The organism is Pseudomonas fluvialis, assembly GCF_002835605.1.
In the GTDB taxonomy this organism is placed as follows: Bacteria; Pseudomonadota; Gammaproteobacteria; order Pseudomonadales; family Pseudomonadaceae; genus Aquipseudomonas; species Aquipseudomonas fluvialis.
The window spans coordinates 146,201-201,725 of record NZ_PIYS01000005.1 but is presented as its reverse complement, the minus strand read 5'-3'; the positions used below and the strand labels follow the sequence as shown (position 1 = coordinate 201,725).

Annotated in this window: 52 protein-coding genes and 2 pseudogenes (2 of these 54 cut by a window edge); 35 read left to right on the top strand and 19 right to left on the bottom strand. The window is 64.0% G+C overall.

Annotation, left to right across the window (positions count from 1 at the left end):
- Window positions 1-581, bottom strand: the 5' portion of a protein-coding gene (locus CW360_RS04860) for a LysE/ArgO family amino acid transporter (RefSeq protein ID WP_093985078.1). 16 nt of this gene lie to the left of the window's left edge; only the first 581 of its 597 coding nucleotides appear in the window; it begins with the start codon at window positions 579-581; the stop codon falls past the left edge of the window.
- Between the two features lie 100 nt (window positions 582-681).
- Here CW360_RS04860 and CW360_RS04855 point away from each other — a divergent pair, with 100 nt between their 5' ends.
- On the top strand, window positions 682-1,572 hold the full coding sequence (locus CW360_RS04855) for a LysR family transcriptional regulator ArgP (protein ID WP_101192924.1): 891 nt from the start codon (window positions 682-684) through the stop codon (window positions 1,570-1,572).
- A gap of 12 nt (window positions 1,573-1,584) precedes the next feature.
- Here the strand turns inward: CW360_RS04855 and CW360_RS04850 are convergent, their stop codons facing one another.
- From CW360_RS04850 to CW360_RS04830, 5 genes are all read right to left on the bottom strand, one after another.
- Complete coding sequence (locus CW360_RS04850; RefSeq protein ID WP_093985076.1) at window positions 1,585-1,929, bottom strand: HopJ type III effector protein; 345 nt, start codon at window positions 1,927-1,929, stop codon at window positions 1,585-1,587.
- A 99-nt stretch (window positions 1,930-2,028) separates the two neighbouring features.
- Window positions 2,029-2,403, bottom strand: coding sequence for a dihydroneopterin triphosphate 2'-epimerase (gene folX / locus CW360_RS04845; protein ID WP_101192923.1), 375 nt, complete (start codon window positions 2,401-2,403; stop codon window positions 2,029-2,031).
- Window positions 2,404-2,964 (bottom strand): GTP cyclohydrolase I FolE, encoded by a 561-nt coding sequence (gene folE, locus CW360_RS04840; protein ID WP_093985074.1) that lies wholly within the window; start codon window positions 2,962-2,964, stop codon window positions 2,404-2,406.
- A 22-nt stretch (window positions 2,965-2,986) separates the two neighbouring features.
- Window positions 2,987-3,697 (bottom strand): dihydromonapterin reductase, encoded by a 711-nt coding sequence (gene folM / locus CW360_RS04835; RefSeq protein WP_101192922.1) that lies wholly within the window; start codon window positions 3,695-3,697, stop codon window positions 2,987-2,989.
- 215 nt (window positions 3,698-3,912) lie between these two features.
- On the bottom strand, window positions 3,913-4,374 hold the full coding sequence (locus CW360_RS04830) for a thiol-disulfide oxidoreductase DCC family protein (protein WP_101192921.1): 462 nt from the start codon (window positions 4,372-4,374) through the stop codon (window positions 3,913-3,915).
- Between the two features lie 125 nt (window positions 4,375-4,499).
- On the opposite strand from CW360_RS04830, the gene CW360_RS04825 reads away from it, so the two are divergent.
- Together CW360_RS04825 and CW360_RS04820 are read left to right on the top strand one after the other, a co-directional pair.
- Window positions 4,500-5,450, top strand: coding sequence for a MerR family transcriptional regulator (locus CW360_RS04825; protein WP_093985071.1), 951 nt, complete (start codon window positions 4,500-4,502; stop codon window positions 5,448-5,450).
- A gap of 197 nt (window positions 5,451-5,647) precedes the next feature.
- The gene (locus tag CW360_RS04820) at window positions 5,648-7,426 is read left to right on the top strand and encodes an acyl-CoA dehydrogenase C-terminal domain-containing protein (RefSeq protein ID WP_101192920.1); all 1,779 of its coding nucleotides are present in this window, start codon (window positions 5,648-5,650) and stop codon (window positions 7,424-7,426) included.
- Between the two features lie 128 nt (window positions 7,427-7,554).
- Here CW360_RS04820 and CW360_RS04815 read toward each other — a convergent pair whose 3' ends face one another.
- Entirely contained in the window at window positions 7,555-8,001 is a 447-nt protein-coding gene (locus CW360_RS04815; protein WP_093985069.1) for a PAS domain-containing protein, read from the bottom strand.
- A gap of 94 nt (window positions 8,002-8,095) precedes the next feature.
- Between CW360_RS04815 and CW360_RS04810 the strand changes: the two genes are divergently transcribed.
- From CW360_RS04810 to CW360_RS04790, 5 genes are all read left to right on the top strand, one after another.
- Window positions 8,096-8,548: a flavodoxin gene (locus CW360_RS04810; RefSeq protein ID WP_093985068.1), complete on the top strand. Its 453-nt coding sequence runs from the start codon at window positions 8,096-8,098 to the stop codon at window positions 8,546-8,548.
- Window positions 8,549-8,597: 49 nt separating this feature from the next.
- Window positions 8,598-9,374, top strand: coding sequence for a class II aldolase/adducin family protein (locus CW360_RS04805; RefSeq protein ID WP_101192919.1), 777 nt, complete (start codon window positions 8,598-8,600; stop codon window positions 9,372-9,374).
- Window positions 9,371-10,312 (top strand): alpha/beta fold hydrolase, encoded by a 942-nt coding sequence (locus CW360_RS04800; protein WP_101192918.1) that lies wholly within the window; start codon window positions 9,371-9,373, stop codon window positions 10,310-10,312. The genes CW360_RS04805 and CW360_RS04800 overlap by 4 nt, the downstream gene beginning before the upstream one ends.
- Before the next feature lie 112 nt (window positions 10,313-10,424).
- Window positions 10,425-10,970, top strand: coding sequence for a DUF1569 domain-containing protein (locus CW360_RS04795; RefSeq protein WP_101192917.1), 546 nt, complete (start codon window positions 10,425-10,427; stop codon window positions 10,968-10,970).
- A gap of 100 nt (window positions 10,971-11,070) precedes the next feature.
- On the top strand, window positions 11,071-11,982 hold the full coding sequence (locus CW360_RS04790) for an SDR family oxidoreductase (RefSeq protein ID WP_093985064.1): 912 nt from the start codon (window positions 11,071-11,073) through the stop codon (window positions 11,980-11,982).
- A 65-nt stretch (window positions 11,983-12,047) separates the two neighbouring features.
- Here the strand turns inward: CW360_RS04790 and CW360_RS04785 are convergent, their stop codons facing one another.
- Window positions 12,048-13,121 carry an alpha/beta hydrolase family protein gene (locus CW360_RS04785; protein WP_101192916.1) on the bottom strand — a complete coding sequence of 358 codons (1,074 nt, stop codon included), beginning with the start codon at window positions 13,119-13,121 and terminating at the stop codon, window positions 12,048-12,050.
- 146 nt (window positions 13,122-13,267) lie between these two features.
- Here CW360_RS04785 and CW360_RS04780 point away from each other — a divergent pair.
- The 7 genes and pseudogenes from CW360_RS04780 to CW360_RS04750 all read left to right on the top strand — a co-directional run bounded on the left by CW360_RS04780 (window position 13,268) and on the right by CW360_RS04750 (window position 20,872).
- Window positions 13,268-14,299: pseudogene (locus tag CW360_RS04780) on the top strand (Glu/Leu/Phe/Val dehydrogenase dimerization domain-containing protein).
- A gap of 130 nt (window positions 14,300-14,429) precedes the next feature.
- A complete protein-coding gene (gene pdhA, locus CW360_RS04775; RefSeq protein ID WP_101192915.1) occupies window positions 14,430-15,530 on the top strand; it encodes a pyruvate dehydrogenase (acetyl-transferring) E1 component subunit alpha in 1,101 nt (366 codons plus the stop codon).
- Window positions 15,523-16,512 (top strand): alpha-ketoacid dehydrogenase subunit beta, encoded by a 990-nt coding sequence (locus CW360_RS04770; protein ID WP_101192914.1) that lies wholly within the window; start codon window positions 15,523-15,525, stop codon window positions 16,510-16,512. The genes pdhA and CW360_RS04770 overlap by 8 nt, the downstream gene beginning before the upstream one ends.
- A 22-nt stretch (window positions 16,513-16,534) precedes the next feature.
- Complete coding sequence (locus CW360_RS04765) at window positions 16,535-17,659, top strand: dihydrolipoamide acetyltransferase family protein (RefSeq protein WP_101192913.1); 1,125 nt, start codon at window positions 16,535-16,537, stop codon at window positions 17,657-17,659.
- Between the two features lie 149 nt (window positions 17,660-17,808).
- Window positions 17,809-18,999, top strand: a complete 1,191-nt coding sequence (locus CW360_RS04760) for an NnrS family protein (RefSeq protein ID WP_101192912.1) — start codon at window positions 17,809-17,811, stop codon at window positions 18,997-18,999.
- 21 nt (window positions 19,000-19,020) lie between these two features.
- Window positions 19,021-19,458 (top strand): hypothetical protein, encoded by a 438-nt coding sequence (locus tag CW360_RS04755; RefSeq protein ID WP_101192911.1) that lies wholly within the window; start codon window positions 19,021-19,023, stop codon window positions 19,456-19,458.
- Between the two features lie 166 nt (window positions 19,459-19,624).
- Entirely contained in the window at window positions 19,625-20,872 is a 1,248-nt protein-coding gene (locus tag CW360_RS04750) for an acyl-CoA dehydrogenase family protein (protein WP_101192910.1), read from the top strand.
- A 63-nt stretch (window positions 20,873-20,935) separates the two neighbouring features.
- Here CW360_RS04750 and ytfE read toward each other — a convergent pair whose 3' ends face one another.
- Complete coding sequence (ytfE, locus tag CW360_RS04745; RefSeq protein WP_101192909.1) at window positions 20,936-21,595, bottom strand: iron-sulfur cluster repair protein YtfE; 660 nt, start codon at window positions 21,593-21,595, stop codon at window positions 20,936-20,938.
- Between the two features lie 190 nt (window positions 21,596-21,785).
- Here ytfE and norR point away from each other — a divergent pair, with 190 nt between their 5' ends.
- The 8 genes and pseudogenes from norR (at window position 21,786) to CW360_RS17245 (ending at window position 29,443) form a co-directional block, all read left to right on the top strand.
- On the top strand, window positions 21,786-23,321 hold the full coding sequence (gene norR / locus CW360_RS04740; RefSeq protein ID WP_101192999.1) for a nitric oxide reductase transcriptional regulator NorR: 1,536 nt from the start codon (window positions 21,786-21,788) through the stop codon (window positions 23,319-23,321).
- Between the two features lie 108 nt (window positions 23,322-23,429).
- Window positions 23,430-23,984, top strand: a complete 555-nt coding sequence (gene moaB / locus CW360_RS04735) for a molybdenum cofactor biosynthesis protein B (protein ID WP_101192908.1) — start codon at window positions 23,430-23,432, stop codon at window positions 23,982-23,984.
- Window positions 23,981-25,216, top strand: a complete 1,236-nt coding sequence (locus CW360_RS04730) for a molybdopterin molybdotransferase MoeA (RefSeq protein WP_101192998.1) — start codon at window positions 23,981-23,983, stop codon at window positions 25,214-25,216. The genes moaB and CW360_RS04730 overlap by 4 nt, the downstream gene beginning before the upstream one ends.
- Before the next feature lie 101 nt (window positions 25,217-25,317).
- Window positions 25,318-26,313, top strand: coding sequence for a ubiquinone anaerobic biosynthesis protein UbiU (gene ubiU / locus CW360_RS04725; RefSeq protein WP_093985053.1), 996 nt, complete (start codon window positions 25,318-25,320; stop codon window positions 26,311-26,313).
- A gap of 10 nt (window positions 26,314-26,323) precedes the next feature.
- Window positions 26,324-27,214: a U32 family peptidase gene (locus CW360_RS04720; protein ID WP_101192907.1), complete on the top strand. Its 891-nt coding sequence runs from the start codon at window positions 26,324-26,326 to the stop codon at window positions 27,212-27,214.
- The gene (ubiT, locus tag CW360_RS04715; protein WP_101192906.1) at window positions 27,208-27,711 is read left to right on the top strand and encodes a ubiquinone anaerobic biosynthesis accessory factor UbiT; all 504 of its coding nucleotides are present in this window, start codon (window positions 27,208-27,210) and stop codon (window positions 27,709-27,711) included. Before CW360_RS04720 ends, ubiT begins: the two co-directional genes overlap by 7 nt.
- A 142-nt stretch (window positions 27,712-27,853) precedes the next feature.
- Window positions 27,854-28,582: pseudogene (locus CW360_RS17250) on the top strand (type IV pili methyl-accepting chemotaxis transducer N-terminal domain-containing protein); the annotation flags it as partial.
- Window positions 28,583-28,600: 18 nt separating this feature from the next.
- Entirely contained in the window at window positions 28,601-29,443 is an 843-nt protein-coding gene (locus CW360_RS17245) for a methyl-accepting chemotaxis protein (protein WP_374289051.1), read from the top strand.
- Between the two features lie 28 nt (window positions 29,444-29,471).
- Here CW360_RS17245 and CW360_RS04705 read toward each other — a convergent pair whose 3' ends face one another.
- The 6 genes from CW360_RS04705 to CW360_RS04680 form a co-directional block, all read right to left on the bottom strand.
- Window positions 29,472-29,900, bottom strand: coding sequence for a putative zinc-binding protein (locus CW360_RS04705; RefSeq protein ID WP_093985049.1), 429 nt, complete (start codon window positions 29,898-29,900; stop codon window positions 29,472-29,474).
- A 37-nt stretch (window positions 29,901-29,937) separates the two neighbouring features.
- On the bottom strand, window positions 29,938-30,612 hold the full coding sequence (locus CW360_RS04700) for a Crp/Fnr family transcriptional regulator (RefSeq protein ID WP_101192904.1): 675 nt from the start codon (window positions 30,610-30,612) through the stop codon (window positions 29,938-29,940).
- A gap of 156 nt (window positions 30,613-30,768) precedes the next feature.
- Window positions 30,769-31,554 carry a type IV pili methyl-accepting chemotaxis transducer N-terminal domain-containing protein gene (locus CW360_RS04695; protein WP_101192903.1) on the bottom strand — a complete coding sequence of 262 codons (786 nt, stop codon included), beginning with the start codon at window positions 31,552-31,554 and terminating at the stop codon, window positions 30,769-30,771.
- Between the two features lie 99 nt (window positions 31,555-31,653).
- Window positions 31,654-32,910, bottom strand: coding sequence for an alginate export family protein (locus CW360_RS04690; RefSeq protein ID WP_101192902.1), 1,257 nt, complete (start codon window positions 32,908-32,910; stop codon window positions 31,654-31,656).
- 259 nt (window positions 32,911-33,169) lie between these two features.
- Window positions 33,170-33,820 carry a two-component system response regulator NarL gene (gene narL / locus CW360_RS04685; protein WP_093985045.1) on the bottom strand — a complete coding sequence of 217 codons (651 nt, stop codon included), beginning with the start codon at window positions 33,818-33,820 and terminating at the stop codon, window positions 33,170-33,172.
- Window positions 33,817-35,661, bottom strand: a complete 1,845-nt coding sequence (locus CW360_RS04680; RefSeq protein ID WP_245874667.1) for a type IV pili methyl-accepting chemotaxis transducer N-terminal domain-containing protein — start codon at window positions 35,659-35,661, stop codon at window positions 33,817-33,819. Before CW360_RS04680 ends, narL begins: the two co-directional genes overlap by 4 nt.
- 377 nt (window positions 35,662-36,038) lie before the next feature.
- On the opposite strand from CW360_RS04680, the gene CW360_RS04675 reads away from it, so the two are divergent.
- From CW360_RS04675 to CW360_RS04620, 12 genes are all read left to right on the top strand, one after another.
- Window positions 36,039-37,640: an MFS transporter gene (locus tag CW360_RS04675; RefSeq protein WP_101192901.1), complete on the top strand. Its 1,602-nt coding sequence runs from the start codon at window positions 36,039-36,041 to the stop codon at window positions 37,638-37,640.
- Window positions 37,641-37,658: 18 nt separating this feature from the next.
- Window positions 37,659-38,117: a universal stress protein gene (locus CW360_RS04670; RefSeq protein ID WP_101192900.1), complete on the top strand. Its 459-nt coding sequence runs from the start codon at window positions 37,659-37,661 to the stop codon at window positions 38,115-38,117.
- A 19-nt stretch (window positions 38,118-38,136) separates the two neighbouring features.
- Window positions 38,137-39,618 carry an MFS transporter gene (locus CW360_RS04665; protein WP_101192899.1) on the top strand — a complete coding sequence of 494 codons (1,482 nt, stop codon included), beginning with the start codon at window positions 38,137-38,139 and terminating at the stop codon, window positions 39,616-39,618.
- Window positions 39,619-39,717: 99 nt separating this feature from the next.
- Window positions 39,718-43,476 (top strand): nitrate reductase subunit alpha, encoded by a 3,759-nt coding sequence (locus CW360_RS04660; protein ID WP_101192898.1) that lies wholly within the window; start codon window positions 39,718-39,720, stop codon window positions 43,474-43,476.
- An 11-nt stretch (window positions 43,477-43,487) separates the two neighbouring features.
- Window positions 43,488-45,026 (top strand): nitrate reductase subunit beta, encoded by a 1,539-nt coding sequence (gene narH, locus CW360_RS04655; protein ID WP_093985040.1) that lies wholly within the window; start codon window positions 43,488-43,490, stop codon window positions 45,024-45,026.
- A gap of 2 nt (window positions 45,027-45,028) precedes the next feature.
- On the top strand, window positions 45,029-45,784 hold the full coding sequence (gene narJ, locus CW360_RS04650; RefSeq protein ID WP_101192897.1) for a nitrate reductase molybdenum cofactor assembly chaperone: 756 nt from the start codon (window positions 45,029-45,031) through the stop codon (window positions 45,782-45,784).
- Window positions 45,777-46,472: a respiratory nitrate reductase subunit gamma gene (gene narI, locus CW360_RS04645; protein ID WP_093985038.1), complete on the top strand. Its 696-nt coding sequence runs from the start codon at window positions 45,777-45,779 to the stop codon at window positions 46,470-46,472. Before narJ ends, narI begins: the two co-directional genes overlap by 8 nt.
- A 96-nt stretch (window positions 46,473-46,568) precedes the next feature.
- On the top strand, window positions 46,569-47,501 hold the full coding sequence (locus CW360_RS04640; RefSeq protein WP_101192896.1) for a peptidylprolyl isomerase: 933 nt from the start codon (window positions 46,569-46,571) through the stop codon (window positions 47,499-47,501).
- A 55-nt stretch (window positions 47,502-47,556) separates the two neighbouring features.
- Window positions 47,557-48,549 (top strand): GTP 3',8-cyclase MoaA, encoded by a 993-nt coding sequence (gene moaA / locus CW360_RS04635; protein WP_093985036.1) that lies wholly within the window; start codon window positions 47,557-47,559, stop codon window positions 48,547-48,549.
- Between the two features lie 323 nt (window positions 48,550-48,872).
- Window positions 48,873-50,888, top strand: a complete 2,016-nt coding sequence (locus CW360_RS04630) for a ribonucleoside triphosphate reductase (protein WP_101192895.1) — start codon at window positions 48,873-48,875, stop codon at window positions 50,886-50,888.
- A 34-nt stretch (window positions 50,889-50,922) separates the two neighbouring features.
- Window positions 50,923-51,072: an anaerobic ribonucleoside-triphosphate reductase gene (gene nrdD, locus CW360_RS17185; RefSeq protein ID WP_093985034.1), complete on the top strand. Its 150-nt coding sequence runs from the start codon at window positions 50,923-50,925 to the stop codon at window positions 51,070-51,072.
- Window positions 51,073-51,143: 71 nt separating this feature from the next.
- Window positions 51,144-51,878, top strand: a complete 735-nt coding sequence (locus tag CW360_RS04620) for an anaerobic ribonucleoside-triphosphate reductase activating protein (RefSeq protein ID WP_229727174.1) — start codon at window positions 51,144-51,146, stop codon at window positions 51,876-51,878.
- 7 nt (window positions 51,879-51,885) lie between these two features.
- Here CW360_RS04620 and lnt read toward each other — a convergent pair whose 3' ends face one another.
- The 4 genes in view from lnt to CW360_RS04600 are tightly spaced (at most 37 nt apart) and all read right to left on the bottom strand, a layout consistent with a single transcriptional unit that may run on beyond the window.
- Window positions 51,886-53,406: an apolipoprotein N-acyltransferase gene (gene lnt, locus CW360_RS04615; RefSeq protein WP_101192894.1), complete on the bottom strand. Its 1,521-nt coding sequence runs from the start codon at window positions 53,404-53,406 to the stop codon at window positions 51,886-51,888.
- A gap of 37 nt (window positions 53,407-53,443) precedes the next feature.
- Window positions 53,444-54,283: a CorC family transporter gene (locus CW360_RS04610; protein WP_101192893.1), complete on the bottom strand. Its 840-nt coding sequence runs from the start codon at window positions 54,281-54,283 to the stop codon at window positions 53,444-53,446.
- Window positions 54,280-54,759 carry an rRNA maturation RNase YbeY gene (ybeY, locus tag CW360_RS04605; RefSeq protein ID WP_093985030.1) on the bottom strand — a complete coding sequence of 160 codons (480 nt, stop codon included), beginning with the start codon at window positions 54,757-54,759 and terminating at the stop codon, window positions 54,280-54,282. The genes CW360_RS04610 and ybeY overlap by 4 nt, the downstream gene beginning before the upstream one ends.
- A protein-coding gene (locus CW360_RS04600) for a PhoH family protein (protein WP_093985222.1) crosses the window boundary here: on the bottom strand, window positions 54,756-55,525 show its 3' portion. Its footprint extends 223 nt past the window's final position; only the last 770 of its 993 coding nucleotides appear in the window; its start codon lies off the right edge, out of view — the gene reads right to left on this strand; it ends in the stop codon at window positions 54,756-54,758. The genes ybeY and CW360_RS04600 overlap by 4 nt, the downstream gene beginning before the upstream one ends.

Genomic DNA, 55,525 nt, shown 5'->3' with positions numbered 1-55,525 from the left:
TGCCAGGCCACGCTGAACATCATGCCGGCTACCAGTATCTCGAGAATACGCCAGGTGGCGGGGCGTGCCAGCCAGGGAGCCAGCCAGGCGGCGCCCAGCGCGATACCGAAGAACCACAAGGCCGAAGCACTGGCCGCGCCGGCGGCGTATGCGCCGGGAACGGCTTGCTGCGCGCCCAGGCTGCCGATCAGCAACACGGTATCCAGGTAGACGTGTGGGTTGAGCAGCGTCACGGCGAGGGCGGCGAGCAGCACTGCGCGGCGCGAACGGGGGGCGGCGCTGGAAGGGTCCAGGCCTTGCGGGCGTAGCGCGCGTTGCAGGGCCAGGATGCCGTAGACCAGCAGGAACAGCACACCCCCCCAGCGAGTGATCGAGAGCAGCCAGGGACTTTGGCTGATCAGGCTGGCCAGGCCGAACACGCCGGCAGACATCAGCAGGGCATCGAACAGTACGCACAGTGCGGCCACCGGCAGGTGGTGCTCGCGACGCAGGCTCTGGGCGAGTACGAAGGCGTTTTGTGCGCCGATCGCCATGATCAGGCCGAAGGCCACCAGCAGGCCGTTGCTATAGCTTTGCCACATGTCTTGAAAGTTCCAGGGGGCGAGAAGGTGCTGGTCAGTCTGGGGGTGCTGCTTGTATAAGGAAAACAAATCATGCTGATGATTCATTAGGAAAAATGATGTGTTTGACTACAAGTTGCTGCTAGCCCTGGCTGCAGTGGTGGAGCAGGGCGGGTTCGAACGAGCCGCTCAGGTCCTGGGGTTGTCGCAGTCGGCGGTATCGCAGCGCATCAAGCTGCTGGAGGCGCGGGTTGGCCAGCCGGTGTTGCAACGCAGTACGCCGCCGCAGGCTACCCCGTTGGGCAGGCGTCTGCTTAACCATGTCCAGCAGGTGCGCTGGCTGGAGCGCGACCTGCGTCGGGTGGTGCCGGCGCTGGCAGACAGTCAGCAGCCCGAGCGTTTGCGCATCGCCTTGAATGCCGACAGCCTGGCCACCTGGTGGGCGCCGGCGGTGGCCGACTTCTGTGCGCAGCAACAGGTACTGTTGGAGTTGGTGGTCGAAGACCAGCAGGTAGGACTCAAGCGTATGCGCGCCGGCGAGGTGGCGGCCTGCCTGTGCGCAGCAGAGCGTCCCGTGGCGGGCGCGCGCAGCCTGGCCTTGGGAAGCATGCGTTACCTGGCTCTGGCCAGTCCGGCGTTCATGGCCCGGTATTTTGCCGATGGTGTGCAGCGCACCCGGCTGGCGCAGGTGCCGGCCATTGTATTCGGCCCGGATGACCAGCTACAGCACCGCTATCTGGCCGCGCTCGGTGTGCATGGGCATTTCAACCACCACCTGTGTCCCTCTTCGGAGGGTTTTGTGCAGCTGGCCCTGGCCGGGCTGGGTTGGGGGCTGGTGCCTGAGCTACAGGTGCGTGAGTTGCTGGCAGGTGGCGAACTGGTCGAGTTGCTGCCCGGGCAGTTCATTGATGTGCCGCTGTACTGGCATTACTGGCGGCAGGGCGGCGCTTTGCTGGATGGCTTGACGGCTGCCCTGCGCGACTATGGCCAGACACACCTGCATGCCTGGTAAATGGGCTGTGGCTCAGGGGGTCTTGCGCTGCAGCGGCAGGCTGCTGAAGCTGACGCCGGCCAGGCCGGTATCCATCAGGGCGCGGATATTGCCGTGATCCTTGCCCTCCGGGTGACCCAGCACCTGGCGGTAATGCTCACCAAAGGCCTGCAGGGTTTCTTCCAGGCTCAACCCTTCGAGCAGGGCCAGGCCGAGCAACTTGCAGGAGCCTTCATTCTGCCCGGCTGGATTGTCCAGTGTGCCGTTGCGGAAGGCGGCAGGCTGGTAGTCATAGTGTTCGGCAATGAACGCCAGGGTTTGGCTGAACAGATGCTGGCCACTGTGTAATTGGGCACGAAAGTGCTCGAGTGCGGTCATGCGCAGGGCTCCCGGAAAAGGCGACAGGGTAGGCGCGATAGTATAGGTCGCGCCGGCCGGCGAGCATGCCAGCCGGCCGGCGCGGGAGCAAATGGACGGTCAGTCGCGATGTGCGGCGAGGGTGATGGATACCGATTCGGCAAAGCGCAGGGCATGCGGCTTGTCGACTTCCACTTCGGCATAGCGCACCGCCGGATGAGTCATGACCAGGTCGAGGATTTCCTGGGTCAGGCGCTCCAGCAGGGCAAAGCGATGGCCTTCCACGTGGGCGATCACCGCCTTGGTGATCGTGCGGTAGTTGAGTGCCTGCTCGATCACGTTATCCGCTACCGCCTGTTGCGCGGGGTAGAGGATGGTCAGGTTGATCAGCACATCCTGGCGGTTGAGGATTTCCTCTTCCTTGATGCCTATATAGGTGCGCAAGCGCAGATCCTTGACGCGGATGCGCGCCATGCCCGGTTCCAGTCTCGGCATTTACTTGCTCCGTCCGATCAGCGTGAGGAATTCGTGGCGGGTATTGCACGACTCGCGGAAGGCACCGAGCATCACCGAGGACGTCATTACCGAATTCTGCTTTTCCACACCGCGCATCATCATGCACATGTGCTGGGCCTCGACGACCACGGCGACGCCGGCGGCCTGGGTGACCTGCTGGATGGCGTCGGCGATCTGCTTGGTGAGGTTTTCCTGGATCTGCAGGCGGCGGGCGAACATATCGACGATGCGTGCCACCTTGGACAGTCCCAGCACCTTGCCGGTGGGGATATAGGCAACGTGTGCCTTGCCGATGAACGGCAGCAGGTGGTGCTCGCACAGTGAGTACAGCTCGATATCGCGAACAATCACCATCTCATCGTTGTCCGACTCGAACAGTGCGCCGTTGACCACCTCGTCGAGACTCTTGTGATAGCCGTTGCACAGGTACTGCATGGCCTTGGCGGCACGCTTGGGGGTATCCAGCAGGCCTTCGCGCTGCGGGTTCTCGCCCAGGCCGACGAGGATGTGCTGGTAATGGGTGGACAGTTCTTGGCTCATGGAAAAATCCTCGCAGGCCGCCTCACTTGAGGTGGCGGCCGCCGTTGACGGTGAGTGTGGTGCCGGTGAGGTACGGGTTGTCCAGCAGGTAACGCAGGCTTTGGTAGATCACCTCGGCACCCGGTTCGATGCCCAGGGCCGACTTGGCCAGGGTGCGGGCGCGATAGTCGGGATCATCGCCCTCGTTGAACTGAATCAGCGCCGGGGCAATGCCATTGACCTTGACCTGCGGCGCCAAGCGCGCGGCAAACGACAGGGTCAGGCTGTCCAGCCCGGCTTTGCTGGCGCAGTAGGCAATGCGCTGGGCACTGCCCTTGCGTGCTACGTCGTCGCTGATGTGCACGATGTCGGCGGGGCCGCCGTGCTGCAGCAGGTCGGTGCAGTGCAGGTTGATCAGGTAGGGCGCCAGCATGTGTACGTTGAACAGCCGGGTGAAGGCGGCGGCTTGCTCGCTGGACGGATCGGCCTGCCAGGTCGAGGCATTGTGCACGATGGCGCGCAATCCCTGGCAGGCCTGGCGCAGGCGGGCAATGAAATCGACTATGCCGGTGCTGTCGCTGAAGTCGGCCTGCAATACGCAGGCGCCGCGCTCGGCCAGTTCATTGACTGCCGGGCGCAGGGTGCGATAGCTGATGATCAGCGGATGGCCTTCATCGAGCAGGCGGCGTGCGCAATGCAGGCCGATGCGCTGGCTGGCGCCGGTGATCAGGATGGGGAGCTGCGCTGGGCTCATGGGGGCCTCGACAAGAAAGTGGGCGTTCAGCGACCGCGCGCATAACCTGACCTGAGCTGCGTTTGGCCGTCTGAACGTACTAAGAAACTTATACCACTGCTCTTGTTTGTACAACCATGAGTATTGTGTGGGGATGGCTTGCTGCTAGTTTTTAGTGCTATGCAGTTGATTAAAAACAATTTTTACTGGTTGGTAATATGCGTCACGTAGGTTTTTTATTGTACGAAATGGTCTTTATGTACAGCTCTTGTCGGTGTTTTTGCGTGGTCGCTGCTCTGCGTTGTGCAGGTTTCCTCCGTGCAGCGACTGGCGCCTTGCGGGTGGGGCAGGCGGCCGAGATGTGGGCGAAGTCGGCAGAACGCGACATACAGTGGTTGTAATACGGGTTGCAGCCAGCGGCGCTGCAACAGCCAGGCGCTCCGTCGCAGTCCGGCGGCCTGCCAGCTGGCGGCGGTGGCCTGCAGGCCGATATACCAGTGGCCGGCGGCATCCCGGGCATGCAGGCGCGCCTGCAACACGGCGAGTGGTGGTGTGGCGGCCTGCTGCGGGTCGAAGTCTGCCAGGCTGATATCGACCAGCACGAGGCGCTCGACACTACAGCGTCGGCGCAGTACGGCGATTTCCCGGGCGCAGAGGGGGCAGGCGCCATCGTAATAAAGGGTCAGGGGCCAGTGCATGAGTGCTCCAGGGTGATGTGAGGCGGCTTATGCTGAATCTGCGAGTTGTATAACCTAGGTACAATGTATGCCGGCTTGCCCCTGGGGTACAATGCCGGCCTTTCTCTGACCTGCCTGGCCACGCTATGAACGACATCGCCGGTACTCCCACGCTTGCCGCTGCCTTCAAGCAGGAAGAGTTGTTTCCGATTCGTGAAGTGTCGCGCCTGACCGGCGTCAATCCGGTGACCCTGCGGGCCTGGGAGCGTCGTTATGGGCTGATTCAGCCGACCCGCACCGACAGCGGTCATCGTCTTTACTCGCAGGCGGATATCGAGGCGGTACGCAGCATCCTCGCGTGGATCGAGCGGGGCGTGGCGGTCAGCAAGGTGGGCAAGATTCTCGCCAAGAACGAGGCAGCCAAGGCGCCAGTCGTCGAGCCTTATCAGGCCTTGGCCGAGGGCGAGTGGGGCGAGTGGCAGACACAGATCCGCCTGGCCTTGTCGCGTTTTGATGAGTTGCAGCTGGAACGCCTGTACGGCCAGGTGTTCGCCACCTATCCGTTGGCCGTGGTGTTTGCCGATATCTTCCTGCCGATCTGGCAGGACCTGTTGCTGCGCCGCGAGCAGTTCGGCCAGACCAGCGAGTGGCTGTTCCTCGACAGTTTTCTGCGCGCGCGGGTACTGCAGCGCCTGCAACTGGCGCGTAATCCGGCACAGGAGCGGGTATTGCTGGTGGCGATTCCCGGGCATTGCCATGAGCTGGAGTTGTGGGTGGCCGGGCTCCTGCTGGGCAGCAATGAATGGGCGGTGAGTGTGCTGGCGCTGGGGCAGCCACTGGATGAGCTGGCGCTGGTCTGCGAGAAATTGCAGCCGCAGGCGTTGGTGCTGTTTTCCAACCATGCGCCGAGTGCCGAACTGCCCCGCCAGTTGCAGCGTCTGGCGCTGGGCCTGGGTTGTCCGCTGGCGCTGGCCGGCGAGGCCGCCGAGCTGGGTGGCGAAGCGCTCAGCGGTACGCCAGTGGCCTGTCTGGGCAATGCTCCGGGACTAATGTCGCGCCGCTTGCAGCGTTTCCTGGCGGGTCAGCTGGACACCTGACACACCCTGCGTTTTCCCTGATCTGCTGAGATGTGCCGGGCTGCTGTCAGCCAGCTCTGGCGGATTGCGGCTGTGCGGAGTCATGCCGCGTACGGCATAACCTGTACGGCCTGTACAAAAAATTCTTGCCTAAAGCTGCAAATGGCTATACAAAAGCTGTACAGATATTTTTCCTGTACAGCTTTGAGGAATGCCGCATGCCCGCTTATCGCGCCCCGCTTCGTGATATGCAGTTTGTCTTCGACGAACTGCTCGACGCCTATGCCACCCTGCAGTCGCTGCCCACGCAGCGCGAGTTCGGAAACGATCTCGGTGGCGCCATTCTGGAAGAAGCCGCCAAGCTGGCGGAAAACGTCCTGGCGCCGGTCAACGGTTCCGGTGACAAGCAGGGTTGTCACTATGACCCGGTGAGCAAGACCGTGAAGACCCCGGACGGTTTCAAGGCCGCCTACAAGCAATTCGCCGAAGGTGGCTGGACCGCGCTGGCCTGTGCCCCGGAGTTCGGCGGCCAGGGCTTGCCGCATGTGCTGAACATGATGGTCGAGGAGATGGTCTGCTCCTCGAACCTGTCGCTGGGCATGTACCCGGGTCTGACCCATGGTGCGATCAATGCGCTGACCCAGCACGGCACCCGCGAGCAGCAGGAGCAGTACCTGCCCAAGCTGATCAGCGGTGAGTGGACCGGCACCATGTGCCTGACCGAGCCGCAGTGCGGTACTGACCTGGGGCTGATCCGCACCCGCGCCACGCCGCAGGCGGACGGCAGCTATGCGATCAGCGGCACCAAGATCTGGATCACCGGCGGCGAGCAGGATCTGGTCGACAACATCATCCACCTGGTACTGGCCAAGCTGCCCGATGCGCCGGACAGCGTTAAAGGCATCTCACTGTTCCTGGTGCCCAAGTTCCTCGAGGACGGCTCACGCAACCCGGCTTTCTGCGGCGGCCTGGAGCACAAGATGGGTATCAAGGGTTCGGCCACCTGCGTGATGAACTTTGAAGGCGCCAAGGGCTGGCTGATCGGCGAGCCGAACAAGGGCCTCAAGTGCATGTTCACCATGATGAACTCGGCGCGCCTGATGGTCGGCATGCAGGGGCTGGGTATTGCCGAGAGCGCTTACCAGATCAGCCTCGGCTTCGCCAAGGAACGCCTGCAGAGCCGCTCGCTATCCGGCCCGAAGGCCGCCGACAAGCCGGCCGACCCGATTCTGGTGCACCCTGACGTGCGGCGCATGTTGCTGCGCCAGAAAGTGCTGATCGAGGGCTGCCGTGCGCTGGCCTACTTCACCGGCCTGCACCTGGATGTCGCCCACGATCACGAGGACGCCGACGTACGCCAGCAGGCCGATGATCTGGTGCAGTTGCTCACCCCGGTGGTCAAGGCTTTCCTCACCGACGAGGGCTTCGCCTGCGCCAACGAGGGCCTGCAGGTGCTCGGCGGCTCCGGCTTCACCGAGGACTGGGGCATCGAGCAGTTGGTGCGTGACTGCCGCATCACCCGCATCTACGAAGGCACCAACGGCATCCAGGCGCTGGACCTGGTCGGTCGCAAGCTGGGCCTGGGCGGTGGGCGTGCCGTACGCGGCTTCTTCGCCCTGGTCGAAGGCTGGCTGAAAGCCAATCCCGCAGCGCCGCACGCTGCCGCGGTGGGCAAGGCGCTCAAGCAGCTGCAGCAGGCCACCTTGTGGATTGCCAGCGAAGGCATGAAGGACCCCGAGCAGGCCGGTGCTGCGTCGGTGCCGTACCTGCGCCTGTTTGCCCTGACTACCCTGGCCTGGCTGTGGTCGCGTATGGCGCTGGTGGCCCAGCAGAAGCTGGCCGCCGGTAGCAGCGAGACGGCGTTCTACGGTGCCAAGCTCAAGTCGGCGGACTTCTACATGGCGCGCGTGCTGACCGAAACCGACAGCCTGCTGGCCGAAGTTCTGGCGGGCAAGGCCACGCTGATGGCCTTCAGTGAGGAAGAGTTCGCCGTGTAACGACTGCGCAATCCGGCAGCTACCACATCCCCTTTTGGCTGTCGGATCTTTTTATGCCAGTGGGAAGGGGTTGATCCCCCTTCATCTTTCACCCGCTGCGTTGCCCGACGCAGCGGGTGTTTTTTTGCTCAGCCCTTGCAACGGGCCAGCTCCGCCTGCAGTTCGGCCACCTGGGCTTCCAGTTGGCGCACGCGCTCCAGCGCCTCGACTTCGTCGGTGACGTCTTTCTGGATGCCGATGTAGTAGGTCAGCTGGTCGGCTTCGTTGACCACCGGGGTGATCGACAATTCATTCCAGAACGGTGTGCCGTCCTTGCGGTAGTTGCGGATGATCTGCCGGCACGGGCGATGTTCACGAACCGCTTCGCGAATGGCTTGCAGGGCAGGTTGCTGGCGGTCGCCAGCCTGCAGGAAACGGCAATCCTGGTAGAGGATGTCGTCGACGCTGTAGCCGGTCAGGCGCTCGAACGCTGGGTTGGCGTAGATCAGGATGTTGTCTTCGCCCTCTTGCTCGGCGACCACGATGCCATCGTTGGAGGCGTTGATTACCAGTTGCAGCAGCTTGGCGTTGATCATCGAAGGGACTTCCCGGTTCAGGTTGGCGGCATTCTAAGATAACGCCGCACTTTGCGGCATAATCCTGCGCATTTCCAAGTATGACGGAGTCTTCATGAAAGTAGCGATTGTCTCGGGAACGGTCTACGGCACGGCCGAGGAAGTGGCTCGCCACGCACAGGCGCGCCTGCAGGCGGCAGGCTTCGAGGCCTGGCACCAGCCGCGTGTGCAGCGCGCCGAGCTGGAGGCCTTTGCCCCGCAGGCCTTGCTGGTGGTGACCGCTACCACGGGCATGGGCGAGCTGCCGGACAATCTGCAGGCGCTGTATGCCAGCCTGCGCGATCAGCCACCGGCCTGGTACGGCCTGCCGGCGGCGGTACTAGCGCTGGGGGATTCCAGTTATGGCGACAGCTTCTGTGCCGCCGGCGAGCAGGTGCGTGAGTTGTATGCCGACATTGGCCTGCGCGAGGTATTGCCGATGCTGCGTCTGGATGCCAGCGAAACGGTGACCCCGGAGCTGGACGCCGAGCCCTGGCTGGATCAGCTGGCGGGTGCCTTGCGCGGCTGAGGCACGGGCTGTCATCCTCGCCGAAAACAACAACAAGAGGCGGCGCATTATGTCTGCATCCCTGCAGTTTCCCAGCTTGAAGAATCAGGTCAGCCGCGAGGAGTGGCAGGCGCGTATCGACCTGGCGGCCTGTTACCGGCTGATTGCCCTGTACGGCTGGGACGACCTGATCTTCACCCACATCTCGGCCAAGGTGCCTGGTACCGAGGACTTCCTGATCAACCCCTACGGGCTGATGTTCCACGAAATCACTGCCTCCAGCCTGGTCAAGGTCGACCTGGCCGGCAACAAGCTGATGGACAGCCCGTTCGACATCAATCCGGCCGGCTACACCATCCACAGCGCGGTGCATGAAGCGCGTAGCGACGTCGGTTGCGTGCTGCACATCCACACGCCGGCCGGTATCGCCGTGTCGGTGCAGAAGCAGGGCTTGCTGCCGCTGTCGCAGCAGTCACTGTTCGTGCTGGCCAGCCTGGCCTACCACGGTTATGAAGGCGTGGCGCTGCACCACGAGGAGAAGGCCCGCCTGCAGGCTGACCTGGGCGACAAGCATTTCATGATCCTGCCCAACCACGGTCTGCTCACCGCCTTCGCCAGCATCGCCGATGCCTTCCTCGGCATGTTTACCCTGCAGCGCGCCTGTGAGATCCAGGTAATGGCGCAAAGTGGTGGTGGCGAGCTGATCCACATCCCGCAGGCGATTCTCGACGGTGCCGCGGGGATGATCGCCGGGGTGATGAAAAGCCCGCAGGGCATGGGCGGTGCGCTGCCCTGGCCGGCGCTGTTGCGCAAGCTCGACGCACAGATGCCGGGCTACGACCAGTGAGCGGCCTGCCGGGCATCGCCCTGGCCGACTGGCAGGCGCAGGGGCACGATTTTCTCTGGCACGGCCAGCGCATCCGCTACTGGACGGCGGGCGAGGGCGAGCCGCTGTTGCTGATCCATGGCTTTCCCACGGCCAGCTGGGACTGGCACCGGCTGTGGCAGCCGCTGGCGCAGCGTTACCGGGTGATTGCCTGCGACATGCTCGGCTTCGGCTACTCGGCCAAGCCGCGTGGCCATGCCTACAGCCTGCTGGAGCAGGCCGATGTACAGCAGGCGTTGCTGGCGCAGCTGGCGGTCGATCAGCCCGTGCATGTGCTGGCCCACGACTACGGTGACAGCGTGGCCCAGGAGTTGCTGGCGCGGCATCAGCAAGGAACGGCCCGCCTGGCCAGCTGCGTGTTCCTCAATGGCGGCCTGTTTCCGGAAACCCATCGCCCGCTGCTTATGCAGAAGCTCTTGCTCGGTCCGCTGGGGCCGCTGCTCGGCCGGCTGTTTTCGCCTGCCGCGCTGGCGCAGAACCTCACCCGCATATTCGGGCCGCACACGCCGCCCAGTCCAGCCGAGCTGGAGGCGTTCTGGACGCTGATCGCGCATAACGACGGCACTCGGGTGATGCACCGGCTGATGGGCTACATGCCCGAGCGACGGCTGCACCGCCAGCGCTGGGTGACGGCCATGCAGCAGGCCGGTGTGCCGCTGCGGGTCATCGATGGTGCGGCCGATCCGATCTCCGGGGCGCACATGGTGCGGCGTTACCGCGAACTGCTGGCCGAGCCCGACTGCGTGCTGCTGGACGGGATCGGCCATTACCCGCAGCTCGAGGCTGCGCCGCGGGTGCTGGAACATTACCTGGCATTTCGTCAGGCACTGGCCGGGGCGGGCCAGGCCACCACTAACAGGCCGTTGAAAAAACTACCTGCGTTGGCAATACAGCGTTGAAAACAGCCTCAAATGCTCATTTACAACACGTAAACTGCGCTTTTCGGCCGTTTTCGCCTTGTCTTGCCTGCCTCGCCTACGTTTTTCAACGACCTGTTAAAGAGGACTGATCATGCAACGTCGACACCTGCTTGGCCTGCTCGGCGTGGCCGGCCTCGGCGCCGTCGCTACCAGTTACTGGCGCCTGCCCCTGGCGGCGGCGCCGGCCGCCCTGACCCTACCGGCAGCCATGCAACTGCTCGAGCGTCTGGCGCAGGCCAGTCTGCACAGCGTGGCGGGTTGGCCGCCGGCCATGGTGTTCAACCATTGCGCACAGAGCGTGGACTATTCGATCGATGGTTATCCCCAGCTCAAGCCCGCCTGGTTCCGCCACACGGCTGGGCCGCTGGCCTTCAGTGTGTTTGCCGCGCGTGGTGCGATGCGCCATCCACTTGACGAGGCGATTCCCGGTGCGCCGGAGCTGAACGAGCCTGGCGAAGTGCGTGTGGCGCTGGCGCGCCTGCAACTGGCCTTTGCGCGTTTTGCCGCGCATCGTGGCCGCCTGGCGGCGCACTTTGCCTATGGCGAGCTGAGTCATGACGAGTATGCCCTGGCCCACGTGCTGCACCTGTACAACCATCTGGCGCTGCTGCGCGCCAATGGGCAGCCCATAGCCTGACCTTATCGCCGTGCATTCAGCGCCGAGCGCCTTGCTTGCCGGAGCGTTGCGCGCTGCGCACACTGGCCGTCCATAGCTAAGCCGAACGGGAGGGTCTGTGATGAGTGATACCGTGCGTTTTGACGACAAAGTGGTAATTGTCACCGGTGCCGGCGGCGGCCTGGGGCGCGCCCATGCCCTGCTGTTTGCCCAGCTGGGCGCCAAGGTAGTGGTCAACGACCTGGGTGGCAGTACTCATGGCGAGGGCGCCAATGCCTCGGCGGCCGACCGCGTGGTGGCGGAGATCCGCGAGGCCGGCGGCAGCGCAGTGGCCAACCATGACTCGGTGACCGATGGCGAGAAAATCGTCCAGCAGGCCATGGACAGCTTCGGGCGCATCGACGTGGTGGTGAACAACGCCGGCATCCTGCGTGACAAGTCCTTCCACAAGATGGAAGACACCGACTGGGAGCTGGTCTACAAGGTCCACGTCGAAGGCGCCTACAAGGTCACCCGCGCGGCCTGGGAACACCTGCGCGAGCAGCAGTATGGCCGGGTGATCTTCACCTCCTCGACCTCCGGCATCTACGGCAACTTCGGTCAGAGCAACTACGGCATGGCCAAGCTGGGCCTGTATGGCCTGACCCGCACCCTGGCCATCGAGGGCCGCAAGAGCAATATCCTGGTCAACGCCATCGCGCCTACCGGCGGCACGCGCATGACCGAGGGGCTGATTCCGCCGCAGGTGTTCGAGCAGCTCAAGCCCGAACTTGTCAGTCCGCTGGTGGTGTTCCTGGCCAGTCAGGCGTGCCAGGAAACCGGCAGCCTGTTTGAAGTCGGCGGTGGCTGGATGGGCAAGGTGCGCTGGGAACGCAGCCTGGGCGTGGGTTTCGATCCGCGCGCCGGCTTCAGTCCGCAAGACGTGGCGGACAACTTCGCGCAGATCTGTGACTTCGCGGGGGCGGCCCATCCGAAGGACAACATCGAGGCCATGAAGGAAATGCTTGCCAACCTGCAGCGCTTTGCCGGCTGATCCGGCTTTTCCCGCAGACACGACAAGGCCGGCTTTCGCCGGCCTTGTCGTGTGCGCCCCAGGCTTCAGCGTGCCTGCAGCTTGAAATTGTCGTCCGAGGGTTCCTTGGTATAGGCGCCCTGGTCCTGTACCAGCTTCTGGGTGCCGTTCATCAGGGTGCCGATGCGGCTATCGCTGGTCCTGGCCGAGGCGGCCTGGTTACTGGTGCCGCTGATCAGCGGCGGGTTGAAGCTGAACGACCACAGGTAGTGCCAGACCGCCGCGTTGTGCTTCTCGGTCAGCTGGGTGGAAGCGAAGTACCAGGGCTTGAGCTCGCTGAAGGCGGTCATGTTCATCAGCCCGCTGTTGCTGTCGCCGATGAAGCCGGTGCTGCTGGCCCCGGAGGAGCGGTAGGCTTCGAAGATCACACCCTTGCTCTTGAGTTCACTGACGTAGCTGCGGCAGACCTCGCCGACCCACTTATTACCCAGGTAACTCTTGGCCTGGTTGGAGTAGAAAGGGTCGAGCAGGGCTACCCGTTTGGGCAGCAATTTGCTGTTCATGCTGCCGGCGCTGACCGCATCGCTGATCTTCTTGGTGATCACGATGGCCAGCTGATTGCCCAGCGAATGACCGACCAGGCGGATATTGCTGCCGCTGTAGCCAGCCAGGTTGTCGCGATAGCTGCGAAACAGCAGTTCACCCGCCGAGATATTCGGGCCGGCACTGTACACGCCGCTGCTGTTGCGCCAGCGCATGGCGCGTGGGCTGCTGGCGGTCCAGATCTTCGCCTCGGCGTCCTTCACCTCGCCTTCGTCGGCGAACTGGTTCCAGTAGAGGATGCCGACGTTGTAGCCGGCTGCCAGCCAGGCATAGGCCAGGTCGAGATCCGGGCCGCCGGCGTCCTTGCGGTTGAAGGTCTCGCGGTTCTTCTTCTGCGTCGAACCGTTCTGCCAGCCATGCACATAGATCAGCGTGGGCTTGCTGGCGTTGTAGTAGGCATTGCTCTGGCCGGGCACGGCCTTTTGCCAGGTGTCGCCATAGCCGAACCAGTACAGCCCATGATCGAGGTTGTTGAAGGTCGAGTCGGGAAACACGCCGGTGGCGGCCTGGGCCAGACCGCACAGGCAGAGCAGGCAGGAAAGCAGCAGTTGCCGCATGGTGAACCCTCTTTTGTTGTTGTTTGGGGTGGGCACAGCCTACGTCGGCCTGGAACAGCGACCATCGCCCAGATGGGGGGAAGGATGACTGGCTGCCGGTGAGCTGCCACCTATACTCAGCGCATGAAGCCCCGGAGAGCGTGAAGATGTTCAGGCAGATGCAGTCGAGCGGCGCGCAGGCGCTACATCTGGTGCAGGATCCGCGCAGCGGCCTGCAGGCGATCATCGCTGTGCAGCCGGGGCAGCGGGGGCCGGCGCTGGCGGGTTGCAGCTACCTGCCCTGGGAGGATGAATACCAGGCGTTGCAGCGCACGCTGCAACGTGCACGCAGCATGAGCTACCGTACCGCCCTGGCTGGCCTGCCGTTTTCCGGCGGGCATGCCTGGTTGCGCCGGCCCGCGCATGTGCGTAGCCGCGCCGAGCTCTTCGAAGCCTTTGGCCGTGTACTGGATGAACTATCCGGGCGGGTGGTAGGCATCGCCGATGAAGGCAGTTCATGCGCCGACATGGATTGCCTGGCGCAATACACGCGTTATGTCGGCGGCACCTCGACGCAGGGTGAGCCGGCCCTGCACGGTGCGCTGGGTGTGTTCGCCGCTATTCGTGCCACGGCCATGGCACGCCTGGGCAGTGACGACCTGAGTGGCTTGCGCGTAGCCGTGCATGGCCTCGACGACCTCGGCTAGGCGTTGGCCGCACAGCTGGCAGCCGCTGGCGTGGAACTGCTGGTCAGCGATGCGGATGCGGGGCGCCTGGAACTGGCGCAAGACGAGCTGGGTGCGCGGGTGCTGGAGAGCGAGGTGTTGCTGGCCAGCCCCTGTGACCTGCTGGTGCCTTGCAGCGGGCAGGGCCTGCTGGACAGTCGGCGCGTCGCTGGCCTGCGCTGCGCGGCAGTGGCTGGTGCGGTCGATGGCTTGCTGGCCGCTCCCGAGCTGGCCGAGGACCTGGAAGCGCGTGGCATTCTGCTGGCCCCGGATTTCGTCATCAACATCGGTGCGCTCCTGCATGCCGCCCTGCATTACCTGGGGGAGCCGGCCAGCCGACTGACCGCCGAGCTGGCGCAGATCGGTCTACGCTTGACTGACATCTACGCCCAGGCACAGGCACACAACTGCTCGCCAACGCGCATTGCCGTGGCGCGTGCCGAGGCGCTGCTGCACGGCGCGGCGCAGCAATAGGCCGTTAAACAACGTCGCGCGTTGTGCAACGCCCTATTAAGCGTCGAGCCATACCCGGCCCGCCTTACCCAGGTGGGTAATCGGCTCAGCGCCTACCCGGCGCTTGGCCCTTGCCGTGGGAGGTGTCGTTATGCCCTTCGTGCAACCGCAGGTCCCTCTGACCCGCTATCTGCAAGCCGATGGCCAGCCGCTGGGCGAGCTGCCGGCCTGCGCCGAGAATACCGAGCAACTGCGCGTGCTGTACCGGCAGATGTTGCTGACCCGTCTGTTCGACCAGAAAGCCGTGGCGCTGCAGCGCACCGGGCGTATCGGCACCTATGCGCCAACCCTCGGCCAGGAGGCGATTGGCGTGGTACTGGGCAGCCTGATGCACGCCGAGGATGTGCTGGTGCCCTATTACCGGGATACCGCCGTGCAATTGTTACGCGGGGTACGCATGGAGGAAATCCTCCTCTACTGGGGCGGTGATGAACGTGGCAGTGCCTATGCCGACCCAGCGGTGGCCGAGGATTTTCCGCCCTGCGTGCCGATTGCCACCCAGGCCCTGCATGCCTGTGGCGTGGCCTCGGCATTTCGTATCCGCGGCCAGGCACGGGTGGCGGTGACTACCTGCGGCGACGGGGCGACCAGCAAGGGCGATTTTCTCGAAGCACTCAACGTGGCCGGTGCCTGGCAGTTGCCGGTGGTATTCGTGGTCAACAACAACCAGTGGGCCATTTCGGTGCCGCGCCATTTGCAGTGCGCGGCTGCCACGCTGGCGCAAAAGGCCCTGGGCGCGGGGATTCCCGGTGAGCAGGTGGATGGCAACGATGTGCTGGCCCTCCACGAGTGCCTGGGCCGTGCCCTGCAGCGTGCCCGCCAGGGCAAGGGGCCGAGCCTGGTGGAGTGCCTCAGTTACCGGCTTGGCGATCACACCACTGCCGACGATGCCAGCCGTTACCGCGACAGTGCGCAGGTGCGCAAGGCCTGGGAGGCCGAGCCGCTGCGCCGCCTGCAGCGTTTTCTGGCCGCGCGGGGGGCCTGGGACGAGGCGCACGAACAGGCCTGCGTGGCCGACTGCCAGGCGCGTATCGAAGCGGCGGTGGCATGTTTCGAAGCCATCACCGCGCCCAGCCCGGAAAGTCTCTTCGAACACGTCTATGCACGCTGGCCGGCGGCTCTCGCCGAGCAGCGCGATGCCTGGCGCGAGCGCATGGCGCAGCGTCCCGCCGGAGGGCCTGTCGATGAATGACACGACGCGTTACAGCCTGCTGGAAGCGGTCAACCTGGCGCTGCACCGCGCCATGCGTGACGACCCTGACGTGCTGGTGCTGGGCGAGGATGTTGGCGTCAATGGCGGGGTGTTCCGCGCCACCGCCGGTCTGCGCGAGGCCTTTGGTGCGCGGCGGGTGATCGACAGCCCGCTGGCCGAGACCATGCTCGCCGGGGTTGCCGTGGGCATGGCGGCGCAGGGCCTGCGGCCGGTGCTGGAAATCCAGTTCCTCGGTTTCATCTATGCGGCCATGGAGCACCTGATTTCGCATGCCAGTCGCCTGCGCAATCGCACCCGCGGGCGCTTGAGTTGCCCGCTGGTAGTACGCAGCCCGATGGGCGCGGGGATTCGTGCGCCGGAACATCACAGTGAAGCGGTGGAGGCGCTGTTTGCGCATATTCCCGGGCTGCGCGTGGTGGTGCCGTCCTCGCCGGCGCGCGCCTATGGGCTGCTGCTGGCGGCCATCGATGACCCGGACCCGGTGCTGTTCCTCGAACCCACCCGGCTGTACCGGATGAACCCGCAGCCGTTGTCTGACGATGGCCGGCGTCTGCCGCTGGACAGTTGCTTCACCCTGCGCGAGGGCAGCGACCTGACCCTGCTCAGCTGGGGCGCGAGCATCCACGAATGCCTGCAGGCCAGCCGGCAGCTGGCCGAGCAGGGGGTATCCGTGGAGTTGCTCGATGTGGCCTGCCTCAAGCCGCTGGATATGGCCAGCCTGGAAGCCTCGGTACGCAAGACCGGGCGTTGCCTGATCGTCCAGGAAGCGCCGCAGAGCGCCGGCCTGGGCGCGGAAATCGCCGCCAGCCTGTATGAGCGTTGTTTCCTCGACCTGCAGGCACCGATCCAGCGCCTGGCCGCGGCGGATATCCCACCGCCGCTGTATCGCCTCGAGCCGCTGTACATGCACAGCGTGGCGGATATCGTCACGGCCTGTCGCCAGCTCCTCGACCAGCCGTGAACGACGTACCGGGAGGCTTCCGATGAAATATTTCAAACTGCCCGACCTGGGCGAAGGCCTGCAGGAAGCGGAGATCGTCGCCTGGCATGTACAGGCGGGCGATCAGGTACAGGCCGATCAGTTGCTGGTGTCAGTGGAGACCGCCAAGGCGATTGTCGATATTCCCGCGCCCTATGCCGGCGAAGTGCTGCAGACCTTTGGTGCGCCCGGCGACATCCTGCATGTCGGCGAGCCGCTGCTGGCCTACCAGGGCGAAGGCGAGGCGGCCACCGTGGTTGGCAACCTGCAGGGCGGCGACAGCCAGCAGAGCGATGACTTCTGTATTGGTGCTGTCGCGAGCAGCCGCGCCTTTGCCGCGCCACGCGCCACGCCGGCAGTACGCCAGCTGGCGCGGCAGCTCGGCGTGGCCCTGGAGGGGCTGACCGGCAGCGGTACGGATGGGCTGATCAGTCGTGCCGATGTCGAAGCGGCGGCGGCGCAACAGCAGGCGGCGTTTGCCGGTGAGCGGCTACGCGGAGTACGGCGCAGCATGGCGCTGAACATGGCGCGTTCGCATGCCGAAGTGGTGCCGGTCACCCTGTTTGGCGATGCCGACCTGCAGCAGTGGGGGCAGGCACGTGATCCGCTGGTGCGTCTGGCCCAGGCGATCGCCCACGCCTGCCAGGTCGAGCCGCTGCTCAACAGCTGGTTCGACGGGCGCACGCTGAGCCTGCGCCAGCATGCCCAGCTTGATCTGGGGATCGCCGTGGATACCCCGGACGGGCTGTTCGTGCCGGTGTTGCGCGATGTCGGCCGACGCAGCGCCGCCGACCTGCGCGAGGGGATCGCACGCCTGCGGGCCGATGTGCAGGCCCGCAGCATTCCGCCGCAGGAAATGCAGGGTGCCACGCTGACCCTGTCCAATTTCGGCACGCTGTTCGGTCGCTACGCCAATCCGGTGGTGCTGCCGCCGCAGGTGGCGATCGTCGGCGCCGGGGGTATCCGTGATGAAGTGGTGGCCTGCGCCGGGCGTGCCGAGGTGCATGCCGTGTTGCCGCTATCGTTGACCTTTGATCACCGGGTGGCTACCGGCGGCGAGGCGGCACGCTTTCTGCGTGCACTGGTCGAGCATTTGCAGCAGGCGCAGGCTGATCGAGGTGATAACTGAGTGCATTAGTCGGATAAACTGTCCGCGCTGAGGAAGTTTCTTGACCTCACGCATGGCCGGCGACCTGGCCAGGGGTGATCCTAACCCTGCGACAGCCTGTCGCTGGCCGGCCGCTCGCGCCGCCTCATTCGTACCTGGTTGGAATTGCGATGCAGATTATCGATAAACGCAAAGCCCTGATGATCCCGCCCTTGCTGCGCCTGGGTTTCCGTCCTTTTTTCCTGCTCGGCAGCGGGCTGGCGCTGCTCGCCATACCGTTGTGGATACTTGGCCTGTTCGGCCACCTGGGTAGCCTGCAGCCGAGTGGCGGCTGGCTGGCCTGGCACCGCCACGAACTGGTGTTCGGTTTTGCCGGTGCGATCATTGCCGGTTTCCTGCTTACCGCCGGGCAAACCTGGACCGGCCAGGCCGCGCCCAGTGGTCGTCCGCTGCTGGTGCTGGTGCTGGTTTGGCTGGCGGCACGCCTGGCTTGGTTGCCGCTGGTGCCCGGCGCGCTGCTGGTACTGCTGAATGTCGGCTTCTTCGTGCTGGTCGCGCTGACCCTGGGGCGCATGCTCTGGGCGGTGCGCCAGACACGCAATTACCCCATCGTGGTGGTGTTGTTGCTGCTGGCCTTGGCCGATGCGGTCAATCTGCTGGGTGTCTGGCAGGCCAATGATGCCTGGCAGCGCCAGGGGGCGCTCGGCGCGGTGTGGCTGGTGGCGGCGCTGATGGGGCTGATCGGTGGCCGGGTGATTCCCTTCTTTACCCAGCGTGGCCTGGGCCGTGTGCAGCAGGTAGCGGCCTGGCCGAAACTGGACTGGGCGCTGTTGCTGGGCAGCCTGCTGGTGGCCGTACTGCATGTCAGTGGTGTGGCTTTGCAGGCCAGTTGGCTGGTGGCGGTAGTGTTCCTGGCGCTCGGCGCAGGGCATGCCATTCGCCTGGTGCGTTGGTTCGACCCAGGCCTGCTTCGCGTGCCGCTGTTGTGGTCGCTGCACCTGGCCTATGCCTGGCTGGTGCTGGCCTGCCTGGGCATGGCGCTGTGGCATGCCGGGCTGCTCGGCAATGCCAGCCCGCCCCTGCACGCGCTGACCGTGGGTAGCATGGCCGGGCTGATTCTGGCCATGCTGGCGCGGGTCAGCCTGGGCCATACCGGGCGGCCACTGGTACTGCCACGCGGCATGGCGGCGGGGTTCATCCTGCTCAACGTGGCGGCGCTGGTGCGCGTGTTGCTGGTCGAGGTATGGCCAGCGCTCAGCCTGTGGCTGGCCATGCTCTGCTGGGCCGCGGCGCTGCTGATCTATCTGGGCCTGTATGCGCCGATGTTGTGTCGGCCACGGGTGGACGGCCATCCAGGCTGACGGCGAACGGGGAGGGCGGGCATGTTGTTCTGGTTGATCAAGAGCGTTCACCTGCTGGCCGCCATCGCCTTCTTCGGCACGCTGTTCTATCAGCTGCTGATCATGCCGGCGGCCTTGCGGGGGCTGTCCGATACGCAGCGCCAGGCCGCGGAGCTGGCCCTGGCGGCACGCACCCGGCAGTTGCTGCATTGGGTGGTCGGCCTGCTGTATGGCGCCGGCTTCTACCTGGCCTGGCACTACCGCAGCCTGCTGGGAGCAGCCCCCGAGGTGCTGGCGGGGTTGCTGCTGTGGCTGAAGATTGGCCTGGCGCTGAGCATCGTCGTTCACTATGGCGCGCTGGCCTGGCTGCGCCGCAGCGGGCAGATGACTGCGCGCCGCGAGGCACGGCTGCTGTATGCCGTGCTGGCGCAGATGGTGCTGATTGTCTTGCTGGCCAAGGGATTGTTCGTGTTTGCCTGAGCGGCCCTGCCGACAATGACCCAGATCAAGGTGGCGTGTAGTTGCAGGCTTGCTTATGACGGGCGATTCAGCGACGGCAACTAGCTGTTGTAGGGCGCGGTCAGCGCCTAGGCTGTAGTCCATGAGGGCTGTTCGCCCATCCTTTCGCCAGTCAGGGGTCTGTCTCATGGAATTTGCCTACAGCAGCAAAGTGGAAGCCTTGCGTCGCCAGCTGCGCGACTTCATGGATGCACACATCGTGCCGCGCATCGGCCAGTGGCATCAGGAGGTGCAGGCCGGGCAGTACCCGGTGTCGTTCATGGACGACCTCAAGGCGCTGGCGCGTGCCGAGGGACTGTGGAATTTGTTCCTGCCGTCACTGCATGACGATGAGCCGGGCACTCGCCTGAGCAACCTGGAATACGCGCCGCTGGCGGAAATCATGGGACGTGTCAGCTGGGCCTCGGAAGTCTTCAACTGCAATGCCCCGGACACCGGCAACATGGAGCTGCTGCACATGTTTGCCAGCCCCGAGCAGCGCGAGCGCTGGCTGGTGCCGCTGCTCAATGGCGAGATCCGCTCGGCCTTTGCCATGACCGAGCCGGACGTGCCCTCATCGGATGCCGCGAACATCCAGACGCTGATCCGCCGCGACGGTGACGATTACGTCATCAACGGCCGCAAGTGGTTCATCACCAATGCCTCGCACCCCAACTGCAAGGTGCTGATCGTGATGGGCAAGACCGACCCGGACGGCGAGGCACACCGTCAGCAGAGCATGATCCTGGTGCCGTTCGATACGCCGGGGGTGCAACTGCTGCGTAATATCCCGGTACTCAACCACCTGTCGCCGGAAGGCCACAGCGAGTTGTTGCTCAAGGACGTGCGCGTGCCGGCCAGCTATTTGCTGGGCCGCGAAGGCGATGGTTTCATGATGGCCCAGGCGCGCCTGGGGCCGGGACGCATCCACCACTGCATGCGTTCGATCGGCATGGCCGAGCTGGCCCTGGAGCTGATGCTCGAACGTTGCCAGGAACGCAAGACTTTCGGCCGTTACCTCAGCCAGTACAGCAATATCAGCGACTGGATCGCCGAGTCGCGCATCGAGATCGAGCAGGCCCGCCTGCTGGTGCTCAAGGCCGCCTGGATGATCGATGCGGTGGGGGCCAAGGCGGCGCGCAAGGAAATCGCCATGATCAAGGCCATCGTGCCGCGCATGCATGCGCGGGTGGTTGACCGGGCCATGCAGGTATTTGGTGCCATGGGTCTGACGCCGGATACCCCGCTGGCTGATCTGTATGTGTTCGGCCGCTCGTTGCGCTTTGCCGACGGCCCGGACGAAGTGCACCTGCGCAGCATTGCGCGCATGGAACTCAAGGACAGTGCCGAGCGACTGGGCAGTGCGGCTGCCTACCTGACGCCGCCGCACTATTGAGAGCAGTATGACCCGCGGCTCGCAGGGGCGGGCCGCGGGTCATGTGCGTGCGGGCTGTGCTGATCAGCTGCGCAGGAAGAGGATGTCGTTCTCCAGGTGGATGTGCTGCAGCAGATCGTTGCGCAGTTCATCCAGCCCGCGGTACAGCGCCCGCCAGGTATTGCAGGCACCCGCGGGTGGTTGCATGTCGTTGGTCAGCGCGCTCAGTTCGGCCAGCGCGTCGCCGTGCTGGTCATGCTCGAAGCGCATCACCGAGATCGGCCCGCCGGCCATCCTGCCCGCACCCTGCAGCAGCATGGGGAAGAGAATCTGCTCTTCCTTCATCATGTGGCTCTCCAGTGCTTCGCGCATTTCATGCAGAAAATCGGTCAGGCCATGTGGGCAGTCGCCGCTGGCCGCGTGTACCTGCTCGACACGGCTGGCCAGGCGGATCAGTTCCTCGAACTGCTGGCGATGGCGGGCGTGGTAGCGGGTCAGCAGGTGGTCGATCAGCGCCGGCGTGGCGGTGGCCTGCCAGTCCTGGTCGCTACCCGGCTGCTGGCTGAGGGCCTGCAGCGCCTCAAGCAGCTGTTCGCGGTTCAGGCCGGGCTGCTGGCAGGCCTGCTCCAGGGTGTGCTGGCCGCCACAGCAGAAATCCAGCTGATGTTCACGGAACAGGCGCGTCGCGCCGGGGATCTGGCTGGCCAACTGGCCCAGGGTTTGTTGCAGCAACTGTTCGCGCATCGCGCAGCCCTCGTAGGTGACGGACAAGAGCGTTGTCCATCGCAAGGACTGTGCCGTGTAAGGCCTGGCCCAGAGCGGCTGCGCCTTGCCGGGAAGCGGCTTGATGGCGATCAAGGTGGTGTCGCGCGGAGCAGGTCTAATCTACCCGGCATTGATCGGGTGATGGATACCTGTCGCAGTGGAATTGACCTTGTTGCAAAGTGCCTTGCTGGCCGACCTGACGGGTGAACTGAACATGCCGGTGCGCCTGCAGCGTCTGCTGGTCAGCCTGCAGGTGGCCTATGCCTGTGATGCGCTGGCGCTGTTGCGCCTGGATGGCGACTGTCTGTGCCCGCAGGCGCTGCTGGGCCTGCCCCACGAGGTGCATGGCCGGCGGCTGCGCCTGGATGAGCAGCCCCGCCTGGCCGCGCTGCTGGCACAGCGTGAGGCGCTGCTGTTCGCGGCGGATTGCCCCTGGCCGGACCCCTTCGATGGCCTGCTGCATGCGGATGCCGCCGGTTTGCCTCCGGCCGTGCATGACTGCCTGGGCATCAGCCTGTACCTGGATGGGCGCCTGTGGGGCGTGCTGACCCTGGATAGCCGGCGCGCCGGCACGTTCGACGAGCGCGCCCGCCAGCGCCTGCAGCGGGATGCCCTGCTGGTCGAGGTGGCCCTGCGCGTGTCACGCCTGGAGCGTGAGGCGCGTAGCCTGCGCCAGGCCCGTAGCCTGCCGGCGTTACGCGAGCCGCACGGCGAGGATGGCGTCATCCTGGGCCAGCATCCGCCGCTGCTGGCCTTGCTCGATGAGCTGGCGGTGGTGGCGGCTGCCGATCTGCCGGTGTTGCTGCAGGGCGAAACCGGGGTCGGCAAGGAACTGTTTGCGCGTTGGCTGCATGCCCACTCGCCGCGGGCCGGACAACCGCTGATCCATGTCAATTGCGCCGCCTTGCCGGAAAGCCTGGTGGAAAGCGAGCTGTTCGGACATAGCCGTGGCGCCTTTTCCGGTGCTGGGCAGGAGCGCGCCGGGCGCTTCGAAGCGGCGCACGGCGGCACCCTGCTGCTCGACGAGGTGGGTGAACTACCGCTGAACGTGCAGGCCAAGCTGCTGCGTGCCCTGCAGAATGGCGAAATCCAGCGGCTGGGCGAGGATCGGCCACGTCATGTGGATGTGCGGGTGATTGCCGCCAGCAACCGCCAGCTGCATGACGAGGTGCGCGAGCAGCGCTTTCGCGCTGACCTCTACCATCGTCTCTCGGCCTACCCGGTGCACATTCCGCCGCTGCGCGAGCGTGGCCAGGACATTCTGCTGCTGGCTGGGCATTTTCTCGAACTCAACCGGGCGCGCCTGGGTCTGCGTGGCCTGAGCCTGTCGACGGCGGCCGAGCAGGCGCTGCTGGCCTACGCCTGGCCAGGCAATGTCCGCGAGCTGGAGCATGTGATCAGTCGGGCGGCGCTCAAGGCGCTCAGTCAGGCCGCATCGCGCAGTGCCTTGCTGTGTATCGAGGCGCCCTGGCTGGGCCTGGATGGCGGCCAGTCGCGCCTGCCAGCCGCTGCGCCGGCGCTGCCCGAGGCCCGTGCGCTGCCATTGGCTGCGCTGCGTGAGCAGGTTGATGAGTGCCAGCGCCAGGCCATTCGTGCTGCCCTGCAGGCACATCCTGGCAACTGGGCGGCGGCCGCGCGCCTGTTGCAACTGGACCCGAGCAATTTGCGCAAACTGGCGCGGCGCCTCGGGGTGCAGGCGGTGTAGGCTTGACCTCGATCAATCGTTGCCGCCGTTTACCTCCGAGGGGGTATGGGCGTGCTCCGGCCAGCCGGGCAGGCTGCCGCCATCTTGAGACATGAGGAGAGTTGTTCCATGGCCCATTCGTCCAGCAGCGTCTTCCAGGCGCTGCGTATCGCCGTGCTGACGGTCAGTGACAGTCGTACCCTGGAGACCGACAGCTCGGGACAAACCCTGATCGATGCCCTGCAGCAGGCCGGCCACCAGTTGGCTGAGCGTGCGCTGGTCAGCGACGATATCTGGCAGATCCGCGCACGCCTGTGCAGCTGGATTGCCGATCCACAGGTGCAGGTAGTCCTGGTCACCGGCGGCACCGGCTTCACCGCGCGTGACAACACCCCGCAGGCGGTGTCGCCGCTGTTGGAAAAAAGCGTGGATGGCTTTGGTGAGTTGTTCCGCCAGCTCTCGCTGCAGGAAATCGGCACTTCCACGGTGCAGTCGCGAGCCCTGGCCGGGCTCAGCAACGGCACCCTGGTGTGCTGCCTGCCCGGCTCGCCGGGCGCCTGCCGTACTGGCTGGCAGGGCATCCTGCAGGCGCAGCTGGATAGCCGCACGCGGCCCTGCAACTTCGTTGCGCACCTCAAGCGCCTGCCCGGTCAGGACGCCCAGTCATGCGGGCCGCGCTCATGAGCGGCTGTGGCTGCTCAAGCAGCATGCTGCGCCCGGTGGACGAGGCCATCGCGGCGCTGCTGGAACGTGTCCCCGGCGTACCGGAGATTGAAACAGTCAGTCTGCAGGACGCGTTGGGGCGTACCCTGGCGGAAACCTTGCAGGCGCCCTTTGCCGTACCGGCCTGGGACAACAGTGCGATGGATGGCTATGCGCTGCGCGCTGCCGATCTGCCGGCCGAGGGTGGCTGCCTGCCACTGGCCGGGCGGATTGCCGCCGGCGATGCGGCCGATACCTGCCTGCCGGCGGGCTGCGCCGTACGCATCTTTACCGGCGCGCCGCTGCCGCCCGGTGCGGACAGCGTGGTGGCGCAGGAAGACTGCCAGCTGCAGGGTGAACAGGTCTGCTTGCCGCCGGTGCAGGCTGGCCAGCATGTGCGCCGTCGCGCCGAGGAAGTGGATGCCGGTGCGGCGCTATTGGCTCCCGGGCAGCGTCTGCGCGCCCAGGAAATCGGCCTGCTGGCCAGCTTCGGCATTGCCCGTGTGCAGGTTTATCGGCGTCTGCGGGTTGCCGTCCTGAGTAGCGGCAACGAATTGCGCGAACCGGGTGAAAGCCTGGCGCCGGGACAGATCTACAACACCAACCGCATTACCTTGGCGTCGGTGCTACGTGGCTGGGGGTTGCAGGTGCTGGAGTATCCGAACATCCCTGACGACCCCGCGCAGACCCGCGCAGCGCTGAGTCGCGCGGCCAGCGAGGCCGACGTGCTGCTCAGTTCCGGCGGGGTGTCGGTGGGCGAGGAGGATCATCTCAAGCAGGCCATCGAGGCGCTTGGCCAGTTGCACCTGTGGCGTCTGGCCATCCAGCCGGGCAAGCCGCTGGCCTTTGGCGAAGTGGCCGGCAAGCCCTGGCTGGGGTTGCCGGGGAATCCGGCGGCGGCACTGATTACCGCGCTGGTAGTAGGCAGGCCGTTCCTGTTGCGCTGCCAGGGTGTCGAGCGGGTCCTGCCGACGCCATTACGTCTGCCGGCCGGCTTTGCCTGGAGCAAGGCCAATGTGCGGCGTCAGTACCTGCGTGCGCGCTTTGTTGTGGCCGAAGAGGGGCAGGCCAGCGTACAGCTGCACCCGCGGCAGGGCTCGGCGATGCTCAGTTCGGCCTGCTGGGCCGATGGCCTGGCTGTGCTGGAGTGCCAGCGCACCTTGCAGCCGGGCGACTGGGTGGACTACCTGCCGTTCAGCGAGCTGCTTGGCTGAAATTGATAGCCTGCTAAGGGGTCGCCGTTGATTACCGTCAAGGTTAGGCCCCGGGGCAGCTCCTATAGTGCCCGACTGTGTTTCGTCCCGGAGGGGAACCCATGCAACTGGTTTGTCCAGCAGGCAGCCTGCCTGCGCTCAAGGCAGCCGTCCGCCAGGGCGCCGATGCCATCTATGTTGGTTTCCGCGATGACACCAACGCTCGCCACTTCGCTGGCCTCAACCTGGACGAGAAGCAGCTGCAAACCGGCCTTGAGCTGATCCGCAAGGAAGGTCGCAAACTCTATGTGGCGGTCAATACCTATGCCCAACCAGGCGGCTGGCAGCGCTGGCAGCGCGCAGTGGATCACGCCGCCGAGCTGGGCGTGAATGCCCTGATCGCCGCCGATCCCGGTGTGTTGGCCTATGCCTGCAAACATCACCCGGACCTCAACCTGCACCTGTCGGTGCAAGGCTCGGCGACCAATGCCGCGGCCCTCAGTCTTTACCAGCAGCGCTACAACATCCGCCGCGCGGTACTGCCGCGGGTACTGTCGCTGGCTCAGGTGCGCCAGGTGGCGGAGAAGAGCACGGTGCCGCTGGAGGTATTTGCCTTTGGCAGCCTGTGCATCATGGCCGAAGGGCGCTGCCACCTGTCGTCCTACCTCACCGGCGAGTCGCCCAACCTGTGCGGCGTTTGCTCGCCGGCCAAGGCCGTACGCTGGCAGGAGGATGCCGACGGGCTCAGCTCACGGCTCAATGGCGTGCTCATCGATCGTTATGCCAAGGACGAGCCGGCCGGTTATCCGACCCTGTGCAAGGGCCGCTTCATGGTCAATGGCCAGCGCTTCCACGCCCTGGAAGAGCCGACCAGCCTGAACACCCTGGACCTGATCCCGCAGCTTGCGGCCATCGGCATCAAGGCGGTGAAGATCGAAGGTCGCCAGCGCAGCCCGGCCTACGTCGAGCAGGTCACCCGGGTCTGGCGTGCCGCGCTGGATGCCTATGCGCGTGCCCCGCAGAGCTTCAGTGTGCAGCCGCAGTGGCGCAGTGCCCTGGCGACGCTCTCCGAGGGCAGCCAGACCACCCTGGGCGCCTACCACCGTTCCTGGCAGTGAGGAGCCAATGATGAAACTCAGTCTAGGTCCGGTACTGTTCTACTGGACGCGGGAAAAACTGCTGAACTTCTACGCCGAGATGCTCGAGCAACCGCTGGATGTCATCTACCTGGGCGAAACCGTATGCTCCAAGCGCCGTGCCTTCGGCCTGGACGAATGGCTGGGGCTGGCTCGCGACTTGCGCGGCAGCACCACTGCCGAGCTGGTGATCTCCGGACTGGCGCTGGTCGAGGCAGCTTCCGAACTGTCCAGCCTGCGTCGTCTGTGCGACAACGGCGAGTTGCTGGTCGAGGCCAACGACATGGGCGCGGTGCAGTTCCTCAGCGAGCGCAAGCTGCCCTTCGTCGCGGGGCCGGCGCTCAATGTCTATAACGGCCATGCCCTGGCCGAACTGATCGATTGCGGCATGCAGCGCTGGGTGCCGCCGGTGGAGTGTTCCGGGGCGCTGATCCAGGACAGCCTGGAGCAGCTCGACAGCCTGGGCGTGGCGCGTCCTGAACTGGAACTGTTCGCCTACGGTCACCTGCCGCTGGCCTACTCGGCGCGTTGCTTTACCGCCCGTGCGGAGAACCGTCCCAAGGACGATTGCCAGTTCTGCTGCCAGAACTACCCCGAGGGGATTCCGCTGCTCAGTCAGGAGGGCGAGGCCTTGTTCACCATCAATGGCATCCAGACCATGTCGGCCAAGGTCAACAACCTGCTGGCCGACTATCCGCAGCTGCAACAGGTCGGCGCCGATCTGCTGCGTCTCAGTCCGCGTGCCGAAGGCATGGCTGAAGTTGTCCAGGCCTATCACGCGGTACGCCAGGGCAGCTTGCCGCCGCTGGCCGTGGAAGGCTGCAATGGTTACTGGCATGGTCGTCCCGGCATGCTGGGTGCCGAGGAGGCTGGCTTATGCTGAAGCTGACCCGCATGGCCCTGCGCGTGGGCGAACCGCTGCTGCCGCTGGGCCGGCATGTGCCGTTTCTGCTACAGCGTCTGGTGCTTGAGAAGGCCGTGGCGCGTTTGTTTGCCGAGCCGCTGGCCGATGGCGACTTCGACCTGTTGCAGGGGCGCTGGATGCGCCTGGAAGTCAGTGATCTCGGCCTGGCCTGGTGTATCACCCGTGATCGCAGTGGCTTGCGCATTGCCCAGGAAGCGCCGGTGGACGTGACCATCCGTGGCAACTGGCGGGAGTTCCTGCTCCTGGCCAGTCGGCAGGAAGACCCGGATACCCTGTTTTTCCGTCGTCGCCTGGTGATCGAAGGCGATACCGACCTGGGGCTGGGGATCAAGAACCTGCTCGACAGTCTCGATCCGGATAACCTGCCGCCGCGCCTCTGGCAACTGATCTGCCACCTGGCCATGGCGGCGCGCCCGGACGATCCGGCCGAGCCGGCGTTTCCCGGGTCCCGGTGAGTAGCGACCGTTGGGCACCTGGTGGCTTTGAGCGTGGTGCATTGTCGCAGGGATCGGCTACGCTGCTTTCTGTCCGTTCGGACAGGGCGCTGGTGCGTGCGCTGCCTGCCAGCCAATACAGCGAGAAGCAGAGGACACCCTTATGTCTGAGACCCTGACCCGTGGCGTGCAGGGGGTGCTTCGCGGCCTTGGCCTGCGCTCGATCAATGCCCAGTTTTTTTTCTCCTACAGCCTGATCTTCATTTGCGCTGCACTGACTGCGCTGGCCCTGTTCCTCTCCGATCGTGATGCCACGCAGATCGACCGCGCTGGCGCGCAGCGCATGCTCAGCCAGAAAATGGCCAAGGAAAGCATCCTGGTGGCGCAGGGGGCCATCCCGCTGGAAGCCCTGCAGAGCACTATCCAGCGCTTCGAGCAGTCACATCGCCTGCTCCTGCAAGGTGACCCCAGCCAGGGCGTGGCACCGCTGCAACAGCCCGAAGTACAGCAGCGCATGCGCCAGGTCGATCAGCGCTGGCAGCAGTACCGTACCGTGGTGCTGGCGGTGGCGCAGGGCGATAAGCAGGCGCTGAGCTTGCTGGCGGGCGACTCCGACGCCTTGCTGGGGCAGGTCAACGAAGTGACTGCCCTGGTATCGGCCGATGCCAACCGTGCAGCCAGCCAGCAGCGCTGGATTGCCCTGGCCTCGACCCTGGCCATTCTGGTGCTGGTGGTGCTGGGCCGGGTGACGGGGATGAGCTGGCTGATGCGCCAGATCGACGAGCTGCGTGGTCGCCTGGAAAAGGTCAGCCAGGGCGATTTCTCCGCGCCGTTGAATGCCCGCTATGCCGACAACGAACTGGGTGAAATCACCGAGTCGTACAACCGCCTGCTGCAACAGGTCGGCGAAATGATCGAGGCGGTACGGCGTTCGGCCGAGCAGGCCGCCGAACACTGCAACCATATGGCACGGATGGCGGCAGCCAGTGCGCAGAATGTGCAGGGGCAACAGGCCGAGATCGAACAGGTGGCGACAGCCATGCAGGAGATGCTCGCTACCTCGCAGGAGGTGGCGCGCAGCACGGTGGAGGCTGCACAGGCCGCCGATCTGGCCGAGAGCGAGACCAGCAAGGGGCATGCGGTGATGAATGTCTCGGTCGAGGCCATTCGTGGCTTGTCCGGGCACGTCGACGGCCTGGCCGAAGTCATGCAGCAGCTGCTGGCCGACAGCGCGGAGATTGGTCGCGTGCTGGAGGTGATCAGCAGCATTGCCGGGCAGACCAACCTGTTGGCACTCAACGCAGCCATCGAAGCGGCGCGCGCCGGCGAGCAGGGGCGTGGGTTTGCCGTGGTCGCCGATGAAGTGCGCAGCCTGGCGGCGCGCACACAGACCTCAGCCGGTGAGATCAGTGGTTTGATCGAGCGCCTGCAGCAACAGGCCGGGCGGGCCAGTGAAGCGATGGGCGAGTCGCGTCAGGGCAGCGAGCTGACTCTGCAGCAAATCGAATCAGCCCAGCTGGCCTTCGAGCACATTGTCGAGGCCGTGCAGACCATACGCGGCATGGCCACGCAGATTGCTACCGCCGCCGAGGAGCAGTCGCAGGTGGCGGATGATATGAATCGCTCGTTGCTGAGCATTGCCTCGGCGGCCGAACGTGCGGCGCAGAGCACCGGGGAGACCGAGCAGATCAGCCAGGCGGCGCGTCAGGATATGCTTGAACTACAGGGGCTGACCGGCCGCTTCCGCCTGTAAACGGAGCGGCTCGCGCTACGGGCCCTGGCTACTTGACCGAGCGCAGCCGGCGCTTGCCGCTGGAGGGGGCCTCAGGCGCAGGCTGAACCTGCATGCGGTCGCTGGCAATCAACTGGCACACTTCCTGGTACAGCTCTTCGGCGTCTTCCGCACTGCAGTCCTCGCCGTAGCGTTTTTTCAGACCGTACTGGCTGAGCACCAGATGCACATTGGCGGTGACGCCATGCTGGTCCAGGCAGCCACGCACGCACTGTAGCTGGCAGCCATCAATGGCCAGGATCGGCCGGCCTGAGTTGGCTTTCTTGACCAGCGAGGAAACCCGCCCGCCGACGCCGGCAATGCAGGACATCTCGGCCAGCCCGGCGCGGTCCAGGCGTACCGCCAGGGTATTGGCCAGTTGCGCAACATTCGAACAGCCCGAGCAGGAATAAACCAGTGGGCGCTGGGGGTCTGGCATGGCGTCTCTCCTCTGGCAGGGCTGCCCAGTGGGCGGCTCACTCGCAGTAATTGACCAGGCTGGTGGTATCCAGCACGCGGATGTTGCGCCGCTCCATGGCAATCAGCCCGGCATCGATCAGGCGATGCAGGATGCGCGAGAAGGTTTCCGGCTGGATGCCCAGCTGTGAAGCGATCAGGCGCTTGGGCACGCTGAGGTTGATCTGCCCGTCGCTGTTCTGCGCATTACAGAGATAACGCACAACACGACGGCTGGCATTGGCCAGGGTCAAGGTATCGATCTCGTGCAGGCGCTGGTGCAGACGAATACTGAAGCTGGCCAGCAGGTCCAGGCAGATCCTCGGCTGTTCTTCCAGCAGGCGCCGGTAGTGGTTGGCGTCGATGCTGACCAGTGTGCAGGCCTTGAGTGCAGTGGCAGTCACCGGGTAGTGGCGCGCACCGTTGAACATCAGTGCTTCGGCAAAGCTTTGCCCAGGGTGGATGACTTCGACGAGCTTTTCCTGGCCTTCCTGCAATACACGGGTCAGCTTGATCTGGCCGTTCTGCAGGACATAGAAACGATCCGCCGTATTGCCCTGGTGAAACACGCTGTCTCCGGTTTCCAGGCGACGCAGGTTGGCCAGGCCACAGACTTCCTGGAATGTGCCCTCGGGCAATTTGTCGAACAGGTGATGGCGGCGCAGCAGTGTCAGGGTTGTCGAGTCGGATAGCATTGTCCACCTCCGTGGGAACGATGGTACTGGCGTGAGGTGGCAGGCAACAGTCCTCCAAATGCCGGTTTGTACTGCCTCCTGCTGCCTATCTCCTTGGAGGTAGCGAGGCCTCCGGTCGCCGCCCTGGCGCCTTGTGCCGGGCGGCGTTGCACGGAGTCAGCGAGGTTTGCCGAGCACTTCGGTGTAGGCATCGGTAAGACTGACCATCTGTTGGAACAGGGTTTCGCTGGTAACGCTGATTACCGTCGGTACATAGCGGCCGTTTTCGGCAAGGGCGAAGCCGCTTCTCGAGTAACGCCAGTGGCTACCGCTCTTGCGCAGCAATTCGCTGATGGCCGGGGTGTTCTGGCTGGCGCCTTGCAGCTCCTGCAAGGCCTGGTCGAACTCGTCGATGCTGCGTTGCAGCTGGTCTTGCAGGTCGGGCGGAGTAATCCCCTGGCTCTGCGCCAGATAGAGCAGGGCAATCCGCTGGCTGAGCATGCGCTGGCGGCCGCTGCGGTTGATCAGGTGCGCGGCATGCAGGTTACTGTCCTGCTCGACACGATTGACCAGTTGCTCGGCATTGGCCAGTACCTGCTGGCTGTGTACGACCACCTGGCGAGCCGTTGCCTGCGCCGGGGCTTGTTGCAGCAGCGCCTGATAGGTCTGCCAAAGGTTTTCCTGGGTTTCCAGCAGAGCGACCTGTGCGGGGTTCCCGGCATAGGCACGCAAGGCCTGCAGATTTTCGGCAAAGCGTTGCTGGCTGCTGTGCAGCTGTTCACGGGCCTGTTCGGCGCGTATTTCGCCGGCCAGCATCAGGTAACTTTTAGCCATGCGCTGGCTGAGGAAACGCTGCATGCCCGCCACGTTGACGGCTTCGGCATGACTGAGGGCGGCCCAGCTGGGCAGGCTGCAGGCGAGTAACAGGGTGACGCTGAGAAAACGCACAAACAAGGCGGGCATGGGGGTAATCCTCTGACCGTACAACGGGACACGGCCGCTTGTGGCGGCCGTATGAAAAGCCCGCCCGTTGACGGGCGGGGTGGGTTGGCAGGTGCAGACTCAGTAGCTGTACTGCATTTGCAGCCAGAGCTTGTCGGTATCGACGTGCAGGTCGTCGGCGTCGTAGCGTGCAGCCTTGATCAGGCCGACCAGGCCTTTGACGCCAGGGATCGGCCGGGCGTAGGACAGGTTGTACTCGTCGCCGTAGTGGCTGCTGCCCAGTTCGGCACGGTAGTCGTGGTACATGCCGGTGAGGGTGCCGCCGAACAGGGGCAGGCTGGCGCTCAGGTAGCTGTCCTTGATGCCGTCGGCCGGGGTGGTGAGGAACATGTCGGCCCAGCCCTGGAAAGCGTGCTTGGTGGCCAGCGGAGTCTGGAAGGCGCGGTTGTCCGGGCCGCTGTCGCCGCCGAGGATTTCCAGACCACCCTTGAGGGCGACGCCGGACAGGGTGTAGCCCAGTTCGGCCAGGTAGTACTCGCTGCTCAGCTCCAGCGGGTTGTCCGCATAGTCGCGCTGACGGGCATATTCCAGGGCATAGCTGACCCCGGCCAGGGTGCCGTTGAGGCGTGTGCCATAGGTCTTGCTGGACAGGTTGCCGAGCATGGCCTGCTGGTTGACGTTGGCAATGTTGTCCAGGCCCAGCAGGTAGTTGTAGGCGGTGACGGTGAGTGCCGGGGACACCACGTACTGGGCATTCAGCAGGTGGCTGTGGCCTTCGATGTTGGCCGGGTTGGTGCGGTTGTCGAAGCGGTTGTCGCCCGGGCCGAAGATGGTGTTGATGTTGTCGATATAGGCATAGGTCAGGGTCAGCTTGTCGATCGGCTTGAGCTGGCCGAGCAGACCGTCATAGGTCTGCTCGTTCTGCCGCCAGGCGACCCCGCCGACGAAGCGCTGGTTGTCCAGGTTGATACGCTGGCGACCGACCACCAGGTTGCCCAGGGCGAAGTCATAGCGCAGCAGCGCCTGGTTGATCTCGCTGCCATCCGGGTCGGCCACTACCGAGTTTCCTGCCACCAAGGTGCCCTGGCCGTTGCGGGTGTTGTTGTAGCTGGCGTCACCAATGCGGCTGGTGTTGTCGGCTTCGATAAGGCCGGAGAGACCGTACCATTTGCCCGTCTGGAAGCCGACCCGGGTGCGCAGGGTCTGGGCATTGGCATGATCGAGCGTATTGTCCTGGTCGACGTGCTCATAACGGTAACGGGCATCGAGGATCAGCTTACCGTCGTTGAACAGCTGGCTGATGTCTTCGGCCTGTGCGAGGGGGGCACTGAGGGCGAGGAGCGCGATATACAGCGGTTTCAGGGCGTGGTTGTTCATGAGGGTGCTCGTCCACTGGGTTGGTATGGGGTGGACGATAGGGGCGCATGGGGCGAATCAACTTGATGATTGTCAAATTCGCCAAAAGGCCGGCGTGGGCGCCAGGCGCGACAAAATGCCCGTCCAGTAACGCCGAAGGCCCGTGTTTACGGGCCTTCGGGGCATGCTGCAGGTTTTTACGCAGGGCGGCCTGTGACCTTATGTCGCGAGGGCTGGCGGGAACTCGGTGTGCTTGGCTTGTTCTGGGGCAGTGCCGACTTCAGCGCAGGTGTTCCGTGGCCCAGATGGCGGCCTCCACGCGTGAGCGCAGGCGCAGGCTGTGCAGCAGGTTTTTCACATGCACCTTGACCGTGCCTTCGGTGATGCCCAGTTTGCGGGCGATCATCTTGTTGCTGAGTCCCTTGGCGATCAGGCGCAGGACATCCTTTTCGCGCTTGGTCAGGCTGGCATTGGCATTCTGGCTGGCGTTGCTGGGTCGCTCGCGAATCGCCTGGGCGAGGATCAGGGTCAGCTCCGGGGTCAGTGCCAGCTTGCCGTTGGCGGCGGCACGCACCTGTTCGACCAGCTGTTCCGGGTCCATATCCTTGAGCAGGTAGCCATCGGCCCCCTGGCGCAGGGCTTCCAGTACATGGCTCTGGTCGTCTGACACGGTGAACAGGATGATCCGTGCATCGACCTTGGCTTCGCGCAGGCGTTGCAGGGTTTCCAGGCCGTCCATGCCTGGCATGTTGAGGTCGAGCAGGATCAGGTCGGGATCCAGTTCGTCGACCAGGCGCAGGGCCTCTTCGCCGGTACCGGCTTCGCCGACCGGTTGCAGGTCGTCTTCCATGGCCAGCAGGTCGCGCATGCCGCGACGCATCAGTGGGTGATCATCGACCAAGAGGATGCGGATAGGGGCCTGCTCGTTCATGCGGTCTCCTGATGTAGGGGAATCTTGCGAAAGGATGGGGTGAAGTGCAGTTGCACGCGGGTGCCGCCCGCCCTGCGTGGGACGATCTCCAATTGGCCGCCCAGGCTGCTGGCGCGCTCCTTGAGAATGCTCAGGCCATAATGGCCGCTGGGGCTTTCGCTGTGGCGAATGCCGATGCCGTCGTCATCGATCAGCACCTCGATATTGCCATCCTCGGCCTGGTGCAGCACCAGCCAGCAATGCGCGGCCTGGGCGTGCTTGAGCACGTTGCTGAGCGCCTCACGGACAATCTGCAGGCAGTGGATCTCCTCATTGGGCGTCAGCGGGCAGTGTTCCAGTTGATAGTCCAGCTGGATACGCAACCCGGAGTTCTCCATGAATTCCTTGCAGGTGGCCTCCACCGCAGGTTTCAGTCCTGGCGCATCGACACGGATGCGGAAGGTGGTGAGTAGTTCGCGCAGCTTGCGGTAGGCCGCGTTGAGCCCCTGCTCGATCTGCGCCAGGGTTTCACTCAGCTCTTCCGGTACGCCGCTGCGGCTGGCCTGGCGCTTGAGTCGGGCCAGTTGCAGTTTTTGTGCGGAAAGCGACTGGGCCAGGGAGTCGTGCAGTTCGCGGGCAATCACCGCGCGTTCCTCCATCAGCGCCAGGCGTGCCTCCTGCTGACCGAGTTGCGCCAGGCTGAGCGAGGCGGCGAACAGGTCCGCCAAGGTCACCAGCAATTGCGACTGCCAGTCCTGTAGCGGTTGGCCATCGGGGAGTTCGACGTGCAGCACGCCCAGTGCCGCGCCGCCTGCGCGCAGATCAAAGCTGGCCAGTGGCAGGCCGGAGGGCAGCGGTTCGCCCTGCTTGATCGGACACTCGTCGCAGTGTGGCAGGCGGCAGTAGTCGGGTTGCCCCTGATGGCTGTTGAGGGCGGTGTGGCTGGTCTGCTCGGTGGGCTGGTTGAGGCACAGCGAAACCTGCCCGCTGCCGAGCACCTGCTGCACCTTGCCGAGCAGTTGGCCCATCAGTCGCGAAGGATCGCTGGGTTGGCTGTAGAGCATGCGCGCGCAGTTGAACAGTAATTGCAGGCTGGCATTGCTTTGTTGCAGTTCGGCGGTCTTGGCGTCCACCTTGCGCTCCATTTCGCCGTACAGCTCACCCAATTCGCGGCTCATGTGATTGAAGGTTTCACCGAGCAGGCTCAGTTCGGTTTCGCCGGCGATATGTACCTGGCCGCTGAAGTCGCCGCGACTGACCTGGCGGGTCAGTTCGGTCAGGCGGCTGAGCGGGCTGGCTAGGTTGTTGTGCAATCCGTAGATCAGCACGAACGCAATGATCACGCTGATGAACAGGGTGGCGATCTGCAGACCGCGGATGATTTCCAGCTTCTGCTCCGAGGCCTGTTGCAGGGTCAGGACGAAATGATTGAGCTCTTCGACGAAGTGCGGCAGTTCCTCGTGGTAGCGCAGGATGGTCGGTGCGGGGTTGTTCAGTAACGGTCGCATGTGCTGTTGCCAGTGCTGGCGCACTACGTTGTAGCGCTCGCTGAGTGCCGGGCCGCCATGCCGGGTCAGCGCCGAACGCAGGGATTGCGATTGCAGGGTGCGATCCAGGCCCTCGATGTGTTGCTGGAGCAGCGCCGGGTTGTCCTGCTGGGCGGTAATCGCCAGGCGATAGGCCTGCATGCGCAGGCTGCCGGCATGGTTGATGGCTTCCGCGTCGCCCTGCAGTGCGTCGGCGGTATACAGGCTGATCAGCATGCTCAGCAGGGTAAAGCTGATGATCACGACGAACGCCAGCAGGGTATTGAATACCACCGAGTGGCGCGGCGTTATTGGGGTGGCGGAGCTGAAGGGCATGCGCGGGCCTGTGTGCGGGGGCGGGCAAAAGCGTCCAGGTTGCACTTGGGCAATGTCGCTGGCCGTTGGCTGCTGAGTTTGAGCGTTTGCCGGGACATTGCAAGCAGGGCGGGCTTACCCCTAACGCGCCAAGGGTTATTGGCTGGCCTCTGTTGCTGTATTTGATATTTTTTAAGTTGCTGTTTTTTATAGATTTTTATTTTAATCCAGAAATATCACTTAAGAGGTAGTGAAGGTTTCCCTAGCCGATAACGCGGGAATCTCTATTGATTGAGGTCAAATCTTTGCCGGGTTGCCAAACCTAAGGTGCGCTCAAATCTGCAAGGGTTTCCGCCCTTGTCAGGAAGTTGCATGAGCCTTGGGGCAGGGGAACCATCATGAGCAATATCGAAAAGTGGGATGTGGAGAACCAGGCATTCTGGGAATCCACCGGCAAGAAAATTGCCAACCGCAACCTGTGGATATCCATTCCCAGCTTGCTGATGGGGTTTGCCATCTGGCTGATGTGGGGCATCGTGACGGTGCAGATGATCAACCTGGGCTTTCCCTTCGAACCGTCTGAACTGTTTGCCCTGACCGCCATCTCCGGCCTGACCGGTGCCACGCTGCGCATCCCGGCATCGTTCATGATTCGTATCGCCGGCGGGCGCAACACCATCTTCCTGACCACCGCGCTGCTGATGATTCCGGCCATTGGCGCCGGCATCGCCCTGCAGGACAAGACCACGCCGCTGTGGGTATTCCAGTTGCTGGCGTTCCTCTCCGGTATCGGTGGCGGCAACTTCGCCTGCTCGATGAGCAATATCAGCACCTTCTTTCCCAAGAGCCAGCAGGGCCTGGCGCTGGGCCTGAATGCGGGGCTGGGCAACTTCGGTGTAACCACCATGCAGATCCTGATTCCTCTGGTGATGACCGCCGGGGTGTTCGGTGCGCTGGCCGGTGCTCCCATGGAGCTGCTCAAGGACAGCGGCACACTGATCGGCAAGATTGCCGCCGGTACCGAGACCTGGATTCAGAACGCCGGCTGGGTGTGGTTGCTGTTCCTCATCCCGCTGGCTTTTGCCGGCTGGTTCGGCATGAACAACCTGTTGGCGATTACCCCCAACCCGGGTAACCCGCTGGCCGCCTTCGGCAAGATCATCGGTCTGTACCTGGTGGGCTTCATTGCGGCGGCGGCGGGCCTCTACCTGTACCTGCCGGCGCCGGTCGGCCTGGGTGTGTTGAACATGTGGGTGACCATGGTGCTGATCATGGCGGGCACGCTGTTCATGCTGCGTATGCTGCCGGGCAGCATCAAGCCGAACATCCAGCGCCAGTTCACCATCTTCAGTGACAAGCACACCTGGTCGATGAGTGTGCTGTACATCCTCACCTTCGGTTCGTTCATCGGTTTCTCCATGGCGCTGCCGCTGTCGATCACCGTGATCTTCGGCTTCATGAACGAAGTGGCCGCCGACGGCAGCATTACCCGTGTGGCCAACCCCAATGCGCCGAGTGCGCTGACCTATGCCTGGATCGGTCCGTTCGTCGGTGCGCTGATTCGTCCGCTGGGCGGCTGGATCTCCGACAAGGTCGGCGGCTCGATCGTCACGCAGATCATTTCCGCGGTGATGGTGGTGGCCTCGGTGGCAACCGGCTACGTGATGCACCAGGCCTATGGCTCCAGCCAGCCTGAGCAGTACTTCTTCACCTTCTTGTTGCTGTTCATGGTGCTGTTCGCTGCATCGGGTATCGGCAACGGCTCCACCTTCCGCTCGGTCGGGGTGATTTTCGACCGTGAAAAGGCCGGCCCGGTGCTGGGCTGGACCTCGGCCGTGGCGGCTTACGGCTCCTTCGTCGCGCCCATCGTCATCGGCGACCAGATCAAGGCGGGTACCCCCCAGGTAGCCATGTACGGCTTCGCGGTGTTCTACGCGCTGTGCATGGTCCTCAACTGGTGGTTCTACCTGCGTGCCAATGCCTACGTGAAGAATCCCTAACCGAGTGGAGTGATCGCCATGCGCATCCTCATTGCCTATGACAATTCGCGCAACGCCAAGCTGGCCCTGCAGCGCACCATCGACATGTTCAAGCCATTGCAGCCGCTGATCATGTTGATCGGTGTGGTCGAGGACAGCCTGGACAGCAGCGACGACGCCGACACGCTGTTCCAGCGGCAGAAGGCGGAATTTCGCAGCTTCCTGCACGAAGCCGCCGAGCAGGTGGGCCAGCAGGGCCTGGACGCTGAAGTGATTCTTGCCGAGGGCGATGCCCGCAAGATGATTCTCAAGGCGGCCGAGCACAAGAAACCGGACTTGCTGGTTATCGCGCGCCACAGCAACGAGCCGGACGGTGGCTTCATTTCCCGTTCGCTCAATCTGCTGGTCGACGAGCTCGACTACATGACCTTTGGCAGCGTCAGTGCCTTCCTGGCGCGCCGGGCTCCGTGCCCGGTGCTGATCCAGTCCTGCCAGTAGGGCCAAGGAGTACGCGGTAATGAAAGTCTCTGAACTGTTCAACTGGAAACAACCGGAAATCCGTGCCCTGCACCTGACCTGGATTGCTTTCTATATCTGCTTCTTCGTCTGGTTCGGCATGGCGCCGCTGGCTTCCAGCATGCTGAAGAGCGTCAACTGGCTGACCCCGGAAGACCTCAAGCTGTTCGCCATTGCCAACGTGGCCATGACCATTCCGGCGCGCATCATCGTCGGCATGGCACTGGACCGCTTCGGCCCGCGTAGGGTGTTCTCCATCCTGCTGGTGGTGATGGCGGCGCCCGCGCTGTTCTTTGCCTTTGGTGATACGCGCACCCAGTTGCTGGTCTCGCGGCTGGTACTCAGCTCGGTAGGTGCCAGCTTCGTGGTCGGCATCCATATGACGGCCATGTGGTTCAAGCCCAAGCACATCGGCTTTGCCGAAGGCTTCTATGCCGGCTGGGGCAACTTCGGTTCAGCGGCGGCAGCGATGAGCCTGCCGGCCATTGCCATCCACATCTTTGGTGGCCCGGAAGGCTGGCGCTGGGCGATTGCCAGTTCGGCCATCATCATGGCGCTGTATGGCGTGTACTACTGGTTCGCCATCACCGATGGCCCCAAGGGCACCGTGCACCACAAGCCGCACAAGGCCAGTGCCATGGAAGTCAGCACCTGGGCTGACATGATCAAGCTGATCCTCTGGACCATTCCGATGATCGGTGTACTGGGCATTCTGGTCTGGCGTGTCGAGAAGCTCGGTTATCTGAGCAATGTCGGTGCATGGATCTGCTACGGGGTGATCATTGCCGTCGTGCTGTATCAGATCGTACAGATCCTGCGCGTCAACGTGCCGATCCTCATGAAGGGTGTGCCGGAAGACGACAAGTATCCCTTCAACACCGTGGCGGCATTGAACTCCACCTACTTCGCCAACTTTGGTGCGGAGCTGGCGGTGGTGTCGATGCTGCCGATGTTCTTCGAGGAGACCTGGGGCCTGACCCCGACGACGGCCGGGTTGATCGCCGCTTCCTTTGCCTTCGTCAACCTGGTGGCGCGTCCCATGGGCGGCCTGGTTTCCGACCGTTTCGGCAACCGCCGCTTCGTCATGCTGGCCTACATGTTCGGCATCGGCATCGGCTTCGTGCTGATGGGCCTGATGAACTCGAAGTGGCCGCTGTTCATCGCCGTAGCCATCACCGTGGCCTGCTCGATGTTCGTGCAGGGCGCCGAGGGCGCCACCTTCGGGATCATTCCATCGATCAAACGACGCATCACCGGGCAGATCTCCGGCATGGCCGGGGCCTACGGCAATGTCGGTGCGGTGGTCTACCTGACCCTGTTCACCTTCGTTACCCCTTCGCAGTTCTTCCTGATCATCGCCGCCGGGGCCTTTGTCAGCTTCGTGCTGTGCCTGCTCTGGCTGAAAGAGCCGGAAGGGGCCTTTGCCGATGAGTACTACGTGTCCTCCGTGGATAAGGAACGCGCCGCCCGCCAACACGCTTGAACCTGAGTAAGCCATGCGCCGGGTGATCCGGCGCGTCATAACCGTTGATAGGTAATCCGGCCAGACTTGTGTGCCAGAGCCGGGATGAGGAGAAGAAAGATGAGCCACTTGCTCGACCAACTGCGCTTCTTTAACAGGAAGCAAGGTGAGTTCGCCAACGGCCACGGAGAGACCCGCAAGGAATCTCGTGACTGGGAGAACGTCTACCGCTCGCGCTGGCAGTACGACAAGATCGTGCGCTCCACTCACGGGGTCAACTGCACAGGGTCGTGCTCGTGGAAGATCTACGTGAAGAACGGTCTGATCACCTGGGAAACCCAGCAGACCGACTACCCGCGTACCCGTAACGACCTGCCCAACCACGAGCCGCGTGGCTGTCCGCGTGGCGCCAGCTACAGCTGGTACATCTATAGCGCCAACCGCCTGAAATACCCCAAGGTACGCAAGCCGTTGCTCAAGCTGTGGCGCGAAGCGCGGCGCAGCATGGCCCCGGTGGAAGCCTGGGCCAGTATCGTCAGCGACCCGGTCAAGGCTGCCAGCTACAAGAGCAAGCGCGGCATGGGGGGCTTCATTCGTTCCAGCTGGGACGAAGTCAACGAGATCATCGCCGCGGCCAACGTGTACACCGTCAAGCAGCACGGCCCGGACCGCGTGGTCGGCTTCTCGCCGATTCCGGCGATGTCCATGGTCAGCTACGCGGCCGGTAGCCGTTACCTGTCGCTGATCGGTGGCGTGTGCCTGTCCTTCTATGACTGGTATTGCGACCTGCCGCCGTCCTCGCCGCAGGTGTGGGGCGAGCAGACCGACGTGCCGGAGTCGGCCGACTGGTACAACTCCAACTACATCATCGCCTGGGGCTCCAACGTGCCGCAGACGCGTACCCCGGACGCGCACTTCTTCACCGAAGTTCGCTACAAGGGCACCAAGACCGTGGCGATTACCCCGGACTACGCGGAAGTCGCCAAGCTCACCGACCTCTGGCTGAACCCCAAGCAGGGCACCGACGCCGCGCTGGCGCAAGCCTTTGCCCATGTGATCTTCAAGGAATTCCACCTGGAGAAGCCCAGCGCGTACTTCCGCGACTATGCCAAGCGCTACACCGACCTGCCGGTGCTGGTACTGCTCGACGAGAAGGACGGCAGCTTCCGTGCCGACCGTTTCCTGCGTGCTTCCGACCTGGCCGACAACCTGGGGCAGGAAAACAACCCCGAGTGGAAAACCATTGCCGTCGACGGCCAGAGTGGCGAGCTGGTTTCGCCGCTGGGTTCCATCGGCTATCGCTGGGGCGAGAAGGGCAAGTGGAACATCGAGGCCCGTGAAGGCAAGGACGGTCGTGATGTCGACCTGCAACTGAGCCAGATCGACGGCGGCGAAGCCGTGGAGGTTGCCTTCCCCTATTTCGGTGGCCAGGTGCACGAGCACTTCGCACACGTGGAAGGCGAAGAAATCCAGCTGCGCCGGGTGCCGGTGAAGAGCCTGACCCTGGCCGACGGGCGCAGCGTCAAAGTGGCCACGGTATTCGACCTGATGGCCGCCAACCTGGGTATCGACCGTGGCTTGGGCGGCAAGCATGTGGCGGCCAGCTACGATGATGCCAGCGTACCGGGTACCCCGGCCTGGCAGGAGCAGATCACCGGAGTGAGCCGCGAGAAGGCGATCCAGATCGCCCGCGAGTTCGCCGACAACGCCGACAAGACCCATGGCCGTTCCATGATCATCGTCGGCGCGGCGATGAACCACTGGTACCACATGGACATGAACTACCGCGGCCTGATCAACATGCTGATGTTGTGTGGTTGCGTAGGCCAGACCGGTGGTGGCTGGGCCCACTACGTTGGCCAGGAGAAACTGCGCCCGCAGTGCGGCTGGCTGCCCCTGGCCTTCGGCCTGGACTGGCACCGTCCGCCGCGCCAGATGAACGGCACCAGCTTCTTCTACAACCACAGTTCGCAGTGGCGTCACGAGAAGATGAGCATTCACGAAGTGCTCTCGCCGCTGACCGACAAGTCGCAGTTCCCCGAGCACATGCTCGACTACAACATCCGTGCCGAACGCGCCGGCTGGCTGCCCAGCGCGCCGCAACTGAACCGCAACCCGCTGCAGATCACCCGGGATGCCGCTGCGGCCGGTATGGATGCCAAGGACTACGTGGTCAAGTCGCTGCAAGACGGTAGTCTGCGTTTTGCCTGCGAGCAGCCGGACAACCCGGCCAACTTCCCGCGCAACATGTTCATCTGGCGCTCCAACCTGCTCGGTTCTTCCGGCAAGGGCCACGAGTACATGCTCAAGTACCTGCTGGGTACCAAGAACGGCGTGATGAACGAAGACCTCGGCAAGCGTGCCGACGGCTTCAAGCCGACCGAGGCGGAATGGCAGGACGAGGGCGCCATCGGCAAGCTCGACCTGGTCACCACCCTGGACTTCCGCATGTCCTCGACCTGCGTGTACTCCGACATCGTCCTGCCGACCGCGACCTGGTACGAGAAGGACGACATGAACACCTCGGACATGCACCCCTTCATCCACCCGCTGTCGGCCGCTACCGATCCGGCCTGGGAAGCGCGTTCCGACTGGGAAATCTACAAGGGCATCGCCAAGGCCTTCTCGCAGATGGCCGAAGGCCACCTGGGGGTGGAAAAGGACCTGGTCACCGTACCGTTGTTGCACGATACGCCCGGTGAGCTGGCACAACCCTTCGGTGGTAGCGACTGGAAAACCGCCGGCGAGGCACCGCAACCGGGCAAGAACTGCCCGAACATGACGGTGGTCGAGCGCGATTACCCGAACACCTACAAGAAGTTCACCTCGCTCGGCCCACTGCTCGACAAGCTGGGCAACGGCGGCAAGGGCATCAACTGGAACACCGAGCACGAGGTCGAGTTCCTCGGCGAGCTGAACTACAAAGTGCGCGAGGAAGGTGTCAGCAAGGGACGTCCGCAGATCGAATCGGCGATTGACGCTGCCGAAGTGATTCTCTCGCTGGCCCCGGAAACCAATGGCCATGTGGCGGTCAAGGCCTGGGCGGCGCTGTCCGAGTTCACCGGCCGCGACCACAGCCACCTGGCGTTGCCCAAGGAGCACGAGGCGATCCGCTTCCGTGACATCCAGGCGCAGCCGCGCAAGATCATCTCCAGCCCGACCTGGTCTGGCCTGGAAGATGAGCATGTCAGCTACAACGCCGGCTACACCAACGTGCACGAGCTGATCCCGTGGCGTACCGTCACCGGCCGTCAGCAGTTCTATCAGGATCACCCCTGGATGCTGGCTTTCGGCGAGGGGCTGCAAAGCTACCGGCCGCCAATCAATACCCGTTCGACCGGGTATGTGAAAGGCAAGATGAGCAACGGCAATCCGGAAATCTGCCTGAACTGGATCACTCCGCACCAGAAGTGGGGTATCCACAGCACCTACACCGACAACCTGATCATGCTCACCCTGAGCCGTGGTGGTCCGATCGTCTGGATGTCGGAAATCGATGCCAAGAAAGTGGGTATCGAGGACAACGACTGGATCGAGTGCTTCAACGCCAACGGTGCACTGACCGCGCGTGCGGTGGTCAGTCAGCGGGTCAAGGAAGGCATGGTGATGATGTACCACGCCCAGGAACGCATCGTGAACGTACCGGGCGCGGAGAGCACCAAGACCCGTGGTGGCCACCACAACTCGGTGACCCGCGTGGTGCTCAAGCCCACCCACATGATCGGTGGCTACGCGCAACTGGCGTACGGCTTCAACTACTACGGCACCGTGGGCTGCAACCGCGACGAATTCGTCGTGGTACGCAAGATGAACAAAGTCGACTGGCTCGACGGCCCTAACGGCGACGCATTGCCGCAACCCCTGCCGCAGGATATTTGAGGAGTACTGCCATGAAGATTCGTTCACAAGTCGGCATGGTTCTGAACTTGGACAAGTGCATCGGCTGCCACACCTGCTCGATCACTTGTAAGAACGTTTGGACCAGCCGTGAAGGTATGGAATACGCCTGGTTCAACAACGTCGAAACCAAGCCCGGTATCGGCTACCCGAAAGAGTGGGAAAACCAGGAAAAATGGAAGGGCGGTTGGGTGCGCAATGCCGACGGCTCGATCAATCCGAAGATCGGCGGCAAGTTCCGCGTGTTGGCGAATATCTTCTCCAACCCGGACCTGCCGAGCATCGACGACTACTACGAGCCGTTCGATTTCGACTACCAGCATCTGCACACCGCGCCGCTGGGCGACCACCAGCCGGTGGCCCGCCCGCGTTCGGTGATCTCCGGCAAGCGCATGGAGAAGATCGAGTGGGGCCCGAACTGGGAGGAAATCCTCGGTACCGAGTTCGCCAAGCGCCGCAAGGACAAGAACTTCGATGCCATCCAGGCGGACATCTACGGTCAGTACGAAAACACCTTCATGATGTACCTGCCGCGCCTCTGCGAGCACTGCCTCAACCCGGCGTGCGCGGCCTCCTGCCCGAGCGGTGCGATCTACAAGCGTGAAGAGGACGGCATCGTTCTCATCGACCAGGAAAAGTGCCGCGGCTGGCGTATGTGCATCAGCGGCTGCCCGTACAAGAAGATCTACTTCAACTGGAAGAGCGGCAAGTCCGAGAAGTGCATCTTCTGCTACCCGCGTATCGAAGCCGGCATGCCCACCGTGTGCTCGGAAACCTGCGTGGGGCGCATCCGTTACCTCGGCGTGCTGCTGTATGACGCCGACCGTATCCAGGAAGTGGCGAGCACGCCGAACGAGCATGACCTGTACACCAAACAGCTGGAAATGTTCCTTGATCCCTTCGACCCGAAGGTCATCAAGCAGGCACTGGCCGATGGCGTACCGATGTCGGTGATCGAAGCCGCGCAGAAGTCGCCGGTGTACAAGATGGCCGTGGACTGGAAACTGGCCCTGCCGCTGCACCCGGAATACCGCACCCTGCCGATGGTCTGGTACGTACCGCCGCTGTCGCCGATCCAGAACGCCGCCAGCGCCGGCAAGGTGAGCATGGACGGCGTACTGCCGGACGTCGACAGCCTGCGTATCCCGCTGCGCTACCTGGCCAACCTGCTCACCGCGGGCGACGAGAAGCCGGTCAAGCTGGCCCTCAAGCGTCTGCTGGCCATGCGTGCCTACAAGCGTGCCGAACAGGTGGACGGCGTACAGGACCTGCAGGTCCTGGAAAGCGTCGGGCTGTCGGTTGCCCAGGTCGAGGACATGTACCGCTACCTGGCGATCGCCAACTACGAGGATCGCTATGTGATCCCCACCGCGCATCGCGAGCAGGCCCTCAGCGACACCTATGCCGAGCGTTCCGGCTGTGGCTTCAGCTTCGGCAGCGGCTGCAATGGTTCCTCCGACACCAACATGTTTGGTGGCAAGAAAGCCAACAAGCGTGACGTGCTGAAAACCGTCCAGCTGTGGGAGGACTGAACATGCAAATCCTCAAGGTAATCTCGCTGCTGCTGGATTATCCGACCGAGGCCTTGCAGGGAGGCCGCGACGAACTCGTCGCGGCTATCTCCGCCGCCCGGGAAATCAGCCCGCAACAGCGCGCCGCGCTGCTGCAGCTGCTGGATACGCTGGCCGCTAGCGATCTGATGGATATCCAGGAGCGTTACAGCGAGCTGTTCGACAAGGGCCGTTCGTTGTCGCTGCTGATGTTCGAGCACGTGCATGGCGAGTCGCGTGATCGCGGCCAGGCCATGGTCGACCTGATGGCGCAGTACGAGGACGCCGGCTTTGCCATTGGCGTGCGCGAGCTGCCCGACTACATCCCGCTGTACCTGGAGTACCTGGCAACCCGCGAGGATCTCGAGGCGCGCGAAGGCCTGGCCGATGTCGAGCATCTGCTGGCGTTGCTGGCGGCACGTCTGCAAGAGCGTGAAAGCCCCTATGCGGGCTGTTTCACCGCGCTGCTGCAGATTGCCGGCTGCGAGCCGCAGCAGGCCGTGGCCGAGCTGCGTGAGCAGGTGGCCGGCGAGACGCGCGACGACTCGCTGGAAGCGCTGGACAAGATCTGGGAAGAAGAGGCCGTGGATTTCCTCCAGGCCGAGCAGCAGGATCGCTGCCCCAGCCAGACCACCCTGCCGGGCAAGGCCCGCGAGGAAGTGCCGGTGCCGTTGCACTGGGTCGATTTCAAGCATGACGGCCAGGCCACCGAGCTGGCCCAGGAGGTGCGCAATGTCTAACCTGAACCTACTCGCCTTTGGCGCGTATCCCTACATCGCCCTGGCTATTTGCGTGATTGGCAGCTGGGCGCGTTTCGACCTGTCGCAGTACACCTGGAAAGCCGGCTCCAGCCAGATTTTCAACCGTACCGCCGCTGAGCAGCGCTATATGCGCATTGCCAGCAACCTGTTCCACGTCGGTATCCTCGCTGTGCTGGGTGGCCACTTCGTGGGCCTGTTGACACCGCATGCGGTTTACCATCACGTGATCAGCACCGAGCACAAGCAACTGGTGGCCATGGCGGTCGGCGGCTTCTTCGGCCTGATGTGCCTGGTCGGTCTGCTCATGCTGATCAAGCGTCGACTGACCGATGACCGGGTGCGGGCCAACTCCAACCCCTCGGACGTACTGATCCTGCTGGTGCTGCTGGTGCAGCTGTTGCTGGGCCTGGGCACCATTGTCGCTTCCACCCATCACATGGATGGTTCGGTGATGGTCATGCTGGCCGACTGGGCGCAATACACCGTTACCCTGCAGCCGCTCAAGGCCGCTGCGGCCATCGAGCCGGTCAGCCTGGTGTACAAGCTGCACGTGTTCCTCGGCCTGACCCTGTTCGTGCTGTTCCCCTTCACCCGTCTGGTGCACATTGTCAGCGCGCCGGTCTGGTACCTGGGGCGTCGTTACCAGATCGTCCGTCAGCGCGGTTGATCCACGCGTCCTCGCCCGCGCCCGCCACAGGCTGGCACGGGCGAGGACACGAGACAGATTCATGACACGTCGCCCAGGCGGCGTGAGGAGTTAAACATGGCTTGTGGTTGTGGTGGTGGCAATGGCGGCGGTTGCTCGGGTGAGCAGAACGACAGCGGGGTCATTCAGCAGGCGGTTGCCGAGGAAGTGCGCGCAGCAGCGGTGGAATTCGTTGATGCAGCGCCCGAGCTGATTGCCAGCAGTGAGCAGGAGTGGCCACGCATCAAGGTCAACGGCGTGGCATTGGAGGCGGAAAGTATTGCCCGCGAGTTGCAATACCATCCCGCACCGAATCGCCAGGAAGCAGTGTTCCTGGCCTGCCAGGCGCTGGTTATTCGCGAACTGTTGCAGCAGCGCATCCAGGCGCTTGGCCTGCAGGTCACGCCACAGGCCGGCGAGCCGGCCGAAGAAGCGGCCATTCGTGCCCTGATTGAGTGCGAAGTGCCGCTGCCGGTGGCCGATGAGGCGGCCTGCCAACAGTTTTTCGAGCGCAACCGGCAGCGTTATGCCAGTGCTCCGCTGCTGGCGGCGCGGCATATCCTGCTGGCCTGTCCGGCGGATGATGCCGACGAGCGCGATGCGATGCGCGCCCAGGCCGAACAACTGGTCAGTCAGTTGCAGCAGCCTGGCGCAGATTTTGCTGCCTTGGCCATGGCCCACTCGGCCTGCCCGTCCAAGGCGCAGGGCGGCGCCCTGGGGCAGATCAGCAAGGGGCAGACGGTCCCCGAGTTCGAGCGGCAGTTGTTCCGCCTGCCGCTGGGACTGGCCAGCCAGCCGCTGGAAAGCCGCTACGGCTTCCATGTGGTATGGGTCGACCAGCGTATCGAAGGCCAGCTGTTGCCCTACGAGGCGGTGGAGGGCAGCATCCGTGCCGAGCTCAACCAGCGTGTCTGGCAGGTGGCGGTGGCCCAGTACCTCAAGGGGCTGGTGGGCGAAGCGGATATCCAGGGCATCATTCTCGACGGCGCCGAGTCGCCGTTGGTGCAATAAGACACTGGAGCGCGTGCCATGGTGTGTGGCGCGCTTCGGCGAATAGGGAGCCGGTATGACCACGCAATTGCAGGATGGCTTTGGCCGCAGCATCGACTACCTGCGTATGTCGGTGACCGACCGTTGCGATTTCCGCTGTGTGTATTGCATGGCCGAGGACATGACCTTTCTGCCGCGCCAACAGGTGCTTGGCCTGGAAGAGCTGTATCGCCTGGCGGCACTGTTCGTGCGCAACGGTGTGAAGAAGATTCGCCTGACCGGCGGCGAGCCACTGGTACGCCAGGGCATCGTCGGGCTGTGTGAAAAGATTGCTGCGCTACCCGGGCTGCGTGAGCTGGTGATGACCAGCAATGGCTCGCAACTGGGCAAGCTGGCCCGGCCGCTGGCCGATGCCGGGGTACGCCGGATGAACATCAGCCTGGATAGCCTGCAGGATGACAAGTTCCGCGCGATTACCCGTACCGGCGAGTTGTCACAGGTGTTGGCCGGCATCGAGGCAGCGCGCCAGGCCGGTTTTGCGCGCATCAAGCTGAATACCGTGGTGATGCAGGGGCGCAATGCCGACGAGGTGGTCGACCTGGTCGACTATGCGGTCAGTCGCGGCCTGGACATCAGCTTCATCGAAGAAATGCCGCTGGGCGAGGTGGGCCGCTCACGCGGTGAAAGCTTCTGTTCCAGCGATCAGGTACGTGCGCTTATCGGCGCGCGTTACACACTGCTCGACAGCCCCGAGCAGAGTGGCGGGCCGGCCCGCTATGTACGCCTCAAGGAGTTCCCGGACAGTCGCATCGGCTTTATTTCGCCGCACAGCCACAATTTCTGCAGCACCTGCAATCGGGTGCGGTTGACGGTGGAGGGGCGGTTGCTGTTGTGCCTGGGGCATGAGAACTCCATTGATTTGCGTGCCTTGCTGCGTCGTTACCCGGAAACTGACCAGCCCCTGCTCGACGCTATCCGCGCCGGGCTCAACCGCAAGCCGCTGCGCCACGAGTTCAGCAGCAACGGTGATGTTCAGATCCTGCGCTTCATGAACGCCAGCGGCGGCTGAAGCGCCCCGTTTACCTCCCATTGGCCTGGCCTTTCAGGCCATCGCGCCACGCGCCGTTTCCAACCCGGTGTGTGGCGTTTTTTTTGTGCGCTCCCAAAAATTGTGCTGCCGCGCACAGGTTGGCTTTTTTTTGCGTGGCGCCCTTCAGGGGCGCAGCCGCGACTGCCGCGGGTTTGCCGCCGACTCGGCGACTGGCAGCGCGGGAGCTGTGTGGCACGGCTTGACGCTGGTCAATTTTTTTCAGGGATTTACGCCTAGAGTACACAGCATCTTGTGTTTATCTGGTGATAAAAAAACATTATGTTGTGTTCAGGAGGCTTTGTATGATCATCCCGGGGCAGGCGGCACGGAACGGAACTCTGCGCAAGCGCGATGGCAGTCAGGTGCCGTTTGCCGCGGAAAAGATCACTCGGGCGCTGGTGGCTGCCGGGCGAGCTACCGGCGAGTACCCTGCTGAACAGGGTGAGGCCCTGTGCCAGGCCGTGTTGCTGCGCCTGCCGGCGGACGAGTTGGAGGTTGAGCAGGTGCAGGACGTGGTCGAGCGCGTGCTGATGGAGGCGGGCTATTACGCCACGGCACGCGCCTACATCGTCTACCGCGAACAACATGGCCGGCGCCGTCGTGATCGCAAGGCACTGGTGGATGTCGCGGCATCGATGAACGAATACCTGTCGCGCGAGGACTGGCGCGTGCGCGCCAATGCCAACCAGGGCTATTCGCTGGGCGGGCTGATCCTCAACGTCGCCGGCAAGGTCACCGCCAACTACTGGCTCGACGAGGTGTACAGCCCGGCGATTGGTGCCGCGCACCGTGAAGGCGATCTACACATCCATGACCTCGACATGCTGGCCGGCTATTGCGCCGGCTGGTCGTTGCGCACGCTGCTCAACGAAGGCTTCAATGGTATCAGCGGGCGTATCGAGGCCGGTCCGCCCAGGCACCTGAGCAGCGCCCTGGGGCAGATGGTCAATTTCCTCGGTACCTTGCAGAACGAGTGGGCGGGCGCCCAGGCGTTCAGTTCCTTTGATACCTACCTGGCACCTTTCGTACGCAAGGACCAGTTGAGCTACCCCGAGGTGCGCCAGGCCATCCAGGAGTTCATCTACAACCTCAACGTGCCGTCGCGCTGGGGGACCCAGACGCCCTTTACCAACCTGACGTTCGACTGGGTGTGTCCGCAGGACCTGCGTGAGCAGATTCCCTACATTGGTGGCGAGGAAATGCCCTTTGCCTATGGCGAGCTGCAGGCCGAGATGGCGCTGATCAACCGTGCCTACATCGATGTGATGATGGCTGGCGATGGCCTGGGCCGGGTGTTTACCTTCCCCATCCCGACCTACAACATCACCCATGATTTTCCCTGGGACAGCGACAATGCGACGCGGCTGTTCGACATGACCGCGCGCTATGGCCTGCCGTACTTCCAGAACTTCCTCAACTCGGATATGCAGCCCAACCAGGTGCGCTCGATGTGCTGCCGCCTGCAACTGGACGTACGCGAGCTGCTCAAGCGTGGTGGTGGTCTGTTCGGCTCGGCGGAGCAGACCGGCTCGCTGGGCGTGGTGACGATCAACTGCGCGCGCCTGGGCTATCTGTTCCGCGGTGACGAGGTGGGCCTGTATCAACAGCTCGATCTGTTGCTGGAGCTGGCCTACGAGAGCCTGGAGGTCAAGCGCAAGGTCATCCAGCAGCACATGGACAATGGCCTGTATCCCTACACCAAGCGCTACCTGGGCACGCTACGCAATCACTTCTCCACCATCGGCGTGAATGGCCTGCACGAGATGGTGCGCAACTTCACCGCGGATCGTGAAGGCATGCACAGCGAGGCCGGCCGGCACATGGCCTTGCGCCTGCTCGACCACGTGCGTGCGCGCCTGGTGCAGTTTCAGGAGGACAGTGGGCACCTGTACAACCTCGAAGCCACGCCGGCGGAAGGCACCACCTATCGCTTTGCCAAGGAAGACCGCCAGCGCTACCCGCAGATTCTCCAGGCTGGCAGTGCCGAGGCGCCTTACTACACCAACTCCTCGCAACTGCCCGTGGGCTTCACCGACGATCCCTTCGAGGCCCTGCAGCTGCAGGATGAGCTGCAATGCAAATACACCGGCGGCACCGTGCTGCACCTGTACATGGCCGAGCGGATTTCCTCGGCCGAGGCCTGCAAGCAGTTGGTGCGCACCGCGCTGAGTCGCTTCCGCCTGCCGTACCTGACCATTACGCCGACCTTCTCCATCTGCCCGGTACACGGTTATCTGGCCGGCGAGCATGAGTTCTGTCCGAAGTGCGACGAAGCCCTGCTGCTCAAGCAGCAGGCGCGTTGCAGCAGCTGCGCCTGATCTTCAACCCCCGCAAACCACAAGGAGCTACACCATGTCTGCATCCATCCAATTGCCGGAAAGCCAACGTCAGCGTTGCGAGGTCTGGACCCGCGTGATGGGCTATCACCGTCCGGTGGCCGCCTTCAATCCCGGCAAGCAGTCCGAGCACCGCGAACGCCAGCACTTCTGCGAGCCCAAGTAACCGCGATGACCTGACGCCCCGGCCCGCCTGTGGCGGTCGGGGCGTTGCCCTGTGTGCAAGGATGAATGTCGATGAGCGCTTCTCCCTCGGCCACGCTGCCGCGTGCGCAGCGGGCCTGCAGCCTGCGGATCGGTGGCTTGCAGGCGATGACCACGCTGGATTATCCCGACCACCTGGCCTGCGTGCTGTTCTGCCAGGGCTGTGCCTGGCGTTGCCGCTATTGCCATAACCCCGAACTGATTGCCCCGCGCAGTGATAGCGAGCTGGACTGGCAACAGGTACGCCAGTTCCTGCGGCGTCGTCAGGGTTTGCTGCAGGCCGTGGTGTTCAGTGGTGGCGAAGCCACCCTGCAGCCAGGGCTGGCCGCGGCCATGGGCGAAGTGCGCGAACTGGGCTTCAAGGTGGGCCTGCACAGCGCCGGCATCAAGCCAGCGGCGCTGGCCGAGGTATTGCCGCTGTGCGACTGGGTGGGCTTCGATGTCAAGGCGCAGGCCGCGCACAGCGAGCAGATCACCCTGGTCGCCGGCAGTGGGCAGGCCAATTGGCAGAGCCTGGCATTGCTGCTGCGCAGCGGCGTGGCCCATGAATGCCGCACCACCGTGCATTGGCAGTTGACCAGCCCTGCGCAGTTGCTGGCGCTGGCCCGTCAGCTGCATCAGGCGGGCGTGCAGGATTACGTGGTGCAACTGGCGCGCGCCGGGCAGCTGCTCGACCGACAACTGCCCGCCAGCCGCGCGCCCGGCCCGCTGGATGAACTCTGGCAGGAGCTGCAGGCGCTGTTTCCGCGCTTCGTGCTGCGTGAATGATGCCGCGCTAAAGGGTCTTGCCCAGGCGATTGGCCAGCAGCGTGGCGAGCAGAATCAGTGCGGCCAGTATGGCCAGGGGCAGGCTGCCGAAACGCAGGTAGGGGGTGTGGCCCTGCATGGCCTGCACTTCCCCATAGAGGATGGCCGCCTCGAACGGCGGAATGCGCGACTGAATGCGCCCCTGCGGATCAATCAGCACGCTGATCCCGTTGTTGGTGGCGCGGATCATCCAGCGGCCGGCTTCCAGGGCGCGCATCTGGGCCATCTGCAGGTGCTGCACGGGGCCGATGGAGCGGCCGAACCAGGTGTCGTTGCTGATCGTCAGCAGCAGGTCGCTGTCACGCGCCAGTTCGGCGGCAAATTCCGGATAGACCGCTTCGTAACAGATGTAGCTGGCAAGGCGCAACCCCTTGGCCTGCAGCAGCGGCTGCTGTGCCGGGCCGCGGGCGAAGTCGGACATCGGCAGATCGAAGAAGGCAATCAGCCCGCGCAGCAGGTCCTGCAGGGGTACGTATTCACCGAACGGCACCAGCTTCTGCTTGAGGTAGGTGCCCTGGCCTTCGCCCAGCACGGTGATGGCGTTGTAGAAGCGCCGTTCGCCCGCCGCGTTGACCTGGCGCAGCGGCACGCCGGTGATCAGCGCTGCCTGGCGGTCGCTGGCGATACGCGCCATCACCGCCAGGTAGCCTTCGGCGTATTCCTTGAGTACCGGTACGGCGGTTTCCGGCCAGACAATCAGCTCGGCCGGGGGGCTGGCCAAAGTCATGTCGCGGTACAGGGCCAGTTGTGCCTCCAGGGCGTCCGGGTCCCACTTGAGGTTTTGCTCGACATTGCCCTGAATGGCTGCTACGCGCAGCGGCTCGCCCTTGGCATGGGTCCAGGCATGCTCGTTGAGCGCCTGGGCGAGCAACCAGGGACCGAGCAACAGGCTCAGGCCGCTGGCCAACGCCAGGTGCTGGCGACGCAGTTGCAGCAGGTTGCACAGCAGGGCGGCCGTCAGCGCCAGGACGAATGACAGCAGCCACACCCCGCCGAGCGGCGCCAGGCCGCGCAGCGGGCCATCCAGCTGGCTGTAGCCGGCGTAGAGCCAGGGGAAGCCGGTGAGGAACCAGCCGCGGAAAGCCTCTTGAGCCAGCCACAGCGCGGCAAAGGCCAGCGCTTCAGCCACGCCTGGTCGCGGGCGGCGCAGGTAGCGTGCCCACAACCAGGCGGGCAGGGCGAAGAACAGCGCCACGGCCGCACAGAACGCCAAGGTCAGGCCGCCGGCCAGCAGTGGTGAAGCCGCCCCGTAGTCATGGATGCTCACGTAGATCCAGCCGCTGCCAGCCAGGTACAGAGCCACGCCGTAGCACCAGCCACGCAGTGCCGCCTGGCGTGGCGTCAGCTCGCGCAAGCCCAGATAGAACAGGGCAATGCTCAGCAGTGCCAAGGGCCAGATGGCAAAGGGCGCCAGGGCCAGCGGGGTCAGCGCGCCAGCGCCCAGGGCGATCAGGTGGCCGGGCCAGCCGGCGCGGGTAATCCAGTGCATGGGAATCCTTGTCATGCCACGCGCGCCGCGCGGTGTATCACTTGTCCAGCGCGGTGACGCGCAACAGGTGGATACGCCGGCTGTCGGCATTCAGCACGCGAATGCGGAAGTCGCCGATTTCGGTGGTTTCGTTGCGCTTGGGCAGGTGGCCAAAGCTGTTCATCACCAGTCCGCCGAGGGTATCGAAGTCTTCGGTGGAGAACTGGCTGTGGAAATACTCGTTGAACTGCTCCACCGGGGTCAGTGCCTTGACGATGAAGTCGCCGCTGGGCAGTGGCTTGATGAAGCTGTCTTCCTCGACGTCGTGCTCATCCTCGATTTCCCCGACGATTTGCTCGAGCACGTCCTCGATGGTCACCAGGCCAGCCACGCCGCCGTATTCGTCGATGACCACGGCCATGTGGTTGCGGTTGGCGCGGAACTCACGCAGCAGCACGTTGAGGCGCTTGGACTCGGGGACGAAGGTCGCCGGGCGCAGCAGTTCGCGCAGATTGAACGGTTGGTCGGGGGCTTGCAGCACCAGCGGCAGCAGGTCTTTGGCGAGCAGGATGCCGAGCACCTCGTCCTGACTTTCGCCGATCACCGGGTAGCGCGAGTGGGCGGCGTCGAGAATCGCCGGGAGAAACTCGCGCGGGCTCTGGCAGGCCTTGATGCTGACCATTTGCGAACGCGGCACCATGATGTCGCGAACCTGCAGGTCGGCGACTTGGATGGCACCTTCGACGATCGACAGGGCTTCGCTGTCGATCAGTTTGTTGCGTTGCGCTTCACGGAGCAGTTCCAGCAGCTCTTCACGGCTGCGCGGCTCATGGGCAAACGCCTGGGTGATTTTCTCCAGCCAGGACCTTTGCCCGCTGCTCGATCGATCTTCGCTCATGATGCTTGCTCGTCACTCTCAGGTTGATCATCCCGATAAGGGTCGGGAAAGCCCAATTCAGCCAATAGCTGGCGTTCCAGTGCTTCCATTTCCTCGGCTTCGTCATCGTCGATATGGTCGAAGCCGAGCAGATGCAGGCAGCCGTGGATAACCAGGTGCGCCCAGTGGGCTTCCAGGGCCTTGCCCTGTTCGGCCGCCTCGCGCTCGACCACCGGCACGCAAATCACCAGATCGCCGAGCAGCGGAATGTCGAGGATGCCCTCGGGCACCTCGGCGGGGAATGACAGCACGTTGGTCGGGTAGTCCTTGCCGCGCCACTGCAGGTTGAGTGCCTGGCCCTCGGCCTGGTCGACCAGACGGATGGTCAGCTCGGAATCGGCACTGCGCGGTTGCAGGCCTGCGGCCACCCAGCGCTGAAACTGCGCCTCGCTGGGCACGCTGCCCGGGTAGGCGTGCTGCACGTCCAGCTCGATCATGCCGGGCGCTCCGTGCTGTGCTGCGCCTGCCGGGCGTCGAAACGGTCGTAGGCCTCGACAATGCGCTGCACCAGCGGATGACGGACCACGTCCTTGGACTGGAAGTGGGTGAAGCCAATGCCGGGGACGTCCTGCAGCACTTCCATGACATGCTTGAGGCCGCTCTTGGTGCCGCGCGGCAGGTCGATCTGGGTGATGTCGCCGGTGATCACCGCGGTCGAGCCAAAGCCGATGCGGGTGAGGAACATCTTCATCTGCTCGGTGGTGGTGTTCTGCGACTCGTCGAGGATGATGTAGCTGTTGTTCAGGGTGCGTCCGCGCATGTAGGCCAGCGGGGCGACTTCGATGACCTGGCGCTCGATGAGCTTGGCCACCTGCTCGAAGCCGAGCATTTCATACAGGGCGTCGTACAGCGGGCGCAGGTAGGGGTCGATCTTCTGCGACAGGTCGCCGGGCAGGAAGCCGAGCTTCTCGCCGGCCTCCACGGCCGGGCGCACCAGCAGGATGCGGCGGATCTGCTCGCGTTCCAGGGCGTCCACAGCGCAGGCTACCGCCAGGTAGGTCTTGCCCGTGCCGGCCGGGCCGATGCCGAAGTTGATGTCGTGTTCGAGGATCGACTTGACGTAACGCTGCTGGTTGGCGCCGCGTGGGCGGATCATGCCCTTGCGGGTTTTCAAGGCGATGCTCGGGTCGGCCTTGTCTTCGGCCAGGTCGGCCAGCGCGGATTCCTGCAGGTACAGATGAATCAGTTCGGGACTCAGCTCGG

What these genes read in the sequence shown, in the direction of transcription:
- lnt (WP_101192894.1), bottom strand. Translation starts at nt 53,406, where the DNA reads ATGCACTGGATTACCCGCGCCGGCTGGCCCGGCCACCTGATCGCCCTG.
- folX (WP_101192923.1), bottom strand. Translation starts at nt 2,403, where the DNA reads ATGCCGAGACTGGAACCGGGCATGGCGCGCATCCGCGTCAAGGATCTG.
- narH (WP_093985040.1), top strand. Translation starts at nt 43,488, where the DNA reads ATGAAGATTCGTTCACAAGTCGGCATGGTTCTGAACTTGGACAAGTGC.
- CW360_RS04640 (WP_101192896.1), top strand. Translation starts at nt 46,569, where the DNA reads ATGGCTTGTGGTTGTGGTGGTGGCAATGGCGGCGGTTGCTCGGGTGAG.
- CW360_RS04730 (WP_101192998.1), top strand. Translation starts at nt 23,981, where the DNA reads ATGAGCGGCTGTGGCTGCTCAAGCAGCATGCTGCGCCCGGTGGACGAG.
- CW360_RS17245 (WP_374289051.1), top strand. Translation starts at nt 28,601, where the DNA reads ATGATCGAGGCGGTACGGCGTTCGGCCGAGCAGGCCGCCGAACACTGC.
- narI (WP_093985038.1), top strand. Translation starts at nt 45,777, where the DNA reads ATGTCTAACCTGAACCTACTCGCCTTTGGCGCGTATCCCTACATCGCC.
- ybeY (WP_093985030.1), bottom strand. Translation starts at nt 54,759, where the DNA reads ATGATCGAGCTGGACGTGCAGCACGCCTACCCGGGCAGCGTGCCCAGC.
- CW360_RS04695 (WP_101192903.1), bottom strand. Translation starts at nt 31,554, where the DNA reads ATGCCCGCCTTGTTTGTGCGTTTTCTCAGCGTCACCCTGTTACTCGCC.
- moaB (WP_101192908.1), top strand. Translation starts at nt 23,430, where the DNA reads ATGGCCCATTCGTCCAGCAGCGTCTTCCAGGCGCTGCGTATCGCCGTG.
- CW360_RS04665 (WP_101192899.1), top strand. Translation starts at nt 38,137, where the DNA reads ATGAAAGTCTCTGAACTGTTCAACTGGAAACAACCGGAAATCCGTGCC.
- pdhA (WP_101192915.1), top strand. Translation starts at nt 14,430, where the DNA reads ATGCCCTTCGTGCAACCGCAGGTCCCTCTGACCCGCTATCTGCAAGCC.
- CW360_RS04705 (WP_093985049.1), bottom strand. Translation starts at nt 29,900, where the DNA reads ATGCCAGACCCCCAGCGCCCACTGGTTTATTCCTGCTCGGGCTGTTCG.
- ytfE (WP_101192909.1), bottom strand. Translation starts at nt 21,595, where the DNA reads ATGCGCGAACAGTTGCTGCAACAAACCCTGGGCCAGTTGGCCAGCCAG.
- CW360_RS04810 (WP_093985068.1), top strand. Translation starts at nt 8,096, where the DNA reads ATGAAAGTAGCGATTGTCTCGGGAACGGTCTACGGCACGGCCGAGGAA.
- CW360_RS04770 (WP_101192914.1), top strand. Translation starts at nt 15,523, where the DNA reads ATGAATGACACGACGCGTTACAGCCTGCTGGAAGCGGTCAACCTGGCG.
- ubiU (WP_093985053.1), top strand. Translation starts at nt 25,318, where the DNA reads ATGCAACTGGTTTGTCCAGCAGGCAGCCTGCCTGCGCTCAAGGCAGCC.
- CW360_RS04795 (WP_101192917.1), top strand. Translation starts at nt 10,425, where the DNA reads ATGCAACGTCGACACCTGCTTGGCCTGCTCGGCGTGGCCGGCCTCGGC.
- CW360_RS04785 (WP_101192916.1), bottom strand. Translation starts at nt 13,121, where the DNA reads ATGCGGCAACTGCTGCTTTCCTGCCTGCTCTGCCTGTGCGGTCTGGCC.
- CW360_RS04765 (WP_101192913.1), top strand. Translation starts at nt 16,535, where the DNA reads ATGAAATATTTCAAACTGCCCGACCTGGGCGAAGGCCTGCAGGAAGCG.
- CW360_RS04620 (WP_229727174.1), top strand. Translation starts at nt 51,144, where the DNA reads ATGAGCGCTTCTCCCTCGGCCACGCTGCCGCGTGCGCAGCGGGCCTGC.
- nrdD (WP_093985034.1), top strand. Translation starts at nt 50,923, where the DNA reads ATGTCTGCATCCATCCAATTGCCGGAAAGCCAACGTCAGCGTTGCGAG.
- CW360_RS04680 (WP_245874667.1), bottom strand. Translation starts at nt 35,661, where the DNA reads ATGCCCTTCAGCTCCGCCACCCCAATAACGCCGCGCCACTCGGTGGTA.
- folE (WP_093985074.1), bottom strand. Translation starts at nt 2,964, where the DNA reads ATGAGCCAAGAACTGTCCACCCATTACCAGCACATCCTCGTCGGCCTG.
- CW360_RS04825 (WP_093985071.1), top strand. Translation starts at nt 4,500, where the DNA reads ATGAACGACATCGCCGGTACTCCCACGCTTGCCGCTGCCTTCAAGCAG.
- moaA (WP_093985036.1), top strand. Translation starts at nt 47,557, where the DNA reads ATGACCACGCAATTGCAGGATGGCTTTGGCCGCAGCATCGACTACCTG.
- CW360_RS04830 (WP_101192921.1), bottom strand. Translation starts at nt 4,374, where the DNA reads ATGCACTGGCCCCTGACCCTTTATTACGATGGCGCCTGCCCCCTCTGC.
- CW360_RS04700 (WP_101192904.1), bottom strand. Translation starts at nt 30,612, where the DNA reads ATGCTATCCGACTCGACAACCCTGACACTGCTGCGCCGCCATCACCTG.
- CW360_RS04610 (WP_101192893.1), bottom strand. Translation starts at nt 54,283, where the DNA reads ATGAGCGAAGATCGATCGAGCAGCGGGCAAAGGTCCTGGCTGGAGAAA.
- CW360_RS04850 (WP_093985076.1), bottom strand. Translation starts at nt 1,929, where the DNA reads ATGACCGCACTCGAGCACTTTCGTGCCCAATTACACAGTGGCCAGCAT.
- CW360_RS04720 (WP_101192907.1), top strand. Translation starts at nt 26,324, where the DNA reads ATGAAACTCAGTCTAGGTCCGGTACTGTTCTACTGGACGCGGGAAAAA.
- ubiT (WP_101192906.1), top strand. Translation starts at nt 27,208, where the DNA reads ATGCTGAAGCTGACCCGCATGGCCCTGCGCGTGGGCGAACCGCTGCTG.
- CW360_RS04660 (WP_101192898.1), top strand. Translation starts at nt 39,718, where the DNA reads ATGAGCCACTTGCTCGACCAACTGCGCTTCTTTAACAGGAAGCAAGGT.
- CW360_RS04805 (WP_101192919.1), top strand. Translation starts at nt 8,598, where the DNA reads ATGTCTGCATCCCTGCAGTTTCCCAGCTTGAAGAATCAGGTCAGCCGC.
- CW360_RS04820 (WP_101192920.1), top strand. Translation starts at nt 5,648, where the DNA reads ATGCCCGCTTATCGCGCCCCGCTTCGTGATATGCAGTTTGTCTTCGAC.
- CW360_RS04755 (WP_101192911.1), top strand. Translation starts at nt 19,021, where the DNA reads ATGTTGTTCTGGTTGATCAAGAGCGTTCACCTGCTGGCCGCCATCGCC.
- folM (WP_101192922.1), bottom strand. Translation starts at nt 3,697, where the DNA reads ATGAGCCCAGCGCAGCTCCCCATCCTGATCACCGGCGCCAGCCAGCGC.
- CW360_RS04760 (WP_101192912.1), top strand. Translation starts at nt 17,809, where the DNA reads ATGCAGATTATCGATAAACGCAAAGCCCTGATGATCCCGCCCTTGCTG.
- CW360_RS04670 (WP_101192900.1), top strand. Translation starts at nt 37,659, where the DNA reads ATGCGCATCCTCATTGCCTATGACAATTCGCGCAACGCCAAGCTGGCC.
- CW360_RS04630 (WP_101192895.1), top strand. Translation starts at nt 48,873, where the DNA reads ATGATCATCCCGGGGCAGGCGGCACGGAACGGAACTCTGCGCAAGCGC.
- narL (WP_093985045.1), bottom strand. Translation starts at nt 33,820, where the DNA reads ATGAACGAGCAGGCCCCTATCCGCATCCTCTTGGTCGATGATCACCCA.
- CW360_RS04690 (WP_101192902.1), bottom strand. Translation starts at nt 32,910, where the DNA reads ATGAACAACCACGCCCTGAAACCGCTGTATATCGCGCTCCTCGCCCTC.
- CW360_RS04750 (WP_101192910.1), top strand. Translation starts at nt 19,625, where the DNA reads ATGGAATTTGCCTACAGCAGCAAAGTGGAAGCCTTGCGTCGCCAGCTG.
- CW360_RS04815 (WP_093985069.1), bottom strand. Translation starts at nt 8,001, where the DNA reads ATGATCAACGCCAAGCTGCTGCAACTGGTAATCAACGCCTCCAACGAT.
- narJ (WP_101192897.1), top strand. Translation starts at nt 45,029, where the DNA reads ATGCAAATCCTCAAGGTAATCTCGCTGCTGCTGGATTATCCGACCGAG.
- CW360_RS04790 (WP_093985064.1), top strand. Translation starts at nt 11,071, where the DNA reads ATGAGTGATACCGTGCGTTTTGACGACAAAGTGGTAATTGTCACCGGT.
- CW360_RS04675 (WP_101192901.1), top strand. Translation starts at nt 36,039, where the DNA reads ATGAGCAATATCGAAAAGTGGGATGTGGAGAACCAGGCATTCTGGGAA.